Below are 57671 nucleotides of genomic sequence, written 5' to 3'. Positions count from 1 at the left end.
GATACATGATCAGCAGCTCTTCCAGAGGCGTTGCGCCGAGGCTGTTCACAAGCACTGAAACACGGCCGCCGTGGCCGGCCGGGCGCTCTTCGAGAAGACGGGAAAGCATGTCGTCGACGATTTCGTCAGCAGGCTTCAACTTGCTGCGCCACAGCCCCGGCTCACCATGAATACCCATTCCCAACTCGAACTCGTCTGCCGCAATCTCGAAGGTCGGCTTCGCCGACCCTGGCACCTGGCAGGGTGACAGGGCTAGGCCTATCGTCTTCGTCGCTGCAACCGCCTTGGCTGCCGTTGCGGTAACGGCAGAGAGATCCGCGCCTTCCTCGGCCTTTGCTCCGGCGATCTTGTATGCGTAGATTATGCCAGCGACGCCCCGGCGCTTCTTTCCCTCATCCGGCGAAGCGCTGGCGACGTCATCCGTGCCGAGCACGGTTGTGGTTTCGATCTCGCCCTCGAGGAATTCACCAGCCATGTCGAAATTCATGCGGTCGCCGCCGTAATTCCCGTAAAGGCGCAGCACACCCGCACCGCCGTCCGCGATCTTGATCGCATCGATGCAACTCTCGACGTTCGGACCTTCAAAGACGTTGCCGATGGAGCAGCTATCCAGCATCCCCTGCCCAACATAGCCCGTGAACAGCGGCAAGTGGCCGGATCCGCCGCCCGACGTGATGCCAACCTTGCCTTTGCGCGCGCCGCCAGCGCGATGGACGACACGGTTTGCCGAGCCGCCCAGAGCCAGCCGCGGATGAGCGAGTACGAGCCCGGCCAAGACGTCGTCGACATAGGTCGATGCACTGTTCATTATCTTCTTCATCGTCACTCCGTTTCCCGAATAGCGGAACTTGATTCTGCCTTGCCGTGCTCTCGTCGTCAGTCGATCCGGTCGGGAAGCATCTTGCCGGGATTCATGATGTTGTCGGGATCCAGCGCTTGCTTGATCGCCCGCATGACGTCGAGCGCCGCTCCGTGTTCCGCTTCCATGAAACGCCGTTTGTGCAGGCCGATGCCGTGCTCGCCGGTACAAGTCCCGCCATAACGGATCGCGCGTTCGGCCACGCGCACGGCGAGCGCTTCGGCCCGTGCGGTTTCGTCCGGATCGTTCCGATCATGCATGATGCCAAGGTGAAAATTGCCATCGCCGACATGCCCGACAAGCGGGGCAATCAATCCGCTGTCTCGCACATCCTGCTTTGTTTCAGTTATGCAAGCAGCGAACTCCGACAGCGGAACGCAGGCGTCCGTGCCCATGTTGTCCTTGCCGGGGCAGAGCCATTTGGTGGCATGATAGCAGTTATGCCGCGCCTTCCAGAGAAGGGTTCTTTCCTCCGGCCGCTCGGCATGACGGAAATGCCTGCCGTTGAACTCGAGCGCCAGTTTCTGCATGGCGGCGCCGTCCTCGCGTACGCCGGCGGGAGAACCATGGAATTCCATGAACAGGGTTGGTTTCGCCGCAAAGCCTTCAAGTTTCGAATAGCCGATGCAGCCGCGCATCTGCACTTCGTCGAGCAGCTCGATCCGCGCAAGGCGAAGACCGGACTGCAGCGCCGTCGTGACGGTGGCAACCGCGTTCTCGAATGTGTCGAACTGGCATGTTGCGACGAGGACTGCTTCGGGCAAGCCCTGAAGCCTGACCTGGACTTCTGTGATGACGCCGAGCGTGCCCTCGCTGCCCACGTAGAGCCGGGTGAGATCGAGGCCCGCCGACGACTTCCGGGCCCGGCCGCCGGTTCGGATGATTACGCCCGACGGCGTCACGACCGTGAGACCAAGCACGTTTTCGCGGATGGTGCCGTAGCGGACGGCATTGGTGCCGGATGCACGGGTGGCCGCCATCCCGCCGATCGTGGCATCCGCGCCCGGATCAACGCTGAAGAAAAGGCCCTGGGTTCGTAGGTGGGCGTTGAGTTGCTCGCGCGTTACGCCGGCCTCGACCCGGCAGTCGAGCGCCTCGACCGACACGTCCAATATGCGATTCATGCGCATCATGTTCAGGCTCACGCCGCCGCGTACCGCGGCGACATGGCCTTCGAGCGACGACCCCGCACCGAAGGGAACAACGGGAACGCCGTGTCTACGGCAGAGCTTGACCAAATCGGCGACGTCGTCGGCCGTTTCTGCGAAGACAACCGCATCCGGCATGCCCTGAAACGAATAGCCTTCGCCGTGGCTATGCTGTTCGCGAAGCACCAACGAGAAAGACGCCCTGTCTCCAAACAGGTTGGAAAGCTCGTCCCTGAAGGTTTGGGTGACGGGGGGGTGATCCAATGGACTGCCTGCCGCTTTCGTTATGCGCCGAGATAGGTTTGGCGCACGTAATCGTTCTCGATCAGGTCGTCCGCATCGCCCGAAAGCGCGACCCGGCCATTTTCGAGGACATATCCCTGGTCGGCGACGGAAAGCGCTGCGTAGGCGTTCTGCTCGACGATCAGCACAGTACGTCCCATATCGGCGATGCGACGGATGTCCTCGAACATTTCCGTGGTGAGTTTCGGCGACAGGCCCATGGAGGGCTCGTCAAGGAGAAGCACACGCGGCCGCGCCATCAGACCGCGCCCGATCGCCAGCATCTGCTGTTCGCCTCCGGACAGGAGGCCGCCCAGCGAATTCGCCTTCTTCGCCAAGACCGGAAAAAGGCTCAGAACCTCTTCCATCACCCGACGCGTTCCGGCCTTATCGTGGCGTCGGATGTAGGAGCCGACTTCCAGATTTTCACGTACTGTCATCGTCGGGAAGATGCGGCGACGCTGCGGGACGCAGGTGATGCCTTTCTTGACGATCGCCTGTATCCCGTCACCACCAATCGATTCACCATCGAGTGTGACGCTTCCGGCAGCAGGCTTCACCCGCCCGATGATGACGTTGAGCGTGGTCGACTTGCCGGCGCCGTTGGCGCCGATGACGGCCACGACCTCCCGCTCTTTCACCTCCAGCGACAGATCGAAGAGAATCTGGGCCTTACCGTAGTAGGAATCGACGTTGCTCAGCTTGAGTATGAACTCGCCGGCTCCCGCCGGCGAGTTTTCCGGGACTGACAGCATGTCTGTTCCTTAGAATTTGACGACCGTCAGCAACGAGGGTTGGCCGTTCTTGATCTCGACAATGTTGGTCTGATGATTGCAATCGCCGTTGGCTTCGCACTTGTAGTGGCCAAGAACCCCTTGCGTATCCATCTTGGCGAACGCCTCGCGCACCTTGACGGCGTCCGTGGTACCTGCGTCGTTGATCGCTTTGGCGGCGAGGATGGCGCCGTCGTAGTAGGTCGCGGCGTAGAGTTCCGGCATCTCGCCGTATTTCTTATGGAACTTCTCGACGAACGCCTTGACGTTCGGGTCGGGGTTGGCCGGCAGGAAGTCTGTCGCGCTCACAACGCCCTCCGCGGTCGGGCCGGCAAGCTCGATGAAGACGGGCTGGCTGAGCGAAGTGCTGCCCGCGAACTTGAACGGCAAGCCGAACTGACGGGTCTGGCGGACGATCAGCGCGGATTCGTTGTCATGCGTCCACATGACGACGAGTTCGGCACCTGCCTTCTGCAGACTTGACAGTTGAGCTGAGAAATCGGCGTCGCCGGCGTTGTGAGTCTCGTTAGCGACCGGCGAAAGGCCCTTTTCCTTGAGAGCCGCCACAACGCGCTCCGCGCCGCCCTTGCCGAAGTCATCATTGATCGAAATGATCCCGATCTTGCTCACCTTCAGGTGGTCGAGCGCGTAGGCAACCACCGCCTTGGCTTGCAGGTTGTCGTTGCCGCGGATGCGGATGACGTAGTTACAGCCCTGGTCCGTGACCGGAACACCGCTGGCGCCGGTGATCGAGATCAGCGAGCCGTTGCAATAGTTCTTCATGGTCGCAAGCTGTGCAACGGAGAAGTGGGGTCCGAGAACGATCGGCACCTTGGCCACTTCCATGAGTTTGGACATCGAGGTGATGGCTGCATTGGGATTGTCGGCCTGGTCATCCTCATATGCAATCGACAGCTTCTTGCCGAGGACACCGCCGTTGGCGTTGATCTCCTCGACCGCCATGTCGACGCCTTCCTTGAAGTACTTGCCAAGCAATGCGCGCGGGCCTGTCAGCGGCGCGGACGCGCCGAGCTTGATCTCGTCGGCGGATGCGGTCGCAACGCTTCCCACCGCAAGGACCCCTGCCAGAAGTGCAGCCTTGATCTTGCCATTCATTGTCAATTTCTCCTCCCATGACGTTGGCTGTTATTGAGCTGAAACGACGCGACTCAGGTCGTCGTTTCGATTGCCTTGAGCCGACGCTTGCGTTCGACCTTTCCTCCCAGATAGGCGTCGACGACCACTGGATCGCGGGCGACGCTTTGGGCGGAGCCTTCTGCGATCTTGTCGCCGAGATTCAGCACCACGATGCGGTCGCACATGCTGACCACCAGCTTGACGCGATGCTCAACCACGAGAATGGTCATGCCTTGATTGCGTAGCTGCTTCAGAATTTCCGCCAGCTCCATGATCAGCCCGCCGCGCAAACCGGCGCCGGGCTCGTCGAGCAGCAGCAGCTTTGGTTTGTTCACGATGGAGCGGGCAAGTTCCACGAGGCGGCTCTGGCCGAAGGACAGATCGCTGGCGCGGCGGTTGGCGAGATGGCGGATGCCCATCAGGTCCAGCGCCTTCAGGGCGTCCTCCCGCGCCATATCCTCGTCCGCGCGGGCCTTGGCCGTTCCTATGGCACCTGTGATGACGTGCGTGTCGCGGGTCGCGGCGTGACAGACCATGACGTTTTCGAGAACCGTCATCGAGTTCCAGACGCGGACGTTCTGGAAGATGCGCGATACGCCAGCCGCGTGGACGTCCCATGCCGGGAGATGCGAGATCACCTTTCCGTCCAGCAAGATCTTGCCCGCAGTCACTCTGACGATCCCCGAGCAAGCGTTGATCATCGTCGATTTGCCAGAGCCGTTGGGCCCGATCAGCCCGAGAATTTCGCCACGACGAATGTCGAAGCGGACATCCTTGAGGGCCCGGATGCCGCCGAATGATTTCGAGACGTTTTCGACCTTGAGAAGCACGTCGCCAGTTGCTTTCGGCGCGTTCACCACTGCCTGTTCACGCTCGCTCCTGAGGCGTACCGCGACGGCCGTGGCGCGTTCGTCCTCTTCTTCGATCGTCGCCGCATTGGACATATCTTCCGCTTTCGCTTGCGCCAGCGCGTTGCCTTCTTCGCCAGGCAGCCAGGGGGCGAGAAGCCAGTCCGCGATGATGCCCAGTCCCCTCGGAACAGTGAGGAGGATGATAACGACCGTGATGCCGAATATGGCCAGATAGTAGGTCTGGAACTCGCGCAGGACTTCCGGGAGACCGACGACGACCAGCGCGCCCAGGAAGGTCCCGCCGATCGACCCAAGCCCGCCGACGACGACCATCAGCAGCATCTTGATGCTCTCGAAAACCAGGAAGTTATTCGGCGAGATGAAGCCGAAGGTGAGCACGAAGACGCCGCCGGCCAGAGCACCGAAGATGCTGCACAAGGCGAACGCCATGACGCGAACGGCACGCGAGTTCACCCCCATGGATTCTGCCGCCAGATCGTCGTCTCGAATCGCGCGCATCTGCCGGCCGAACGACGTCTTGTAGATTCGCAGTGCCAGCGCGTAGACAAGCACGGTCAGAACGAAGAGCGGAATATAATGCTGCTGCGCCAGTCCGCCGCCCATGACCGGTATCTGAAGCGTCGGAATGTCGCGCAGACCGAACGGACCGCCGGTGAGCCAGGATTCGTTCAAAACGATGAGGCGGAAGATCTCGTTGAGACCGAGTGTGGTGATGGCGAGATAGTGCTCTTTGATGCGGGTGCTGATCAGGCCGAGCCCGGCGCCGATGAGCCCGGTGACGACGATCGCGATCGGCAGTGCAAGCCACCAGGGCAGAGAGGTGCCGGTCATGATGAGACCGGAAGTGTAGGCGCCAAGACCCATGAAAGCGGCCTGTCCCAGGACGACCATACCGGTGATGCCGGTGGCGATGGTGACACCCAGCGCGGCTATGGCGTAGATGAAGGCCATGTCGAGAACCTGAAGTGCGTATCCGTTCACGCCGAGAAAGGGCGGAAGCAAGAACGCGACAAGAATTGCTGCCAGGATGATCTTGCGGTTGCGCATCGAGATCTTCATTTGGGGCTCTTTCTCACGCGCGGTCGGCGGAGGCTTCCGGAATAAGGCCCTTTGGCCGTACCAGCAGGAAGACGAGCAGCAGAACGAAGGCGATCGCATCCTTGTAGGGCGCCGAGATCGAGAACGCGGCAAGGTTCTCGCCAAGTCCCAGAATAAGACCGCCGATGATCGCCCCCGGAATGCTTCCGAAGCCGCCGATGATCATGGCGACGAAGCCCTTGAGCCCGACAAGCGTACCGAGTTCAGTGGTGACGAAGAACATCGGGGCGAGAAGAATGCCGCCGATAGCCGACAACACGCTGGCATAGGCGAATGTACCAGCCAGCACGGCATTGACCGGAATGCCCATCAACTGCGCGGTCTCCCGATCTTGCGCCACGGCGCGCATGACTTTGCCGATCATCGTGTAACGCAGCACCAGGTATTGCAGCACCATGACGACGATGACGACCGCGAAGACGAGAAGCTGCTGCTTCGTCACGCTGATTCCGCCGACATTGATTGTTTCGAAGCCGAAGGGGCCGGTGTTGAGAAGCGGCTGTGGACCGTAGATGATGCGGGCCATCTCCTTCAGAAATAGGCCAAAGCCGACGGTTGCGATGATAGCGACGATGGTGCGCTCTTTCTGCAGCCGCGCGAAAACGATGCGAGAAAACGCCGCGCCCAGGGAGGCCATTGCGACGCAGGCAAAAATCGCCGCAAGATAGAAAGGCAGTCCGAGCCGGTTCACGAACGTGGCGACGAAGATAAACGCGGCGAATGTCAGGAATTCGCCTGCCGCGAAATTTACGATGTTCATCGTTCGCCATACGAAGGCGTATCCAAGAGCCACAAGAGCGTAGATCGCTCCCATCGCAAGTCCGCTCGCAACGACTTGACCTAGCATGCAACTCCCTCCGCCGCATGTTTATCCGCATCTGGCAGCCTGATGCGGCAAGTACATCTTTAGGCAAGTCGCAATCCCGTTATGCGGGATTAAATCTCCATTAACATGAATCAGTAGGGGGCGACCTTTATCTTGTCAAGTTGGATCGCGGCGGCCTAGTGTTGAAAACCTCGTTTTTTGGATCTAATATTCCGTATTTCGGGATTTGCTGCGCGATCGAACCGCGGCAGCGAAGGGCAGCGCGAGGAACTCGTTGGGTCGGTCGCTTCTCTCGATCGCCGTTCTGTACGAAGTGCGTCCAGCCGGAGAGTGCCCGTTGATCGTTCGATCGACAGGCGTACTCCCGCCGATGCCGTGCTGCTGGCGGCTCCCTTCGTCGGCGACATGCAAGCGTTCATGGGGGGAAGGGCGAGATCGCAGACCTCACTGGTGCGGGGCGCGGTCAGAATCAAAACTCGAACGCGAGCCTGGCTGATAAGCCGCTGTCGGAGGCGCGCATGGCGTGGATGAACGCTGACACCTTATCATAGGGTAGCGCCGCATGGTGCGCGTCACGATCCCGCGGTTTGGGAAGGCCTTTGGTCACACCCTCGACCGGATTGTCCTCGCTCCGAATGCCGGGTCTCCTTGCGCGGCAGCCGCGTCAGGCGACAACACGGCGATACCGAATGGCAGGAAATGCTTTGCGTTGCAGGTGACAACGATGAGTTCATGCGCCGCTGCGATGCCGGCGATCACGGCGTCGGCCATATCGGGCACTTGCGCGACACGGTCGGTTTTGCCCGCGCGCGGTTGGTAGCCGCGCAGCCAGCGCCTTTTCGCGTGATGCCGAGGCTTGGCCGGGCCGCCGATGGTCGCCTTCAGTGGCCACATCAAAGGCGTCACACGGCGTCATGCTACGGATTCTCTCGCGATCGTCGCCGCCATTCGGCCGGCGACATGCGCGACCAACGGCTAAACGCCCTGGTGAACGAACTGTGGTCCGAATATCCCAGCGCAAAAGCAATCTCCGCGATCGGCGCGTCGCCCGATCTCAGCAGGTGGCGGGCGCGGGAGAATTTCACTTCGTCGGCGATCTGGTCGAAGGTCGCGCCTTCCGCGCTCAAATGGCGAAACAGCTGCCGGCGGGAGACGCCAAGGCTGTCAGCGACCGTCTGGGCGTCGAGAGCATTCAGGCCGAGACTTCCCGCCACATGGCGACGGATCCGTTCCGAGAATGGCGCGCGCACGATTTGAAGCTGCCTAGCTTCGACGCGCTTTTCTTCGCGGGGGACATTCCTGGTCAACCAGTCGGACGAAAAAGAAACGCTGTCCTCAGTCGACGAAAACCGGATCGACCCGCCGAAAAAATCGCGATACGGCTGGGAGTTCGCGGGCTCGCGCCGGGTGAGGCGCACTTCCTCGGATGTCCAGTCCTCGCCGCAAAGGGACTGCAACAATCTGAAAATGATTCCGGTTGCGCCCTCCAGAACGAACTTGGCGCCGACGCAATCCGAATGTTTCAAGAGGAATCTCATCGTCGCGACGCCGTCGGTCACTGAAAGCCTGGGGTAACCGGCAAGGGTGTTGAATTGGAGGAGGCGCTCGACATTTCTGAGGGCAGTGTTCACGTCGGGCCCCTCGGCGGCGAGAAGACCGACAAGACCCAGTCCCCCCGGCTTGAAGGAACTGGTCACAAGCAGTCCGATATCCTGGCGGCCAGTAATTTCCGCAGCGCAGGCAAAAAGCCTGCCCAGGTCTTCTACTGCGATGCGGTTCTCCGGGTTGCGGTAAAGGCCTGGGGCGACGCCCGCCGCAGCAAATACGGTGTCGGGGCTGTAACCGAGCGACCGAATGACTTCGGGGAGCGCGAAAGACGAACCCACGCGAAAAGTCGCCGCATGAATGACTGCGGCCTGCGGCATGATTAGCTTTCCCAAAAATCTCAACCAGCGTCATTCCCTGCGATTTTGGCACGAAATGTCAAGCGGCGCCCGGCGTTTTCATCTTAGACTTCGGGATCGGATTGATCTGCCGTCCCGCAGGCCTCGATCGGCCCGTGACGCTCGATCTGCGTGCTGCGCGCCCGGCGCGCCTGAGGAGGATGACGCCATGATCACCGGACCCACTTCGGCGCCTGGCGCGCTTGCGGACGACAGAACGCGCCGCGCGGACGATTTCGCCCCGCGCCAACGCGGCGCAAGTCGCGACCCGAGGTTGCGGCGCATCCGTTTGAAGCCGGCGCGAACCCCGACACGAGGTCTTCTGTTGCGGCCGTCCGCATGACCGCAAAATCCGCATACCACCTTCTGACGAAGCCCGCCGGCGCGGCCTGCAATCTCAGCTGCGCGTATTGCTTCTTTCTGTCGAAGGAGCAACTTTATCCGGCCCGCGAAAGCCCGCTGATGCGGGACGACGTTCTGGAGGCTTACATCAGGCAATTGCTGGCGTCGTCCTTCGGACCGGAGGTCGAGGTCGCGTGGCAGGGCGGCGAGCCGATGCTGCGCGGCATCGATTTTTTCCGCCGGTCGGTGGCGCTCGCGAACAAATATCGCCCGCCGGGAACGCGCGTGCTGCACACGATCCAGACCAACGGCACGCTGATCGACGACGAATGGGCCAAATTTTTCAAGCAGAACGGCTATCTCGTCGGGGTCAGCATCGACGGGCCGCGCGCCCTGCATGACGCCTATCGCGTGACTAAAGGCGCCGAGGCCAGCTTCGATGACGTCATCCGCGGCTGGAACTGCCTGCAGAAGCACAAGGTTGACGCCAACGTCCTTTGCACGGTCCACGCCGCCAATGCCAATCATCCGCTGGACGTCTACCGCTTCTTCCGCGATGAACTCGACGCCCGCTATATCCAACTCATCCCGATCGTCGAACGGGCGACGCCCGAGACGATTGCCCTCGCCAATCGCGGCTGGGGCGGCCCCAAGGGATCGGATCGACCACTTTATGCCCAAACTGGAAATCTGGTCACGAACAGGTCGGTGAAGGCCGACCAATTCGGCAAGTTTCTGATCGCGATTTTCGACGAATGGGTGAAGCGGGACGTCGGCAAGGCGTTCGTCGTCACCTTTGACGTCGCGCTCGGCAGCTGGCTCGGACAGTACAATTCCTGCATCGTCTCGCCAACCTGCGGCGCCTCGCTCGTCATGGAGCACAATGGCGACGTCTATTCCTGCGACCATTACGTGGAGCCGGACCACCGACTGGGCAATGTCCGCCAGACCCCGCTTGGCGAGCTCGTGCTCTCCGAGAAGCAGCGCCGCTTCGGCGAGGCGAAATACGCCACGCTCCCTCAATATTGCCGTGGGTGCCCGGTGCTCTTCGCCTGTTATGGCGAATGCCCGCGCAATCGCTTCATCACTGCGCCGACAGGCGAGGAGGGCCTCAACTATCTCTGCGAGGGATACAAGGCCTTCTACCAGCACATCGACAAACCGATGCGGATCATGGCGGACCTCGTCCGCAGGGGGCGCTTCGCCGATGAGATCATGGGCCTGCAAGCGGGCGGACAAGGCGCGGAGCGGAGGTCTTGACGCGCGAGCGCAGGGCGGGGTGACGATTTTCTTCAAAGCGCGATCAAGTGGAGGGCGCGATGTTCAAAATGAACAGGCGGCAATTGTTCATGTCCACAGCCAAGAGCGCGCTTCTCAGCGCTCTTGGCGCCGTCGGGTTCCGCACGGGGGCCGAGGCGCAGGCACCGACGGCAACATCAGCGCCGGCGAGTCCGCGGGTTGCGCAAGGCAGCGAGTCCTTGGGCGAGCCCGGCTCGCCGTCGGCGATCCGCACGATACCCGGCGACATATTGCCGGCCCCTGAGCTGCCGTTCGGAGGCGAGATCAAACTCAACGCCCTGCAATCGAAGAGCTGGTGGCAGCCGCGCATCGTGCCGCCGAAAGGGGCGCCGAACATCGTCTTGATCATGACCGACGACGTCGGTTTCGGCGCGCCATCGACCTTCGGCGGCGTCATCCCGACGCCCACGCTTGACCGTCTCGCCGCCAATGGCCTGCGCTATGCCAATTTTCATACGACCTCGCTCTGCTCGCCGACGCGGGCCGCGCTGCTGACGGGCCGCAATCATCACTCGGTCGGCTTCGGCGTTATTTCCGAAATCGCGACTGGCTTCCCAGGCTATGACAGCGTCATGGGGCCGGAGAGCGCGACGATCGCGAAAATCCTCAAGGGGAATGGCTATCGCACCGCGTGGTTCGGCAAGAACCATAACACGCCAGCCTTCCAGACCAGCCAGGCCGGGCCGTTCGATCAATGGCCGACTGGCATGGGCTTCGATTATTTCTATGGGTTCAACGCCGGCGACGTGAGCCAGTGGGAGCCGATGCTCACCCGCAACACGACCCCGATCGCCCCGTTTGTCGGCAACCCAGGCTGGAACCTCATCACCGCCATGGCTGACGAGGCGATCGGCTGGATGAAGCAGATCAATGATCTCGATCCGTCGCTCCCTTTCATGATCTATTATGCCCCAGGCGCGACGCACGCGCCGCATCATCCGACGCCGGAGTGGATCAAAAAGATCAGCGCCATGCATCTCTTCGACGATGGATTCGAGGCGGTGCGCGAGCGGATCTTTGAAAACCAGAAGAGGCTCGGCGTCATTCCCGCCAACGCGCAACTGACACCCTGGCCGAAGGACCTGATCAAGACCTGGAAACAGCATACGCCCGAAGAAAAGAAGATGCTGGTCCGGGAGGCGGACGTTTATGGAGCCTATCTGGCCTATGCCGACCACGAGATCGGCCGCGTGATCCAGGCGGTCGACGACATCGGCAAGCTCGACAATACGATCGTCATCTATATCAGCGGCGACAATGGCGCTTCGGCCGAAGGCTCGGCGATGGGTACCTGGAACGAGGTGCTCCCGTTCAACGGGGTTCATCCGACCGCGGCCGAGAACATGAAGTACTATGACGCCTGGGGCAATAACGAGACCTATCCGCATTATTCCTACGCCTGGGCTTGGACCTTTGACACGCCGTTCAAATGGACCAAGCAGATCCCGTCCTTTTTCGGCGGCACGAAGAACGGGATGGTGATTTCGTGGCCGGCCGGGATCAAGGATAAGGGTGGAATTCGGTGGCAATTCCACCATGTCGTGGATATCGCGCCGACGCTGCTCGAGATTACCGGCATTGCGGCGCCGAACCAGGTGGACGGCGTGGCGCAGAAACCGATCGAGGGCGTGAGCCTCGCCTATACCTTCGCCTCCAGCGCCGGCGGGTTCAGCGCGCCGTCTCGTCATAGTACTCAGTATTTTGAGATGCTGGGTGTACAGGGGCTCTACAACAACGGCTGGATGTACAGCGCCGTGCCGATCCGCGCGCCGTGGGAACTCACCGGAGCGGCCGTCGCCGATCCGGCGACGGCGTTCAAGTTCGAGCTTTTCGAACTCAAGAACGACTGGACGCAGTTTACCGACGTGTCTGCGCAGCACCCGGAGAAGATGGCCGAGATGCACGACCTGATGTTCGGCGAGTTCGCCAAATATCAGGTGTTGCCGCTCGACGCATCGGCGGCGACGCGGTTTGTGGCGCCGCGTCCGAGCTTGGCGGCCGGCCGGACCGTGTTCGACTATTCGGGCCTTAAGGTTAGTGACATCCCCGAAGGGAACATGCCAAGTCTGCTCAATACAACCTATACGATCACCGCCGGGATCGACGTGCCCGACAATGCGAGCGGGATGATCATCAACGAAGGCGGGCGGTTCTATGGCTGGGGCCTTTACTTGGTCAAGGGCGCGCCAATCTTCACTTATAACAACCAGGGCCTCATCCGGACCCGTTGGCAGGGGCCGGCGCTCTCGGTTGGCAAGCACATCATCGAGTTCCACTTCCAATACGACGGTCTCGGGGCGGCGACGCTCGCCTTCAACAACGTGAGCGGCGTCGGCCGCGGCGGAACCGGAACGCTCAAGATCGACGGAAAGGTGGTGTCGACCCGGAAAATGGAGAATACCGTTCCCCTGACCAAGCCTCTGGATACGGTGTTCAACATCGGCGCCGCCGCCGGGACGCCGGTGGACGACGCAGACTATTCGATCCCGTTCCCGTTTGCCGGCAAGATCGACAAGCTCACCGTCGTGCTCGATCGGCCGAAGCTCACACCCGAAGACATCAGAAGGCTTCGTGAAGCGGAGGCGAGGCAGGGCGCTGACAAGTGATCAGAACATGGGGACGGATCGCTCTTGAATGATGTGGGTCAGTCCGTCCTCCTGGCGGCGCGCAACCAAGCGCCCGCCTCGTTCGATCGCGATGCGATGACGTCGAAGGGAACAGAGGCACGGTCGCGACGTGCACCGCCAGCTCAGGGTCACTGAGTGCCGTAGCTTTCCCGAGCTTCCCGAACGCCCTCTCGGCGTCGGATTTCCGATTTAGAGCATTTTCGAGCGAAGTGGGCACCGGTTCGCGTGAAGAAAATGCGCTAAAACAAAGACATGGAGCATTTTCGCGATTCGGAGAAACGCGAAAATGCTCTAGACCTAGACCTGGCCAGCGCCAAAACGGCTTCACAATCCAACAGCATGCCTTCGTGCCTCTGATCGGGAGTCGGGTGCCAGGGCCTTCGCTGCAGGCCCATGAAGGAAGCCTCACGTCACGTATCCGCTCACTCGGGGAAGCCGTTGGCCAGCGGCCTTGTGCTCAGGCCACTTCCTCGCCCAGGCTCATGATCGCCGCGGTTCCTCGTTCGTGTCGGACGCTTCAGCCTCGCGCCGCGCTCCTGAAGGCGGCCGAAAGTGCCGCGAGCGCGTCGCGCGGTCGTCCGTCCCTGATCCTGGTATGCAGGAATATTGGTAGACGAGGCAGGGTTGGGAGCCTGAGCCTTGGGCCGACGTCGACAGCGCCAAACGGCACCATGCGTGGAGACAACGCAGCGACGCCTAGCCCGGCCGTGACGGCTGCCGCCACCGCCGTCACGCCGCCGCCAACGAAAATCTCTGTCCACGGCACGCCTGCCGCGTCGAGAAGCTGCCCGGCCAGTGCCCGCACCCCACAGGGCTCGGCCATGGTCGCAATTGGCAAAGGTTCGTCCGCCCGCTGTTGCCAGCTTGGCGACGCGAACCAGCCAAATTGTTCTTCAGTCAGAAACTCGCCGTCGCTGCGCCGTGCTTGCAAGCGGACGATCACCGTGTCGAATTCTCGGCGGTCGAAGCGCTGAAGCAGATCATCCGATGAGCCGATCCGGATTTCGATCGCCAGTTGCGGATCTTGTGCGTTCATCCGGGCAATCAGCGCAGGAAGCTCAGGTCCCGCCACATGGTCGCTGATGCCAATAGCGATGCGCTGACGCTCCCGCACAAGCGAGGCGAGAGCTCGATCATGCACCCCCAGCAATTCACGGGCGGGATCAAGGAAGGCGGCGCCGCGAGGCGACAGTTGCACATACCGCGGCGTTCGTTCGAAGAGGCGGCACCCGAGCCTCTTTTCGAGACGCTTCAGCTTCAGGCTGACCGCTCCTTGCGTCGCCCCCATGGCTTCGGCAGCGTGCGTGAAGCTCCCGAGCTCGGCAATGCGCACGAAGGCCCGAACCGCATCAAGGTCGAGGGGCTGGTCCATCATTTACAATCGCAATCTTTGATATCCAGATCCATGCCATATGAAAATGCTCCTCCCGTGATTATTGTCAAGCGAAGGCAAATGGAAAGGACCTATGATGCCGCTCGTTCATATCTCATTGCGCGTCGGAAAGCCGGAGATGTACCGCCAGGCCATCTTCGATGGCCTATACCGCGCGATGCATGAAACGTTCAATGTGCCGGAAGACGATCAATTCATGACAATTACTGAGCATGACGCCGTGAATTTCCGCTACAGCGCGTCTTATCTCGCAGTCGATCGGAGCGATGACCTGGTTTACGTCCAGATCACCGCGAACAATACCCGGACCGTAGAGCAAAAGAAGCTGCTGTTCCGGCGGATTGTGGAGTTGCTGGGTGAGAACCCTGGCATTCGACCACAGGACGTGTTCGTCAATCTTGTCGAAGTGGCCAAAGAGAATTGGTCGCTCGGCGATGGCGTTGCGCAATACGCTTGAGGCTAGTGGAATGAATTTGACATTCGGTACCCGCTCGATGTCGGCCTCGAGACCGAATGTCAAATTCGAAAATTCCACGCGAATCATAAACTTCCTAGTGGTTCTCCTGTTTCCAACATTTGCCCTCGTGGCCGATACAAATGGGATGCAAATGTTGGAAACGAACCACTAGTGGTTCTGCTCCGACATTTGCATCCGCCTGATACGGGCCTCGGAGCCAATGTCGGAGTCAAGAGAACCACCAGCAAGTTATTGGTTCTAGTGGAGCTTTTGAATTTGACATTTGATCTGGAGCTTGATGTCGAGCGGGACTCACATGTCAAATTCGCTCCACTAGAGCCTGTTCTGTTGGTGCTCGACGATGCATGAAACGTTCAACGTGACGGCGGCGATGTCATCGAATTCGGCACGGGCGACGCACTCGGTTTGCCGCCGGTGAAGCCCACCAGGACCGGGCGGGTCCTGCCAGCCCCTTCTGTTATGTCAGCGTCGAGCGGGTGAAGAACGGACCACCGGTTACCGAAAGCCCCCGTCGGCCTCATCCATTGGCTCCAGCACGTCACCCTGCGCGTCGAGCCGCTCCGAAATCTCGCGGACATCGCGGCGCGAAACGGACGGCTCGGCCCTCGCAAAGGAATAGTTATTGGGATCAGAAAGTCGTCGGCGGCCGATTTCGAGAATATCGCGAAATCCGCGCGTAACCAGAAGACCCGTTCGCGCGACGTTCCGCTGAGCTAACGGATTCACTGCCAGTGTCGTGTCTTGGGAGAAATGCCGAATTTCATCCTCTTTACCAACAACCTTCTGAAGCCTCTCGGGAATTGCAGCGGCCGGATCGCTCGGCGTCGATGGGCCCTTGAGGTTAGTGACCTCGCGTTCGCTTCGAATAAACACGGAATCGGCGAATTTTCCGCCGACATCAATGCCAGCATGGAGGGAACTCATGTCCGGTTCGACTCCTGCTGTCTTTTTTTGTATGCTAATTCATATCCAAAATGGGCACAAGACCCTTCCACATTCTTTTGCCGTGCGGGCCCATAGACCTCGAGAATACGATCTTGTATTCAAACAGGAGCGGTCTAGGGTGGGCTTTCGCTCAGCATTCAGATAGATGCGGTTTCATGAAGGTTAGAGAGATGACGGTGCTTGCTGATACGTCCGGTGGATCCTCGGGCGAGACGCTCGTCAAGGTTGTCTATTCCCGGCTCCGCCGCGAGATTCTGGATGGGACACTGCGTCCCAATCAACCGCTTGTCGAAGTTGAGCTGGCTGACAGGATGAAGGTCAGCCGCATGCCCATCCGGGAAAGCCTTCAACGCCTGGCGGTGGACGGCCTGGTCCGATCGCAACGTCGTCGCTGGGTCGTCCACGAACATACCAAGCTTGAAGTCTGCGAGATGTACGAGGTCCGCACTGCGCTCGAAGGCGAGGCGGCGGCCTTGGCCGCGCGCAAGGCCAGCCACGAGCAGGTCTTGGCAATTCTTTCAGCGGGGCGCAGCACGCTGTTCAGCCAAGCCGAGAATCGCGCGGAACGTGTTGCGAACAACGAACACTTCCATAATCTCATCATTAACGCAGCGACAAATGATCGCCTGACGCAAATGATCGAGCGGAATAGCATTTTCCATTTCAACCAGCATGTCGCCTCCCTTTATTCCGGCGATGAGCTACATGAATCGGGTCAGCAGCATGAAGAGCTTGCCCGCGCCATACAGAAACATGACAGCGACCGGGCGCGTAAAATTGCCATCGCGCATGTCGAGCATGCGCTGCATATCATCATGACAAAGCTCTACTGAGGGAGAACGTGCTATTGAACCTTGCGCCGCGCTCACCGCTTTTCGTTCCGGCGTCGAACAGGCGTGCGCTCGTCAAGGCGCAAACGCCTGATCAGGATCTGCGATCGTTGATCTTGCGGATGCTGTGGGCAAGGGTGAATTCCCGCAGCACTGGACAATCTCTTCCATTTCTTGAGCAGCAGGCCGGCCGGGAAGGCGACTGCAGTTCGGATCTCCGACAGCGGGAATCCAAACCCGTCCGAGGTCGTCGGCTGCTCGCAAGACCTCTTGATAATGGAGGTTAAATTGAGACTGAATCGCCATTATCATTCTTCACGCGTGCGCGGTCACCGGTCCGGCCCAACGGACCGCGCTCACGCGTATCCGAGGATTCTGACCAGGTTTAACCCGTTGCCGACCCCGGAGGAAAGCTGCAAAATAGCGTTTGAACTGAGGTTCGTATACATATATGTTTGTATGCAAATTAGCATCCGAGCAGGCTTGCAGAGATTTAGGAGTGGCTCCCTTGGCGGACGCAAACGGCATACCGGCGATCATGAATGGCGCACAGGCAATCCTGAAAATGCTGGAGCTTCATGGCGTGCAGCATGTCTTCGGCCTCCCCGGAGAGACAACGATCGGCTGGTACAAGGAATGGCGGACCACTTCAAATATTGAGTATGTCCTCACGCGCGACGAGCGCACAGCGTCCTTTGCCGCCGAGGCTTACGCTAAAGTTACCGGCCGCCCTTGCGTCCTCGAGGCGCCGAGCCCCGGCGTTACACATTGCACACCGGGCATTACCGAGGCCTTTTTGAGCTCGGTTCCTGTTATTTACTTCAGCTCGGACATTCCGATCAATCAGGACAAGAAGCATGGTCTAACGGGAGTCGATCAAACGGCTCTGTATGCCAGCATCTGCAAGGAATCGTTCTACATCACCAACGTGAAAGAGATTCCTTTCCTGCTGCGGCGTGCCTTCCGTGTGGCGACCTCGGGCCGGCCTGCTCCGGTCCACATCCGCGTTCCGATCAACGTGTTTCACGAGACCGCGGAAATCACGGATCTCTATGCAGAACCGGACTATCAGGTCTATCCAGCCCATCGCCCCGTTGCTGATCACGCCAAGATCCGCAAGGCGATCGGCCTGCTGCTCGCGTCCAAAAAGGCAGTCATCATTTGCGGCCAGGGTGCCCTGATCTCGAAGGCTTCCGAGGTCATCCAGGAACTCGCTGAGCTTCTGCAGATCCCGGTGGGAACAACGACGCCCGGGAAGGGCACGATACCCGAAGATCATCCACTTGCCTTGCGGGTTATCGGCGCGCGTGGCGGGATGGACTATGCGAATGACTATGTGAAGGACACGGATGCCGTGTTTTTCGTTGGGACGAATACCGACTCCAGCAGCACCGATCACTGGAAGCTCTATGGTGATCCCACCAGCAAGGCTTTCTTGCATCTCGACATTGCCGAAGCGCATGTTGGAAACAACTTTCCCGTGCAAGTCGCTCTTGTCGGGGATGCGCGCGCGAGCCTCGCGTATATGGTGGAGCTTATAAAGGCGGAGCACCCGAGGCTCGATCGCACGCCAGTTGATCTCAACCCGATTAAACGCGCGGCTCTCGACAAGGTGTTCAATTCCAACATCCCGATGCCGAAGGGCGTTGTCTCTCCTGTAAAATTGACACAGGCTCTGGACGAGATGCTGCCGGATAACGCAATCGTCACAGCGGAGCCTGGAGTCAGCGCGATATTTCCATCCGCGTTGCTGACGATGCGGAAAGCAGGCCGGCGCTACCTCACCAATTATTCGATGGGGGCTCTGGGCTACGCCGTCCCGGCCGGGATCGGCGCGTCGTTCGCGAATGACGGCCCCATCATATCCTTTACCGGGGACGGGTCTCTGGCTTTCGTATTGGGCGATTTCGAGACAATCCGGCGCAGCGGAAAGAATGTCACCGTCATATTGACCCGCAACGATACTTACGGCTGGATTCGTGGAGAAGCGGTGCTTCTCGATAACGTGGATGCATCGTGGGCGACGGATTTCGGTGCTGTCGATTATATGAAGGTGGCGGAGGGCTTCGGATTCCGGACCGCACGTATTTCCTCCGAGGACGACATTCGCGGGGTTCTCGCGGAAGCGATCAGCTATGAAGGCGCAAGCTTCATTGAGATCATGGTGCCTTCACAAGATAAGATCATCCCTTTCGTGCCCGCGTGGGTCCGTGTCGCGAAGGAGCGGAACCTTCCATACTTCAGCTAAGATCGGCTGCACAGCCCGGAATGTGGGGACGTGGCCCTGCGCGATATGCTGGCCGCGTTAGGCCGCTCACAGCGAGCGCGTGTGTCGCTCCAAGAATAACGACCAGCTTCTATCGCATCCCGCCTAGCTCAGACAGGATGCAGAGAACGCGCCGGGCGCGTCATGGCCTACAGGCTGTCAACCCATTAAACGCATCCCGCCAACCAGTCCATTCCTTTAAAAAGGATAGGTCGAATCTGGGGCCCGCTACGCGCACCATGAACAGAGTGCATCCCGCATCAAGAAACTCCGGAGTTTTTGGGAGATCGTTTGGAGAAACTGCGATCCCCGTTCGATAGACTGTGGATCTCGCCCGATAAGCCCGCAAGCGGAATTCAGTTCTCGATTGTAGGCTCTCACTGTCTCAGGAGTCTTGAAATCCATCCAAATGTCGGCGTGGCGCGCGACCATCTCGGGTGGTTTCCGGTCGCCGCCGTTGCCGATCATAATTGGCAGCTTGCCGGCCGGAGGCGGATTAAGACGTGGGATCCTGTATCGGATAGCCTCCAAGGACTGATGGAGACGATCGAGACGGCGCTGTGAGTCAGACAAGTCATAGCCATATTCGTCATGATCCTTTTTTAAACCAGCCGGAGCCAATACCTAGGATCGCAAATCGGCTTGAGTCGGCAATAATGAAATGCCCTATATGTATCTCTGCGGGGCGTAGAGTGAGATCCGTGCCGATTTCCAGCCGGCGATCACGCCGATCGCGCCCGCCCGGAGCACTGCTCCGACAGCGATGCCGCAGATGGTGGCCCAAAGCGGGCCGAGGACCCGGCGGAATGCCCGCGGGTCGGTGGCGCTGCCCGCGGCCAGTCCGCCGACGGCCCCGAAGGGAGGAACCTTCGACGGGAGCGCGGACAGGGTGTTCGAACAGGGATCGCCGGTATAGGCGGTCAAGATCAGGAGCCGGTGTTTATGTTGACATTCAAATAATCGGCTCTGAACGCTCTGATGCTGTCCGCATGAGTAAAGCAACCGGCGCGTGGCTGGAAATTCATGAATTTCCACGTGCACGGGTAGACTGAATGTCACCGGTCTCTGTTGTGATCGGAATGAGGGAGGCATCGACAGGGCCTTCCTCATTCACTGCGTTCACGACACCTACTGGCAGCGATAGGTCAGGCCGTCTGCAGCCACGAACGTACCAGTGCGGTCATCGTAGGTCGGATAATTTTCCTTGCAGAGGCGACGGTCACGTTCTGCAATGTGTCTGCCGGAGACATCGCCCCTGGTGCTATAGTAAAGATCGGCAGGTCCGCCGGCGCGGCTTGGCTCTGTTGCGTATGGCGAGTATCCGCCCGGATCCTGGCGATTTGGGCTGGCTGCGAAGGCAGGAACGTTTATCAGCAATGCGAGAATGCAGATTGCCGCTCTGGTCTGGACTGTCATGGTCGTATCTCCATAGAATGCATGGGGAGGTGCCTCTCACCCGCCGAAGAGGCCTGCTTCTCAACGTAGGCATAGCGGTTCGGTTTGGTGCACCTCGTCGGTGGACAAGGAAAAATATAAAGCTCGCAAAGGAATTGTATTTCGAGTTTGAGCGAGTTCAATTTTTTGAGTGCACGATATATATTGGAGGCAGCCATCCTTAGACGTCGAATTCAACTGAATACGCCAGTTTTGCTCCATTGACGCTGCCCCTATTTGGCCCGCCTATAACTGGACCTTTTTCGCGTTGCCGTCCGCGCTGGATCGGGTTGCGACGTGTTCCAAGCGCAGCTTGCGCCCGCCATGCCGCTGCGAGGCCGAGTTCGGGTGTGCTTCAAGCCTGGCTCCCGGAAGGCATGGGCTTTGTAGCAGATGCCATTGCCGGTCCTGACGCGGACGACCGTGAAGCGAGACTGGCATAAGAGGCAATGCGGGTCAGAGGCGGGCTATGGCGCCGTCGGCTTTCTCGTGGGCAGGATCTGCGAGAAGGCGATATGCGAGGCATTGTCGATCGCGACCTGCACGACCGCCAGGCCGATGCCACCACTGTCGCTTGAGGCGCGTCCATCACCGGTGAGGTGTCGGCGGATGCCGTCGATGCGGATCAACGCGCCGGGGCTGGGCCCGATTGGCGAATATCGACGGCGGGAGGTCAGCAGGCCATCCTTGACAGCCCGTTGCACTCCCCGTTAAGCCATCGTCCTCACCACGGTGGGTATGCGACGTTGCTTCCGCTGATCGCATACGCAGAAGTCGTTCTAAGCCGTTGGCGTGTACTCAGGCGGCACTTCGCGCGTGGTGACGTCGAAGAACAGATTGTAGATTCCCTCAGAGCCGCCATCCACGTCGATCAGTACGTTGTAAGGTTGACCTTTAAACTGGCCTATCACATCAGGATCCGCCCCGCTCAGCTCGGGGCGGCGAAAGAGCGTCTGTGAGCTTTGACCGATGTAATCATCACCAAGGTGCAAAGCCGCCACGATGCCAACAGCGGCGAGCGAACCGAGGGGGCCGGCCACTGCGCCAACCGCTCCGGCCGTTGCCATCGGTCCGATACCGGGGCCGTCAGCGGCATCGGCCCCAGACGCACCGGCCAGAGCTTGCGCGGCGCGCGCGAGTTCTACCATCTTTTCCTGGAGCTTTCGGGCCGTTTCGTCAGGATCGCCATGATCGTTTTCGAACGCATCCACTTTGATTGACAGCGGGTTTGGATTGAGATGCTCAATACGGAAGTTATCTCCACCGCCGAACTCGAGCCCCGAACGGACGTTCTGGAACGGCCCAAGCTTCTTGGTGATAGGATCCCCACCATTGATGAGCGTGATCACAAAGTACGGTTCATCGGTGTCGGTTAACTGATCGTGGTCGGATTCCTTTACGCATTTGATGCCAACCAAAGTGACGACAACGCGCTTGGTCGGATATTGTTTAACAAGGAGGCCGGATATTTCGTGAAGACGCGCTTCGATGTGGCCGCCTCGATAAAATCGCTTTGCGCTGTTGTGCCCGAATTGGACTGGGCTGGTTGGGTAACCAAATACTCCGGTCGCGCCGCCAGATCGGAGATAAGCGGCATGTATCTCCGCAATAGCTTGTGATTTGTCCAGAGATGGCGGTGGCGGGGGAGGAGGTAAGACTTCTACGGAAAAAGGAATGTAATTTCCGGTTTGACTGTGTCCGGTGACAGTCAATTCTGCTGATAGCGCGCCCAGTGCAACACTCCCGATTGCCATCATCTGGATCGTTGCGAGCGCGGCTTGTCCACGAGGGACGTGGATCATTGTGGCGGCGCCATAAAGGGGCCCATGGGTCACTTCAAGTTTCAAACTCGTATCCGGCGCGCCCGGCAATTCCACGCGGATGCGCACAGGTGTCCAGATCCCCTTATGCAGTTTGATCTCGCCATCCGGGAAATCGAGATTGATACCATCAACCAGTAAGAGCGGAATTTCTTCAGTTCCGGACGTCAGTCCTTCGATGACGAGTGTCCCGGAAAGCATCGATGTTGGGGTGGTGGCGGGCCTCTCGAATTCGATATCGCCGGCAATATGCCAGCCTGGTTGAACTTCAAGGGGCTCACCATCACGAGCTCTTCCCATCTCGACAAACGTGACGGGCACAGCATTCTCGTCCAGGTGAGGCGTTTCACCCTGGGATCCTCCCCACGGGTTCGAATAGGGGCTGGACGTATCCTCTTCCACCCTCATTGACGCAACGAACGCCCTGAGGCGAAAGGCGCCGTCTCCGCCGCGAATGGTTGCCGATATCGGCCCAGAGGGAAGCCGGCCCACTACGACGAAGTCCTGCACGAGGGTCTGTCCAGGTGCGACAGAGAGCCGAATTATCGAAGGCTGGACACCTAACGGCATGGGAAGACTCCCAGGAAGCGCGGATCGTTAATTGGCATATTGTCACGTTCTTCACTTTTTGGCCCAATAAAAATTTGGCGCAACATGAGAAGGCTAGTGGAGCGAATTTGACATTTGAGTCCCGCCTCACGTCAGTCTCCAGATCAAATGTCAAATTCAAAAGCTCCAATAGAACCAATAACTTGCTAGTGGTTCTTGTGACTCCGACATTTGCTCCGAGGCCCGTATCAGGCGGATGCAAATGTCGGAGTCGAACCACTAGGATCGACAATTCAGCAGTTCATCGTATCGGATAATCACCACAGACGATCATTAGTCGCGGGCCGTCGAGCCAGGGGTTGAGGGCCCTTGCCTCGACCATGGCCGCCCAGGGATTGACGAAGGCCGTCTCGGTCATGCTGGAATAAAGCGAGACCCACCAGGCATAGCCGTTCGGCTCCGGCGCCCGCCCGAGTAAGGCATTATACATCTGCGCGGTGAAGGGTTGGACGGGCTTATCAATCTACTCAGTTTCGTGCACGAACTGCGACGATGGGCCGTCAGATAGTCAAACGCCCTACCGCAACAATGCAATCGGTGTTGCAAAGGACCCTTACCTCGGTTGTGACTAAGTCTCCGGGATGGAATTCCCATTGCTCACTATCTCGATCATATATATTATCGTCTAATATTCTATACACTCCGTTAGAGACGTGAGCAGCATATACAGGCCGCCATACATCTGTTCCCTCTCCGAGGAGCCGTACATAGACGCTGACAATGTCAGTATTTGAATCCTTCTTCACCAATATGTAACACCTCTTTTGTTGTGTCATCAATTCAGTCAGATTGTCCGGTCGTTGGGTTTTTATAACCTGTTGCGCCGTTGTTCGGATTCAGCATGTGGCTCGACAGGCCTCACTTTTTCCGCTTCGCTGGCGATGATCGCAGAAGGGATGCGGGCATGCCATTCGCCGTCAAAGCCGAGATTGCCGACCCTCGCGCCACCAGCTTCATGTTCACCGCGCAGAAGACGATGTATGGTGGCAAGTACATCGCCGCCGGAGATACCGTGTATGTATTCGCCAGCGAACATGAGGGCGGAAAGGGGCTGATCGCACGCGGCACCGCCGTCTCGGCCGCTCTGCTGCCGCGCCTGCCAGGCATCGCTCGGCAGACTCCGCGCGTGAGCGTTGTTATCCGTCGCTCAGCCGCCGTCCTGCGTCCTCTCGGGCGCCGCCAGCTTGTCAGTTTCTCCGACTGGGAGGACGGTCGGCCGGAGACCGAACTGAACTTCAAGCTCTATCGCCAAGCGACCAACAAGATCGTTGGCCTGACAGATGGTGCGGCGACGTTTCTTGACGGGTACTTCTAGGGCAGAACCCATTCATAGGATGGAGATGAATGGGGCGATCGAGTGGTCGTTGACGGCCAGCACGAAGACGATCGGTTGCGTCAGCGCCTTCGTGGCCTCGATCATCGCTGCGCCGGCGAACGCGACCGCAGCCTTGGGCCGCGGCATTTCGGCTGAACGGGGTGATCGCGCAGATCGGTGGCGGATGATGGCGGTGCCTGCCGCGCCGGCTGCATCTGCGACGGACCGGCAGGAACCCTAACCCGTAAGATCGGCCCAAAGGACGCTGTCCTGAGAGAGCGGTTCGCTCATCAGGTCCAGCCGCCGCGCGGTCGACACCGCGTCTGAGAAGGGAAGGGCAACCAGGTCCAGTTGGCATGACATCGATTGCGCGGGTGGTCCCGCTGCGGCCGTCGCGCGCGATCCGTCATCGACATCCACTGTTTCATCGTTGTATCGATTGAAGCATAACGAAATGGGGGGGGAGCTCCATGCTGATCCGGCAGTTGTATTATTTTGTCTCTCTCGCGCGGGAACGGCATTTCGCCAGGGCTGCCGAGGCCTGCAACATCGCGCAGCCGACCTTGTCTGCGGCCATCCGAAAGCTGGAAGAGGAACTGCAAGTGCAACTTGTCGTCCGTGGAAAGCGTTTCGCAGGCCTCACCTCGGAAGGAGCGCGCGTTCTCATCTGGGGGCGGCAAATCCTCGCCGACTATGACAGCCTGCTCCAGGATCTGACCGGCGATAGGAAGGCGCTGGTCGGAACGTTGAGGCTCGGGGTCATTCCCGCAGCAATGCCTTCGGTGGCACTCGTCACGGAGTTTTTTACGACCGCTTATCCGCGCGCGCATGTAGAGATCATCTCGCTGACATCCCGTGCGATCGCGCTTGCGCTGGACGCATTCGAGATCGATGGTGGCATCACCTATCTGGAGAACGAGCCGCTCGAGCGCGTGCGATGCCTGCCCCTATATCATGAACGGTTCGTCTTCATCGCCAAGCGCGATCATGCCTTCAGCGCACGCGCTTCGGTAACCTGGCGGGAAGCGGCAGGGGAGCGCCTCTGCCTGTTGAGCGAGGACATGCAGAATCGGCGTATCATCAATCGACTGGCCCAGGCGGCCGGCATTGCCGTCACGCCGGTTGTGACCAGCAATTCCTTCCTGGCCCTCTGTGCGCTCCTCCGGCACGGAGACTGGGCCAGCATCGTACCGGATACGTTTCTCTACGTCTTCGGCGGAACGCCGGACCTTTTCGCCGTCGACCTCATCGAACCGCGGCAAGAGCAGTTAATGGGCCTGGTGCTGTCGCAGCGGGAACCTGCCTCTCCCATGGCCGAAGCCCTGCTCGACTGTCTCCGGAACGCCGATTTCGAAATCCGCCTGCGCCAAGGCATCAGCCACTTGTCATAGACGACGCCTATCAACCATTCCAAAACTTTCATTGGATTTCTCAAATCGGCCACGCAAAATTCACGATGCCCGAGGCGGAACAATCGGAAAATGCGGCCCGCGTCTAATCTCGAGCGAGGAAGCGCCAGGTAGAGGAAACGCTAGGTAAAAGACATTCAATTCCAAATTATCGCTACCATTTGATAAGATGAATTGTTGTCGCATACTAACGACCATTTCTGCAATGGCTGGACGGCGTCTCCTCTTGTCCCGATTTCAAGGAGACCACAATGGCTAAGGTCGTATGCGTTCTTTACGATGACCCGGTTGAGGGCTATCCCAAATCCTATGCGCGCGACGATCTGCCGAAGATCGAGCACTATCCAGACGGCCAGACGCTGCCGACGCCAAAGGCAATCGATTTCAAGCCAGGCACGCTCCTCGGCTCGGTCTCGGGTGAGCTCGGCCTGCGCAGATATCTGGAATCGCGCGGGCATGAGTTCATCGTGACCTCATCGAAGGATGGCCCGGATTCCGTGCTGGAGCAGCATCTGGCTGATGCCGAGGTCGTGATCTCGCAGCCCTTCTGGCCGGCTTATCTCACCGCCGAGCGCGTCGCCAAGGCCAGGAATCTGAAGCTTGCGCTGACGGCCGGCATCGGCTCCGACCATGTCGACCTGCAGGCCGCGATCGATGGCGGTGTCACCGTCGCCGAAGTGACCTACTGCAACTCAATCAGCGTCGCCGAGCATGTGGTGATGATGATCCTCGGCCTTGTGCGCAACTACATCCCGTCCTACCAGTGGGTTGTGAAGGGCGGCTGGAACATCGCTGATTGCGTGGCGCGCTCGTATGACGTCGAGGGCATGCATGTCGGCACCGTAGCGGCTGGCCGCATCGGCCTCGCAGTTCTGCGCCGTCTGAAGCCTTTCGATGTCCATCTCCACTACAACGACCGTCACCGCTTGCCCGAATCGGTCGAGAAGGAGCTCGGCCTGACTTGGCATGCCACACGCGAGGAGCTCTACGGGGCCTGCGATGTGGTCACGCTCAACTGCCCGCTCCATCCGGAGACGGAGCACATGATCAATGACGACACGCTCAAGCTGTTCAAGAGTGGTGCCTATCTGGTCAACACAGCCCGCGGCAAGCTTTGCGACCGCGACGCCGTCGCGCGCGCGCTGGAATCCGGGCAACTGGCAGGCTATGCCGGCGACGTCTGGTTCCCGCAGCCGGCGCCGCAGGATCATCCGTGGCGGACCATGCCGCATCATGGCATGACGCCGCATATCTCCGGCACCTCCCTCTCGGCACAGGCGCGTTATGCCGCTGGCGTCCGCGAGATCCTCGAATGCTATTTCGAGGGGCGGCCGATCCGCGATGAGTATCTGATCGTCCAGGGCGGCGCACTCGCCGGCACCGGGGCGCATTCCTATTCGAAGGGAAACGCGACCGGCGGCTCCGAGGAAGCGGCAAAGTACAAGAAGCTCTGACCCTCACCATGGCGCCGCCGCTTCCGCGGTGGCGCTTTCGTCTCCCTGATCGATGAGGGGCGATGGGATGTCCTCGCATGAAACGGCCGAAACGTCCGGTCCTGGGCCCGGAGCCGGGCGCCTGCGCGCCGTGTTTTCGCCGAAGAACCTTCTCGAGGCCCTGGTGTCTGCCGGCGGTGGCTTCGTGACGGTCTTCCTGCTCGCCTGGCTCAGCGCGAAGGCCGAGGCCCCGCTTCTGATTGCACCATTCGGGGCAAGCTGCGTGCTCGTCTTCGCCTTGCCGCAAAGCCCTCTGGCGCAACCGCGCAACGTCATCGGAGGCCACCTTGTCGCGACCACCGCCGGCCTCATCGCATGGATGCTCGTCGGCGCCACGCCTCTGGGCTTCGCGCTCGGCGTCGCGCTCGCCATCGCCGGCATGATCCTGACGAAAACCGTCCATCCCCCGGCTGGTGGTGATCCAATCGTCGTCATCCTCGCTTCGGCCTCCTGGAGCTTCCTGGCCGTGCCTGTGCTCGTCGGAACCCTTGCGATCGTGTTGATCGGCGTCGCCTACCACCGGGCCGTGTCCGGCAAGATCTACCCAACATCATAGCAAGTCTATCCGGGAGGGATTTTCATGACCGACAGTGCTTTTGCTCCAGGCAGTGGCGAGGTTCAGGGGCTGTTCGACCGGGAACGGATTGTCGCCAATGCGGGCTTCAACCGCTGGCTGGTCCCTCCCGCTGCCTTGTGCATCCATCTCTGCATCGGCATGGCCTATGGTTTCAGTGTGTTCTGGCTGCCGCTGAGCCAGGCTATCGGCATCGGCAAGCCGGTTGCCTGCCCGGATATGGGCACGCTCGGTGCGCTCTTCACCACGAGCTGCGACTGGAAGGTCGCCGATCTCGGCTGGATGTTCACGCTGTTCTTCGTGCTGCTGGGCTCCTCGGCTGCGATCTGGGGCGGCTGGCTCGAGCGCGTCGGTCCGCGCCGCGCCGGCTTCGTTTCGGCTTTATGTTGGTGCGGCGGCTTGCTGATCTCGGCGCTTGGTGTCTACATCCATCAGCTCTGGATGCTCTGGGTCGGCTCCGGCGTCATCGGTGGCATCGGTCTCGGCATCGGCTATATCTCGCCGGTCTCGACCTTGATCAAATGGTTCCCGGACCGGCGCGGCATGGCGACCGGCATGGCGATCATGGGCTTCGGCGGCGGCGCAATGATCGGCTCGCCGCTCGCCGACATCCTGATGAACTATTTCAAGACCCCGACCTCGGTCGGCGTCTGGCAGACCTTCGTGGTCATGGCCGGGATCTATTTCGCATTCATGATGGCGGGCGCCTTCGGCTACCGCATCCCGCCCGCGAACTGGCGCCCGGAGGGCTGGACCCCGCCTGCGACGCAGAACGCCATGATCACCTCGGGCCATGTCGCTCTGGAGAATGCGCACAAGACGCCGCAGTTCTGGCTGATCTGGGCGGTGCTCTGCCTCAACGTCTCGGCGGGTATCGGCGTGCTCGGCATGGCCTCGCCGATGCTGCAGGAGATTTTCGCCGGCAAGCTGATCGGCAGGCCGGAGATCGCCTTCGCTGCGCTGGATCCCGAACAGCGGCAGCTGGTGGCGACGATCGCCGCTGCCTTCGTCGGGCTGCTCTCCCTGTTCAACATCGGCGGACGGTTCTTCTGGGCCTCGATGTCGGACAAGCTCGGGCGCAAGCTGACCTTTAGCACCTTCTTCGGGCTCGGCATCGTGCTTTACGGTCTGTCGCCCTGGGCCGCCAGCATCGGCTCGCTGGCGCTGTTCGTCGCCTTCTTCTGCATCATCCTGTCGATGTACGGCGGCGGATTTGCGACGGTGCCGGCCTATTTGGCCGACATGTTCGGCACGCAGTTCGTCGGCGCGATCCATGGTCGCCTGCTGACCGCGTGGTCGACGGCGGGTATCGTCGGGCCGGTGGTCGTCAACTACATCCGCGAGGCGCAGATCAGCGCGGGGGTGCCGCGCGCGCAGGTCTACGACCGGACCATGTATATCCTCGCCGGCATGCTGGTGGCAGGCTTCATCGCCAACCTGCTGGTGCGGCCGGTGGCGGCGAAATGGTTCATGAAGGACGCTGAGGTCGCCGCCCTGCAGGCCAAGAGCACAAGCGCGGCGGCCCAGTACGGCTCCTATGGCATCGGCAAGGGCGGGCTCTCCGGGCCGGCGCTGCTCGCCTGGGCCGTGGTCGGCCTGCCTCTCGCCTGGGGCGTGTGGATCACGCTGACGAAATCCCTCGCACTCTTCCGCTGAGGGACCTCGGCCACCATCGGATGTGTTTCTGGTGTAAGCCCATTCGATGGTGGCGTTAGGCTTCCGACATGTCCGGAAGCGCGTTGGATCGATCCTGTGACGGCGATGGTTTGACAGCGAAAGACCTGGGTCATCTTCAGGCGGCTCGGCCAGCGCCGACAGGTGCGGCAGGAGCCGACGGGAAGGCCCTTTCTTTCCTATCGCCAAGGGCTGTCATGGGAAATAATGCCTTAATATACGGATAGAATTCTTATATTTGAGGTCTCGGGCTGAGTTAGGCTTCGCGAGATCCTTTGATGCTGTTCGGCCTAAAGCGCTCGCCGGCGAGGTTTATACCTCATTCACATAGAGCAGCCTTGCGTAAGGTCTCACCAGGCCGTGGTCGACTTGAACCCATCCGACTGCGATTGCGCGGAGGGAATGCTTGCGGCCGAGCTCCAATCTGGATATGCAACTCTATAACATTGCATATGGGAAGCGGCCAATGGTCCTGAAATCTGGGGTGATCTGCGCCCTCGCGACGTTAGCGGTGACGGCGACAGCGGTACAGGCAAGGCCGCTCAAGGTCGTCGGCCCTTGGGAGATCGCGGGTATCGACCCGGCCCAGTCGGGCTATGTCTTCAGTCGGATGCAGGTGGCGGAGACGCTCGTCTCCGTCGATCCCGCGGGCAAGCTTATCGGTGGTCTGGCATCGTCCTGGTCGTCGAGCGAGGACGGCCTCACGTGGCGCTTTGTCCTGCGGAAGGGCGCGACGTTCCACGACGGGAACCCGGTGACGCCTTCGATCGTCGCGGACGCCCTGCGCAGGGTCCATGAAGGCACGGGTGTCTTCAGCCAGGTGCCGGTCGCCGCCGTCGAGGCAGACGGCGATGCGGTGGTGGTGAAACTGTCGAAGCCTTTTGCGGCGCTTCCGGCCTATCTGGTGAATTTCACGACGATCGTGTTGGCCCCGTCGTCCTTCGGCCAATCCGGCAAGGTCGAGCACATCGTCGGCTCGGGCCCGTATCGGGTGAAGAGCCTGACGCCGCCCCTGAATATGCAGCTGGAAGCGTCCTCGCAATGGACCGGCGAGAAACCGGCGATCGCCGAGGTCGACTATCAGGCTGTCGGCCAAGGCGAGACGCGCGCCCTCATGGCCGAAAGCGGGGAGGCGGATCTCGTCTTCTCGATGCTGCCCGTCTCCGTCGATCGGCTGAAGCGCAATCCGAAGCTCGACGTGAAGATCGCGACCATCCCCCGCACACGGCTTCTCAAGGTCAATGCCGCGTCGCCCTTCTTCAGCGATGTGCGTGTCCGCCGCGCTATCAGCAATGCGCTCGACCGCGAGGGAATATCCAAGGTCATTCTGCGCAATCCGGATCTCGCGGCGACGCAGCTTTTCCCGAAAGCACTGGCCGGATGGTACGTGCCTGATCTGCCGCCGCTCACACGCGATCTTCCTGCCGCGAAGGCTCTGTTGGCGGAAGCCGGATGGACGCCGGGACCGGATGGCGTTCTGCAGAAAGACGGCCAGCGCTTTTCCTTCAAGCTGCTGACCTACGCGAGCTGGCCGGAACTGCCGCCGATCGCGACGGCGATCCAGGCGCAGTTGCGCGAGGCTGGCATCGAAGCGAAGGTCTCCGTCGGCAACAGCTCCGAAATCCCAGCCGGCCACAAGGATGGTAGCCTCGAAATGGGGCTTGTTTCGCGGCTTTATTCGATCGTGCCGGACGCCATCGGGACCCTGCGCGATGACTACAAATCCGGCGGCAGCGATTGGGGCGCAACCGGTTGGTCGAATAACGAACTGAATGCGCTGGTCGAGCAGATGGCGGTGACAACGGATCCGGAAAAACGTGCGCCCATGCAAAAGCGCGCCGTGGAGATCCTGCAGAGTGAACTGCCGAGCATTCCGGTGACCTGGTCTGAACTCGCCATCGTCTCGAACAAGCGCATTGCCGGCGTTCGCATCGACCCCCTCGAAGTGAACTACGGCCTCGCCTCGATCCGCTGGGCACAGTGAGGGATGGGACGGCTTCTTCTTCCCCGTGTGTTGCAAGCCGGTCTGGTCATTCTCGTCGTCGGTGTCCTCTGTTTCGTGCTGGTCAGGGCCTTGCCGGGTGACGCGGCGATGCGGATTGCCGCCGGCCGCTATGGACCGGATGCCAATATTACCGAAGCGGCCGAAAACGTCCGGCGCGAGCTTGGCCTCGACCGCCCGCTGCTGGTGCAGCTCGGCGGCTCGCTTGGCCAGCTCCTACGCCTCGACCTCGGCCATTCGGTGGTCACCGGCTTGCCGATCACGAAGGAGCTGCGCATCCAGCTCGGTGCGACGCTCTGGCTCGCGGGTTCAGCGCTGGTCCTCACGATTCTGATCGGCCCCGCGGTGGGACTTGCGGCGGGACTTCGTTCCGGCGGCTTTGCCGACCGTGTCTCGCTCGGCGGTGCGGTGATCCTGCGCTCGTTGCCTCCCTTTGTGCTCGGCCTGCTGCTCATCCTCCTGTTCGCTATGAATCTCGGATGGTTTCCGCCGGCCGGCTACGGCACCTGGCGGGATCTGGCGCTGCCGGCGCTGACGCTGGCGCTTGGCCTCGCGGCGATCTCGAGCCGGGTGACGCGGGATTCGGTGGCCGGCGTCATGCGCGCGCCGTATTTTACCTTCGCGCGCCTGAAAGGCCTGCCCCCGGCCGTGGTGGTCAGGCGGCATGTTCTGCGCAACGCAGCCATTCCGGTCATCGCCTATCTCGGGCTGCAGGCCATCTACCTGATCGAAGGTGTCGTCGTGGTCGAGACCCTGTTCGGCATTCCCGGGATCGGGCACGCCCTGGTCCATGCCGTCATTGCCCGCGATGTGCCCATGGTGCAGGGAACGGCGCTCGTGATGGGCCTCCTGTTCGTGGTGATCACCGCCGCCGTCGACCTGATCTGCCACTGGCTCGATCCACGACCGAAGCGCGCATGACCCTCTCCGACGTCACTCTCATTCCCGTCGCTCGCCAGCACTGGCTCACGCCGTCGCGCGCCTTCGGCCTTGGCCTGTTGGCCTTGCTTGCGCTGTTTTCCCTCCTCGGCCCGGTCCTTCTCGGCCACGACCCGGCGGCGCAGAATTTCGCCGCGAGCCTCGCGCAGCCGGGACGCGACTATCTCCTGGGGGCCGACCACTACGGTCGCAGCATGCTCGTCCGCCTTGCCCATGGCGCGCGTCTTTCCTTTGGCATGGCGCTTCTCACCGTGGTCACCGCCGCCGTTCCCGGCGTCCTTTTCGGCCTTCTGGCCGCGTGGCGGGGAGGCGTCCTGGAGCGCGTGCTGGACTTTGTCGCCACCGTCCTCTTGGCTTTGCCCGGGCTGCTGCTGGTGCTCATCCTGCTCGCCTTCGCGCCCGGCACCTTCGGGCCCCTCTATCTCGGCCTTGCCCTGACCTTGTGGATCGAGTTCTACCGCATGACGCGGGCGACTGCCGCGACCGTGCTGAAGCAGCCGCATATCGAGGCTGCTCGCCTGCTCGGATTCGGCAGTGGCTATATCCTGCGGTGCTACGTGCTGCCCGAAATCCGCCCGATCCTCATGACGCTCACGGCCTTCGGGATGGCAACCGCAATCATTGCGATCTCCACGCTGAGCGCAATCAGCGTGGGCCTGCAGCCGCCCACTCCGGAACTCGGCGCCATGATCGTCGAGCTTCTGCCTTACTATGACGAAGCTCCGTTTCACGTCCTGATGCCGGCCTTGTTGATCGTCCTGCTGGTGCTCGGCCTGCAACTGACGGCTCGGGGTGAGGTGCGATGAACGCTCCCTTGGGCGCGCGAGGTCTCGTCGTTTCCGGCCTCAGTGTTGCTGCCGGAACCACGACCATCGTTGACGACGTCTCGTTCACCCTGTCACAGGGACGGCCGATGACGCTGCTTGGCGCCAGCGGCTCGGGAAAATCGCTGGTCGCCCATGCCATCATGGGGAGCCTGCCGCCGGGGCTCACCGCGAGCGGTGCCATCCATCTCGACGGAGCCGATCTGTTCGCCGCAGACGATCGGCCGGATACGCGCTGGGGCCGTACCATCGCGCTCCTTCCCCAGGAGCCGTGGCTCGCCCTCGACCCGACGATGCGGATCGGCGCTCAGGTCATGGAAGTCCACCGGCATCTTCACGGCGCCAGACCAGCGGAAGCCCGTAGACGGGGCCTCTCGGACCTGGCCGAGGTCGGCCTTGCGGATCGGGCGGACGCTTATCCGTTCGCGCTTTCGGGCGGGATGTGCCAGCGTGCGGCGATTGCCATCGCGCATGCGGCCGGCGCCGGGCTGCTGATTGCCGACGAGCCGACCAAAGGGCTGGACGCGGTCCTGCGCGACGGTGTCGTGGCCCGTCTGCGACGGGAGGTCGAGCAGGGGCGACTGCTTCTAACGATCACGCATGATATCGCCGTCGCCAAGGCCCTGGGCGGCATGATCGGCGTCATGCTGGATGGCAGGCTGGTCGAATTCGGGCCCGCGGCGGAGGTGCTCGAGCGCCCGCGCCATGACTACGCGCGCGCCCTGATTGCGGCGGATCCGAGCCATTGGCGGGCGCCCTCCTTGCCGGCGCCCACCGATGTAGTGGTCCAGGGGCACAAGCTTGCAAAGAGCTTCGGCGGCAGGGAACTCTTCTCCGGCCTCGACATCAGTGTCCGACGCGGCGAGGTCATCGCCATCACGGGGCCGAGCGGATGCGGCAAGACGACGATCGGCAATCTCCTGCTCGGTCTCGCCGCACCGGATGCGGGGGGTGTCGAGCGAAGCCGGGGCGTGGCGCCGCAGCGCTTCCAGAAACTCTATCAGGATCCGCCGGCGGCCTTCGCACCCCACCAGACCTTGCGCCGCGGACTGGAGCATCTGCTCAAGCTGCATCGCTTGCCGTGGCGGCAAGCGGAAGAAGCCATGGAGCGCCTGGCCTTGGCGCCGGTGCTCCTCGACCGCCGCCCCGGCGAAGTGTCGGGTGGCGAGCTTCAGCGCTTTGCCATCCTGCGCGCGCTCCTGCTCGACCCCGTGTTTCTGTTCGCCGACGAGGCGACGTCGCGACTCGATCCGGTCAGTCAGCAGGACGTCGTCGCAATCCTCATCGACGCCGTTCGCAACCGGGGCCTCGCCTTGCTGATCGTGACCCATGAAATCGCACTCGCCGAGCGCGTGGCGTCGCGTGTCATTCGCATCGGATCGGACCTGCCCTTGGCAGGCGGCGGCGATGCTTGACCTCGGCTTCGCCGAATAGGCGTTTGCGCCTCGAGCACGTCCGTGGTGCCTTACGGCGGCGACCCGGCCGGCTTCAAGGTGATGACATCCTCGAGATAGCGGGGCAGGGCCGCCGATATGGTTTCGACGGGACCGCACCAGCCCAGGTAATTGTCCGGCCGCACGAGCCATGCCTGGGCGTCGCCGAACGTCCCCGCGAACGCGCCGGCGGCGTCGATCAGCACTTCGACGCGCGGCGGTTCCTCCTGCATCGCGCCCGCTGACGTCACCGCGGCGACGCGCACCTGGCCCGGCCAGCGCCGATGAAGGTCGGCCGCCAGGGTCTCGGCGGCAGCCAGCCTCTCGCCCGCGGGCAAGAGCAGGACGAAGCCCGTCCCTTTCAAGACGTCGAACAGGCGGAAGGGAAAGCCCAGCCCCTTGCGCCGTAGCCCCTGAATATCGGGCATCCGGTCGCCCGGCGACAGACTGTCAGCGGTGACGGTGGCGGGTGACAACGGTCCGCCGCGATAGCTCACCAGGAGCTGGGTATCGGCGAGGCGGTCGCCGGTGCCGCGCTTGCCGAAATTCAGGCTCTCCTCGGTGGTGCGTGCGATGACCTCCGCCGCCACAGGCCGCCGCTCGCTCTCATAGCTGTCGAGCAGGCGCGGGTCCGCGTCGCCCTTCACCACGAGGGCCAGCTTCCACGCAAGGTTGTAGGCGTCCTGCACGCCGGTATTCATGCCCTGGCCACCCGTCGGCGGGTGGATATGGCAGGCATCGCCGGCAATGAAGACGTTGCCTTGCCCGTAGTGCGCGGCCAGCCGCATGGAAATGCGGAAGAGCGAGGACCAGCGCAGATCATCGAGCACCACGCGCTCCGGCAGCAGCCGATCGGCCACCTCCTGCAGGTCCGCGAGGCTCGCTCCGGCCCGGTCGGCCTGGATGCCATGGTCGGTCCCGACGTCAGCAGATGCCGTCAAATGCGCCGGCGCCATGGCAGAAACGCGGTACCGCCCGCGTTCCGGCAAGGGCACGGCGACGAAGAGGTCCGGCGGCGCATCGTCCACCGGGTGCACCGCGAAGACGGCCATCCCGCGCGGCACATCCCAGGCGATCGACACGTCGCCCAGCATGAACTCGAAGGGCCAGGCCTCACCCTCGAAGGGGATGTCGAGCGCCTTGCGGACGGCGCTATGCGCCCCATCGCATCCGACGACGAAGCGGAAGGAGGCTGCTTCTCTGCCGTGCGGGCCGTCAAGTTCCACCTGCACGGCGTTGTCGACCTGCGCCAGCCCCGCGAGCGCGACCCCGCGTTCGGGCACGATCCCGAACCGGGCCAAATGGTCCGTCAGCACCCGTTCGGTCTCATATTGCGGCACGCCGAGTGCCCCATAGGGGAGGTCGGAGAGGTCGCGCGTCATGTCACGGGCCGGCTGCCCCGGCAAGACCATCCTGACGCCATCGAGCCATAGCCCGGCGTCGACCATTTCGCGCGCCACGCCCATGTCCTCGAACATTTCGAGCGAGCGCGGCGTGACGCCGATCGCGCGGCAGAATGTCGAAGGCGCCGACTGCTTGTCGATGATGCGCGCGCCGACCCCATGACGCGCCAGCTCGGCGGCCAATGTGAGCCCGACCGGGCCTGCTCCTACAATCAGAACGGCTGCGTCCATGGTGATCCTCCCATGGAGCTAGTTCTACACATCCTGATGGCTGATGCACCCGCGTCGCCTCGTCAGGCGGGGCCGGCTCGTCGTCAGGTGGTTGCCGCCCAGGCCGATCCGGATCATTCGAGTTGTTGACTTGTCTGATAGGGGAGGCGGCGTTTTCTCATGTGAAGCCTCTTGGGAAAGGCGCAGAAAGCGATTCCATGGGGCGGCATTTATGTTTGACAAATAGACAAGTCATCCTAGCATGACGAGGCTGCCCGTGAGAATGGCAGGCCATGGCGAGGCCGCTCGTGGAGTCTCGTCGCGCCCATAATCAGCACGAGGGGATCAGGGACATGCGTCGATTCAGGGCTTTGCTGGCGATCGCCGCGATCGTCGCGACGACGAGCGCCGTCGCTGCGGCCGATCTGACCATCTGGTGGACGAAAGGCACAAATCCACAGGAGGACGAGGCGCTGAAAAGCGTCGTTGCCTTGTGGGAAAAACAGACCGGCAAGACCGCCGAGGTCAGCTTCTATACAACCGGCGATACGGAATCCAAGGTGGTGACGGCGCTCAAGGCCGGCAGCCCGCCGGATTTGACCTTCGATTTCGGCTATGACCTCGCCTATACGCCGACCTGGGCCTATGAGGGCCTTCTGGCTGACATGAGCGACGTGCTGGTGCCGATCGCCGATCAGTTTCAGAAGGGGCCCCTGCAATCGGCCTATCTCCTGAACGGCAAGACCAACAAGCGCGCTTACTATGCAGTGCCGTGGGTGCAGATGACGCCGCATGTGCATTACTGGAAGGACCTTCTTGAGAAGGCCGGATATACTGAAGCTGACGTGCCCAAGCAGTGGCAGCCGTTCTTCGATTTCTGGTGCGAGAAAGTCCAGCCGGCGCTCAGGGCCAAGGGCGACCGCATCTATGGCATCGGACAGGGATCCTCCACGAGTTCCAACGACCCGTTCTTCAATATTCACCTCGCCCTGAACGCCTTCGGCGCGCAGGTGGTCAATCCTGACGGCCAGTTGCAGATCACCGACCCGGAGGTGCGCAAGCGGGTCATCGCGGCGCTCGACAGCTACGCGAAGCCCATCCTCGCCAAATGTTCGCCGCCCGACGCGGTGAACTGGAACGGCGTCGACGACAACGTGTCCTTCCTGAACAAGAAGAACGTCGTCGTGATGAACCCGACCTTGTCGATTCCTCTGTCGCTGCAGGCCAAGAGCCCGGACGTCTATCGCAACGACATCCGCACCGTGCCGTGGCCCGACGGTCCGGACGGCAAGCCGACCCCGGCGATGATCTCGGTCAAGCAGGTGCTGGTGTTCCGGGATTCGCCGCATATCGACAATGCGAAGTCCTTCCTCAAGCTGCTGCTGCAGCCGGAGAACATCGGCCCCATGCTCAAGGCGACCGGCGGGCGCTGGATGCCGGTGATGCCGAAGCTGATCGAGGACCCGTTCTACATGCAAACGGACGATCCGCATCGCGCCGCCATGGTGCGCCAGTTCACCCAGGCGCAGAACGTCCCCTATCCGCAGGCCTACAACCGCCTCTATGCCAAGGTCATGCAGGAGCAACTGTGGCAGAAGGCGATCGGCCGCATCGTCATCGACGGTTGGACGACCGACAAGGCGGTTGATGAACTCAGCGCGCGCATGAAGGTCCTGCTCGGGAGCTGAGGGATGATTGCGAGCGGCGCGGCCTTGCCGCAAGCCAATTCATCGCGTCAGTGGCTGGGAAGCGGGCGACCGCTTCTCAGTTTCAAGGAGAAATGGGCGCTCTTCTTTCTGATGCCGTTCGCGGCGATGTTCGTGGCTTTCGTCAGCTATCCCATTCTCTACGCGCTCTTTCTTGCGACCGATCGTTCAGCCTACGCCCGCGTATTCGCCGATCCGATCTATGCGCGCACGCTCTGGAACACGTTTCTCTTCATCGCCATCGGCGTGATGCTGAAGATGCTGCTGGCGCTCGGGCTATCGAGCTTCTTCGTGCTGCCGGGGCGCGCCATCCGGGTCATCGCCGCGCTGTTCATTCTGCCCTGGGCGGTGCCGCATATCCCCTCGATCCTGTCCATTCGCTGGATGCTGAATTCGGAATGGGGGATGATCAACAACATCTTGTTTCAGGTCTTCGGTGTCGATGGTCCCGCCTGGCTGACCAACCCGAGCTACGGGATGGCGTCGATCATCGCGGTGCATATCTGGAAGTATCTGCCGTTCTGGACCATGATCCTGGTAGCGGCGCGGCTCGGTATCCCGAAAGACCTGTATGAATCCGCGCGTATCGACGGCGCGGGAAGCGTCCAGCAGTTTCGCTACGTCACCTTTCCGGCCATCGCCAATGTCTTCCTGACCAGCACGATGCTGACGACGATCTGGTCGCTGGGCGATTTCAACAGCATCTATCTGCTCACCGGCGGTGGGCCCATGGAGCGCACCAATACGCTCGCCACCATGGGCATCCGCTACGCCTTCCGCCATGCGGATTTCCAGGCGGGCATCGTCACCCTGATGTCGGCCCTGCCGATCCTCGTGCCGCTGGTGATCGTGCTCACACGCCGCCTGCGCAGGAACGCCGATGCATGAGATCACCCTTAAATGAGATCGCCCATGCATGAGATCGCCTTCAAGCCGCTCCTCCGGCAGGCCGGACTGATCGTCCTCGGCGCGCTCATCCTGCTGTGGACGCTCTTGCCGCTCTACCACATGGTGATCCTGTCACTGACGCCGGTGGGGGAGGGTTTTGCGGGCAAGCTCTGGCCCGATGCGCCGACGCTCGACAACTATAGGATCGTGCTGACCCAGGACAATTACTACCTGTCGCGCTTCTGGCTGCAGCTCGGCAACAGCGTGCTCGTCGCCTTCACGAGCTGCGTCTTCGTCTTTGCCCTGAGCCTGACCGCGAGTTTCGCGATCACCCGGCTCAGGCCGCGCTTTGCCGGCTTCGCATCGCATATGGCCCTCATCACCTATCTCGTGCCGGCGACGTTCCTCGCCATTCCCTTCTATCAGGTGATGGGGTCCTACGGCCTGCTCGGCAGCCGCTGGGCGCTGATCATCACCATCGCCACCTTCGCCACGCCCTATGCGATATGGGTGTTGCAGCAGAACGCCGGCAGCGTGCCGCGTGAACTCGACGAGGCGGCGGAAATCGACGGCGCCAGCCCCTGGCAGATCTTCCGCCTCGTCTACCTTCCCTTGATGGTGCCGACCATCGTCGCGGTCGGCGCCTTCGCGGTGATGCTGTCCTGGAACGAATATCTCTATGCCTTCCTCCTCCTGTCGGACGAGGATCGCATCACCTTGCCGGTGATGCTCGGGCAGTTCCTGAGCGATGATTCCGCGCCCTGGCCGCTCCTGATGGTCTCGGGCGTACTCTATTCATTGCCGCCGGCAATCCTCTATTTCCTGGCGCGCCGCTACATGGCCACGGGCCTGGCCGCCGGCAGCGTCAAGGGATGACGTCATGAGCCTCTATCCGCCGCCGTCGCCGATCGCGACCACGCTCTTCGTCGATGTCGTCGCCCAACTCGGCCTGAAGCCGCGCAGCGCGCCGTGGCTCACAGCTTCCGGGCTCGGTGAGACGCATTCCTTTCTGGAGGGTCCGAGTTTCGACGCTGACGGCAATCTCTATGTGGTGGACACGCCCTTCGGCCGCATCCTGCGCGTCAATCCCGCGGGTGAGGTCGTCATCGCGGCGGAATACGACGGCGCACCCAATGGCCTCAAGGTGCATCGCGACGGTGACATCTATATCGCCGACCGCATGCACGGCATCATGCATCTCGACCCCGCCAGCGGCCGCGTCAGCACCTTCCTCGGGCGGGACCGGCTGGAGCCGGGCTTCAAGGGGCCGAACGATCTCGTCTTTGCCCGCAACGGCGACCTCTACTTCACCGACCAGGGCAATACGGGCCTGCAGGATCCGACGGGGCGCGTCTTTCGCCGGCGACGCGACGGGCGGCTCGATTGCCTGCTCGACAATGTGCCGAGCCCCAACGGCATCGCGCTCAATCCGGCAGAAGACCAATTATTCGTCGCGGTCACCTTCGCCCAGCAGGTCTGGCGCTGCCCGCTGCTCGCCGATGGCTCGACGCACAAGGTCGGTGTCTACCAGTCCTTTTCCGGCGGGTTCAGCGGCCCGGACGGCCTCGCGGTGGATGTGGAAGGGGGGCTCGCCGTCTGCCATAACCGCATGGGCATCGTCTGGATGTTCGATGGTCTCGGCATCCCGACCTATCGGATCAATTCCTGCCGCGGGCGGCTCACCACCAATCTCGCCTATGGCGGGCCTGACCGGCGCACGCTCTTCATCACCGAATCCGAGACGGGCTCCATCCTGAAAGCGGAGGTGCCGGTTCCGGGGCTGGATCTGCGAGCCGCCGCGCGCGCCTGAGCGCAATCAGCACAGGCGAGAGCGTGGCTCAAGCGCGGTCGCACGCGGTCGTGGTTCGCGCCGCTCCACCTCCCGCTCGTCGCCACGCGGCATGACAGCATGCGTGGGTGGGGGCGGATCGCGCTCGCATCATCCCACGCGGATTCCCTTCAGAAGCCAGTTGCTCGCTCGCGCGGGTCCGGACGATCCACGTCGCGCCGGGGGGCGCCGCGCGTGCCGCCCTATGAATCGCTTGACAAGGTAGTATATGAACAATTATTCCATTTAGGATAAAAATGTTCATGGAGGAGCGCCGATGAGACTGAATCGCCGACAATTCGCAGGCAGCCTTGTGGGCGCGTCCCTGCTGCCATCCTTTGGCGCGCAGGCGCAGGCGAAGAAGCTCACGGCCTACATGGGGCCGCCGGAGCCAACCTGCGCCGCGCTGGTCGAGGCCTTCCAGAAAAGCTCCGGGGTTTCCACCACCTTCCTGCGCCTCTCGGCCGGCGAGGCGGTGAACCGCATCCGCGCCGAGCGCGCCCGCCCGCAGGCCAGCGTGCTCTACGGCATCGGCCTGCCCTCGATGATGACGCTGAAGAGCGAGGGGCTGCTGCAGCCCTACAAGCCGAAGGGCGTCGCCGACATCCCGGCGAAATACGTCGATCCCGAAGGCTACTGGACCGGCATCGACGTCGACTTCATCGGCTTCGCTTCAAACCAGACCTTCCTGAAGGAAAAGGGCCTCAAGGCGCCGACCAGCTGGGAGGATCTCACCAAGCCCGAGTTCGCCGGGCAGATCTGCATCGGCAGCCCCGCCACCTCAGGCACGGGCTACATGTTCCTGGCGACGGTCCTGCAGCTCATGGGCGAGGAGAAGGGCTGGGATTACATCAAGCGCTTCGACGCCAATGTTTCGCAGTATACGCGCTCCGGCATCGGTCCGACCCAGCTCGTCGGCCGCGGCGAAGTCGGGCTCGGCATCCTGTTCGCGCATGATATTCTGGGCAGCATCCACAAGGGCTTCCCTATGGAGATGAGCCTGCCGCGCGAAGGTACGGGTTATGATCTCTTCTGCGCCGTCATGCTCAAGGACGCGCCCGAGCCCGACGCGGCCAAGGAGTTCCTCGACTGGGCGGTGACACCTGCCTCGCAGGAAACGCTGGCGGCCTCGGAGTATTTCGACATGCCGACCAACAAGAATGCCAAGGTCAGCGATCTCGTGAAGCCCTTCGTCAACGCCAAGCTGATCGATTTCGACTTCAACTGGGCCGGAAGTGCAGACACGCGCAAGGCGATCATCGCGCGTTTCCAGAACGACATCCTCGCCGGACGAAAGTGAGCCGATGAGTGCCGTTGCGCCTGCGGGTATGACGGAGCGAGCGCAGCGCCGGGACTGGACCCTCTACTGGGTCTATCCCGTCGCAGCGGCCTTCGTCCTGATCTTCACCGCCTATCCCATGATCGACCTCTTGATGCGGGCGTTCACCGCGGATGGGCGGCTGTCCCTGGCCCTTTTGTCAGAGACCGTCGCGGACCCCTATAACCGCAAGGTGTTCTGGAACACGCTCATCCTGGGCGCGACGGTCGCCATTCTCGGCACGGTGCTCGCGACACTCTATGCCTATGTGATCGCCCGGGTGGCGATCCCGGGCAAACGGGTCTGGCACTTCTTCGCGCTGCTTCCGACGATCTCGCCGCCGATCCTGATGGCGCTGGCGCTTATCATGCTCTACGGCCGCCGCGGACTGATCACCCATGACCTGTTCGGGCTGCAGACGACAGGACTCTACGGCTTCACCGGCCTGGTGGTCGCACAGCTCATTTCCTATTTCCCCTTCGCCTATCTCATGATGCTGAACCTGTTCAAGGGCCTCGACGCATCGCTCGAAGAGGCGGCCTCGACCATGGGGGCGAACGGCTGGCGGGTGCTGCGCACGGTCAGTCTGCCATTGCTGGTGCCCGGCCTCGCCGGCTCGATGCTCCTGATGTTCAGCTATTCCTTTGCCGATCTCGGCAATCCGTTGCTGCTCGGTGGCGATTTCCCGGTGCTGTCCTCGCAGATCTACCAGACGATCATCGGCATGTACGACATCCCGAAAGGGGCGGCGCTCGCCGTGCTGCTGCTGATTCCTGCGCTCATGATGTTCTTCGCGCACAAGGCGCTGAGCGCAAGGATGTCCTTCGCCTCCGTTGGCGCCAAGGGCTCGAGCCGTCATCGGGAAGTGCGTCATGGCGGCGTGCGCGCTGCAGGCCTGATCTTCGTCGGGTTCATCACGCTCGTCATCTGCCTGCAATACGGGACGATCCTCGCGGGGGCCTTCACGCAGCTCTTCGGCATCAACTACAGCTTCACCACCAAGCATCTCGTCGCGGCGCTGACGAAATCCCGCGGCGCGCTCGTCGACACGCTCCTGCTGGGGCTGGTCGCCTCCTTCATCTCGGTGATGCTCGGCCTGCTCATTGCCTGGATCGTTGCGCGCACCCGCGCCCGCGGCCAGTCCCTGCTCGACTTCACGGCGAACCTGCCGCTCGCCATTCCCGGCACGGTGATCGGTCTGGCCTTCGGCCTGGCCTTCAACGGTCCGCCGCTCATCCTGACGGGCACAGCCGCGATCATCGTCGCCGCCTTCGTCGTCCGCTCGCTGCCCTACGGCATCCGCTCGGGGGTGGCCGCACTCAACCAGATCAACCGCACGCTGGACGAGGCCTCCACCACCATGGGGGCGACCTCGGGCCAGACGCTGTGGCGCATCCTCCTGCCCATCGTCCAGCCGGCTCTGCTGGCGGGAATGATCTTTTCGTTCACGCGCAGCGTCACGACGCTGAGCGCCGTCATCTTCGTGGTGTCGCCGCACTGGTCCCTCGTCACGCCGACCATCCTTTCGCAGATGGATCGCGGCGACGTGGGCGAGGCGGCCGCTCTCAGCGTCATCGTCGTCGTGATGGTGCTGGCGGTGATCCACGGCGTGCCGCGGCTGCTCGGCGGTGACTGGCGCGAAGCCCGCTGAGGGACAGCCCATGCAACAGACACTCGCCAAGGCCCCCGTCCACGCACCCGCCGAGAGCCCTGTGCCGACGGCCAGCTCAGCGCCCGCGAAGGGTCAGACGCTCGCCAAGGCGCTCTCCATCCGCCATCTCGACAAGTCCTATGCGCTGGGGGGCGGCCGCCGGCTGCCGGTGGTCACCGACTTCAATCTCGACCTCGCGCCCGGCGAGTTCGTGACCCTGCTCGGCCCCTCCGGTTGCGGGAAGACAACGGTCCTGCGCACCCTGGCCGGACTCGAGGACTTCGAGTCCGGCGAGATCCTGCTCGATTCCCTCTCGATCGCCCGGTTGCCGGCGCATCATCGCAAGATCGGCCTCGTCTTCCAGAACTATGCGCTCTTCCCGCATATGAGCGTGTTCGAGAATGTCGCCTATTCGCTCCGGCTGCGCCGCGTGGCGGAGGCAACCGTCCGCAGCGAGGTCGCGTCGGCGCTGGCGGCGGTCGGCCTCGAGGATTACGGGCCGCGCATGCCGGGCCAGCTCTCGGGCGGCCAGCAGCAGCGCGTCGCCGTGGCGCGCGCCCTGGTCATGCATCCCGACCTGCTGCTCTTCGACGAGCCTTTGTCCAATCTCGACGCTAAGCTGCGCGTGCAGGTGCGCTCGGAGCTGCGCCGTCTGCAGCGCCGTCTCGGCACGACGGCGCTGTTCGTCACCCATGATCAGGACGAGGCTATGAGCCTGTCGGACCGGATCGCCGTGATGAAGAGCGGCCGCATCGAGCAGGTCGGCGCTCCGGAAGAGATCTATGCCCGGCCGGCGACGCTCTTCGTCGCGCAGTTCGTCGGCAAGGTGAACGCACTTCCCGCGACCATCCTCGACGAGGCGAATGGTCAGGTGGAGATCGAGATGCTCGGCACGCGGCTTCGCGCCCCGTCGCCCGCGACCGGCCTGCCGCGTGACGTGCTGGCGCTGCTGCGACCGGAGGCCGTGACGCTCGGCGGCCCGGATAGCGGATTGCCGGGTATCGTCGAGGACATCGAGTTTCTCGGCGATCTCACCGAATACGGCATCCGCGTCGGCGACACCCTGGTCACCTCGGTGCGGTCGGCGCTCGGGGACGCGTGGAAGATCCGCGAGGGCGACCGCGTCGGCATCGGCTTCAAGGAGCAGACCATTCACCTGTTGCCGCGCACCGAAGCCGCTGTCTGACGGGTAGGGACAACCATGACCGACGCAAAGCCTCCCTTCGACCGGGTCATCATCCTCGTTCTCGACGCGCTCGGGATCGGCGCGCTGCCCGACGTCCATCTCGTCCGGCCTAACGACGTCGGCTCGAACACGTTGAAACATGTGGTGCGCGACGCCGGTGGGCTGTCGCTGCCCAATCTCGAGCGTCTCGGGCTCGGCACCGTCGCGCCGCAATCAGGCCTGCGGGTCGAGGCGGCCCCGATCGCTGTCCACGGCATCTTCAACCTCGGCTACAAGGGCGCGGATACCTATCTCGGGCACCAGGTCATCATGGGCTCGCGCGTGCCGGATGTCCCGGAGGAATTGTTCGAGGTCGTGCGTGACGATGTCGCCGCGGCGCTGCGCCGGGCGGGCCATCACGTCGAGCCGGCCGGTGAGGGCCTGGCCGCGCTCTTCGTCGACGGCCGGATGATCTGCGGCGACAATCTCGAAAGCGATCCGCTGCAGACCTATCACTGCGTCGGCTCCATCGACGACATGCCCTATGAGGAGATCGTCAAGGTCGGTGAGATCCTGCGTTCAGTGGCGCGCGTGCGCCGCGTGGTGGCGATGGGTGGCTACGGCTTCAAGGCAGCCGACATCCGGCGCTGCACCGAGCGGCGGCCCACCGGCCAGTGCGGCGTCAACAATGTCGCGCTCGGCCTCTACACCAGCAACTACGTCGTCCGGCATCTCACCCGCGGTACGAAGCCCGATGTGCAGATCCCGACGATCCTCAAGAAGGCGGGCTACGAGGTCGAACTCATCGGCAAGGTTGCCGACGTCATCACCTGCGAGGGCGCCCACAAGGAACCGCATGTTCTGACGCAGCCGGTGCTCGATGCGACCTATGCCGCGCTGGCGCGGGTCCGCTCGGGTCTCATCGCCATCAACATCCAGGAGACCGATCTCGCCGGCCATGACGAGAGCGCGGAGCGCTACGCCGCCTGCCTGCGGCTCGCAGACGAAGGCATCGGCCGGATGATGGCGATGATGGGCCCGCGCGATCTCCTGATCATCACCGGCGACCACGGCAACGATCCCACCATTGGCCACGACAAGCACACGCGCGAATTCACGCCGCTGCTGGTCTGGACGCAGGGCATCGTGCCGAAGGGCATCTTCATGCGCGATAGCCTCTCGGACATCGCGGCAACCGTCGCCGAGGTCTTCGGGGTGGACGCGCCGGAGATCGGGACGAGCTTCCTGGACGACATCGTGCGCGCCTGAGCGGGCGCCGCCCGCCGGGGACCATTCGGATTTGGACAAACGACAATGCAGGCCCGTTTCGATCCGCCGCGACGGGACGCATGCATGGAGGACTTCGATGGGAATCAATGTCGCGCCGACCGGACTGGCGCGTGACCTTCTGGCGAGGGCCGACACCGGCCGTCCCGTCCGCATAGGTCTCATAGGCTCCGGCGAGATGGGGACGGACATCGTCACCCGCGTCGCGCACATGCCCGGCATCAGCATCGGCGCGATCTGCGATCTCAACCTCTCCGCCGCGCGCAAGGCGGTCGACATCGCCTATCGCGAGGAGGGGCACCATCGCGAGGTGGGACGCCTGTCGGATCTCAATGCGGCGATGGAGGACGGCAAGATCGCCGTGACCGGCGATGCGGAGCTCGTCCTGTCCAGCGGCCTCATCGATGTCGTCATCGACGCCACGGGCGTGCCCGCCGTCGGTGCCGAGATCGGCCTGGCGGCCATGGAGCACGGCAAGCATCTCGTCATGATGAATGTCGAGGCCGACGTCACCATCGGCGCCTATCTCAAGAGCGAGGCCGACCGCCTCGGCGTCACCTATTCGCTCGGGGCCGGCGACGAGCCGTCCTCCTGCATGGAGCTGATCGAGTTCGTCTCGGCGATGGGCCATCCCATCGTGGCGGCCGGCAAGGGCAAGAACAATCCGCTCAATATCGACGCCATCCCGGACGACTATGCCGAGGAAGCGGCGCGCCGGCACATGAACGTGCGCATGCTGGTCGAGTTCGTCGACGGCTCCAAGACCATGGTCGAGATGGCCGCGATCGCCAACGCGACGGGCCTTGTTCCGGACAAACCGGGCATGCACGGCCCTGCCGCGACGCTGGACCAGCTCGCCTCCACCCTCATCCCTGAGAAGGACGGCGGTGTGCTGTCGCGGGTCGGCGTCGTCGACTATTCGATCGGCAAGGGCGTGGCGCCGGGCGTGTTCGTGGTCGCCGACATGTCGCATCCGCGCATCTCGGAGCGCATGGAAGACCTGAAGATGGGGAAGGGACCCTATTTCACCTTCCATCGGCCGTACCACCTCACCTCGCTCGAGGTGCCGCTGACCTGCGCGCGCGTGGTTCTCTACGGCAAGCCGGACATGGTGCCGCTCGCCCGGCCGGTCGCCGAGGTCTGCGCCGTCGCCAAGAAGGACATGAAGCCCGGTGATCGGCTCGATGCCATCGGCGAATACTGCTACCGCGCCTGGATCCTCACGGCCGTCGAGGCGCGCGAGGCCGGCGGTATCCCCTGCGGCCTCTTGCAGGGCGGCACCGTGACCGCGCCGATCCGCAAGGGCGACCTCATCACCTACGCCAATGCCGCCGTGATGCCCGGCTCGAAGATCGCCGCGCTCAGGGCGAGGCAGGACGCGCTCATCCACGGTAAGGGAGCCTGAATCATGGCCGCTCCGTCCCTCGCTGCCGACACGCGCGACACCAAGAACCTGCCGTTCCTTTACCGGCACTACCCGCGCGAGGAGCTGCTGGGCGCGCTCCGCCGCATGCATCTGATCCGCAAGTTCGAGGAGGGGGCCGAGGAGAGCTACATGCGCGGGCTCATCCACGGCACCATGCATCTCTCGATCGGCCAGGAGGCGAGCGCCGTCGGCATCTGCCTGCCGCTGACGCGCGAGGACCAGATCACCTCCACCCATCGCGGCCACGGCCACTGCATCGCCAAGGGCGCCGAGGTGAAGCGGATGTTCGCCGAGTTCTTCGGCAAGACCACCGGCTATTGCGGCGGGCGCGGCGGCTCCATGCATATCGCCGATGTCTCGACGGGTAATCTCGGCGCGAACGGCATCGTCGGCGGCGGCATCCCGATCGCCGTCGGCGCCGCACTGACCGCCAAGCGCCTCAACACGGGCAAGGTGGTGGTCTCCTTCTTCGGCGACGGCGCCAACAACGAGGGCGCCTTCCACGAGGCCCTCAACATGGCCGCGGTCTGGAAGCTGCCGGTCGTCTTCGTCTGCGAGAACAACAAATACGGCATGTCGACCTCGACCGAGCGGTCGACCGCGGTGCCCAACATCGCCGACCGGGCGGCGGCCTACGCCATGCCCGGCGTCATCGTCGACGGCAACGATCTCTCGGCCGTCGCGCAGGCCTCCCACGAGGCGGTCGAGCGCGCGCGCCGCGGCGAGGGCCCGAGCCTGATCGAGTGCAAGACCTATCGCTATCGCGGCCACTCCAAGAGCGACCGCAACCGCTACCGCACCAAGGACGAGATTGACGAGTGGATGGCCAACCGCGACCCGATCGAGCGCTACGAGGCTGAGTTGTCCGCCTTCGGCATCGCCACCGCCGAGGAGCTCGAAGCGGTCCGCGAGGCGGTCCGCGCGGAGATCGCCGCGGGCATCGACTTCGCCAAGGAAAGCCCGGCCCCCGTCGTCGCCGATCTTGCCGACTACGTTTACACGGAACAGAACTGATGGACACCGCGGTCAGGGAACTCAGCTATTCGCAGGCGATCCAGGAAGCGATGGCCATCGCCCTGGAGGCCGATGAGCGCGTCATCCTCATGGGTGAGGATATCGGCGTTTACGGCGGCGCCTTCCAGGTCACCGGCGATCTGATCGAGCGTTTCGGCCCTGAGCGGGTGATCGACACGCCGATCTCCGAGCTCGGCGGCGCCGGCGTCGCCGTAGGCGCGGCCGTAACGGGTCTCAGGCCAATCTTCGAGTTCCAGTTCTCGGATTTCGCCACGCTCGCCATGGAGCAGATCGTCAACCAGGCGGCGAAGATGCGCTACATGCTCGGCGGGGCCGTCTCGGTCCCGCTGGTCATGCGCTTCCCGGCCGGCTCCGGCACGGGCGCCGCCGCGCAGCACAGCCAGAGCCTCGAGGCGTGGCTCGGCCATGTGCCGGGGCTGAAGGTGATCCAGCCATCGACGCCGCATGACGTGAAGGGCATGCTGCTCGCCGCCGTGGCCGATCCCGACCCGGTGATGATCTTCGAGCACAAGCTCCTCTACAAGATGAAGGGGCCGGTCCCCGAGGGCCATTACACCGTGCCGATCGGCAAGGCCGCCATCCGGCGCGACGGCAAGGACCTCACCATCGTCGCCACGTCGATCATGGTGCACAAGGCGCTGGAGGCGGCGGAGACGCTGGCCGGCGAGGGCATCGACATCGAGGTCGTCGACCTGCGCAGCATCCGGCCGCTCGACCGCGAGACCATCATCGCGAGCGTCAAGAAGACCTCGCGGCTTCTCTGCGTCTATGAGGGCGTGAAGACCCTCGGCATCGGCGCGGAAATCAGCGCGACGATCGCGGAGAGCGAAGCCTTCGACTATCTCGACGCGCCGATCGTGCGTCTGGGCGGGTCGGAAACGCCGATCCCCTACAATCCCGAACTCGAGAAGGCTGCCGTGCCGCAGGTGCCGGATATCGTTGCCGCTGCCCGCGACCTCGTGAGCGGAGTGCGCTGACCATGCCGGTTGAGGTCATTCTTCCCAAGGTCGACATGGATATGGCGACCGGCCGGATCTCGTCCTGGTTCTTCGAGGAAGGCGCAACCGTCGCCCAGGGCGACGTGCTCTTCGAGATCGAGACGGACAAGGCGGCGATGGAGATCGAGGCGCCGGCAAGCGGCGTGCTGCGCAATGTCACCGGCAAGGTCGGCGTCGACATCCCGGTGGGTGCGCCGGTCGCCTGGATCTACGCGGCGGGGGAGGCTGAGGCCGATGCCGCAACCGCCGTTGCGCAGGCCACGCCGCCCGCCGAAACGGCCAAGGCTGCGGCGTCCGCGCTAGACGCCGGCGCGCAGGCTTGCGCGGCTTCCCCGGCCGCCGGTCCGTCATCCTGCACAGGAAGCCCAGACGGTGCGGCTGTCCGCGCCTCGCCGCTGGCGCGTCGTCTCGCGCGGGAGGCGGGCCTCGACCTGTTGTCGATCCAGGGATCGGGGCCGCGTGGCCGGGTGGTCGAGAAGGATGTGGTCGCGGCGAAGCAGGGGAGTGCGGTCCAGCCCGAGGTGCCTGTGACGGCGGCTCAACCAGCTACAGCGGCCGCGCCCGCCATTTCCACTCCGGTTCCGGTGACTCCGCTGGCGGCTCCTGCGTCCGACGACCAGATCAAGAGGCTGTTCGCCGCGGGCTCCTACGAGGAGATCCCGCATGACAGCATGCGCATGACGATCGCGCGCCGCCTGACGGAGGCCAAGCAGACCATCCCGCATTTCTACGTCACGGTGGATTGCGAACTCGATGCGCTCCTGAAACTGCGCGCGGAGCTGAACGCGGACGCGCCCGAGAAAGATGGCCAGCCGGCCTACAAGCTCTCCGTCAACGACATGGTGATCAAGGCGCTCGCTTTGGCGCTGAAGGCGGTTCCGGATGCGAATGTGTCCTGGACCGAGGGCGCCATGCTGAAGCACAAGCAGGCGGATGTCGGCGTCGCCGTCTCAATCCCCGGCGGGCTGATCACGCCGATCGTGCGCGGTGCCTGCGGCAAGACGCTGTCTGAGATTTCCAATGCGATGAAGGACCTCGCCGCCCGCGCCAAGGCGAAGAAGCTGAAGCCCGAGGAATATCAGGGCGGCACGACGGCGGTCTCGAATCTCGGGATGTTCGGGGTGAAGGATTTCGCCGCGATCGTGAACCCGCCGCATGCGACGATCCTTGCGGTCGGCGCAGGCGAGCCGCGCCCGGTGGTCAAGGCGGGCCAGCTCGCCATCGCCACCGTGATGTCGGTGACCCTCTCGACCGATCATCGCGCTGTCGATGGCGCGCTGGGCGCCGAGCTGCTGCGGGCCTTCAAGGGCTATATCGAAAAGCCCATGACGATGCTGGTGTGAGAGCGGGGCTTGCTGTCGGGCAGCTCCGTTCGCGCGGGAACCGGGTTCGGGCCTGTCGGCCCGACCCCGAATGACCCCGGTGCTCCCCGCGCAGAATCAGTTCGCTCTACAGCGGCGGGAGCTCCAACAACGCTTTCGCCGCTGATGTATCGGTGATCAGGACAGAGGCCTTGGTGGCCGCGATTCCGGCCCGGATCGCCCGGGCCTTCCGTTCTCCGCCGGATGAGATCACAACGTTGCCGACACTGTGCAGGTCGCGCGGACCAATCGCCATCACGCGCCGATTGATGGGGTGATCGACAAGCCGCCCTTCGGCATCGACGAAATGACAGAGCACGTCGCCGACCGCTCCCGCCGCGGCGAGGCTCTTCAATTCGGACTTGTCGAGAATGCCGCGGCGGAAGATCGACGCTTCCTCGTCGAGGCTGCCCACGCTGATCAGCGCGATGTCGATGGTCCGCGCCCGTTCCCGCAACTCCCGTAGCCCCGCGATGTCCCAGAGCTGCCGGGCGAGATCGGAACTCGGCACGAAAACCGGCGCGGCGATCTGATAGAGCTTCGTCTTGTAGAAGTCGGCCAGCCGCCATGACACGGCCGATGGATTGTCAGCGGTGGCGTTTGTCAGCCCGCCGAGCAGGGAAACGACGGTCATGTCGTCGATTTCGCGCCAGGTCAGCGCCTGCATGCAGACCTTGAGGGTCGCGCCCCAGCCGACGCCGATCGTGGCGCCGGGGAAGAGCTGCTGCGAGATATACTGCCCGGTCGCGTGGCCGACGACGGCAGCGACGCTGATTTCGCTCTGGGCGCTGGCCGGCGCCACGATCGCCTCGGTCAATTTGAGATGCTGCTCGAGCTGGCGTTGCAGCGCGAAAATCGATTCCGCCTGGGAATTGATCGAGATGTTGACCGTGCCGTCTTCCCGCGCTGCCGCCAGCAGGCGCAGGGCCTTGATCCGGCTGATGCCGATCTGTTCGGCAACCTGTTCCTGCGTGTGGCCCTCGACGAAGTAGAGCCAGGCCGCCTTGAGCTTGAGCTCGTTCTGGTCGGCCTGGAATTTCGTGGACTTGGGGCGCGCGTTCCTGGCCATCGTTTCTCCGTTCATGCCGGTTGCGGCTGATGTCGTGGGAGCCGTTCCGATCCGCCACGCGACCGGCTCGCTCTGCTTCGTCGTTGTGCGAAACTCCGGCTTTTCCCTCCGCCGGCATTCCTTTACCGCATCGAACAACGTGATGGGAATGCCACAGGCGGCGCAACCCGACGGGATTCGTCGCTGATGATATTTGAACATATTATCTTATTATGACAGAAAAGTGCATATTTTCCGTCGCCGTCGGCGAGCCGCGGCCTCATAGGGACGACCATGCGAATCTTGATTTCGAACGACGACGGTATTGACGCTCTGGGATTGGCCGAGCTCGAGAGCGCGGCGAGGCTTCTGAGCGACGACGTGTGGATCGTCGCGCCGGATAGCAATCGCAGCGGCTTTGCGCATGGCATTACCCTGCGCAAAGGCTTCGATATCACGAAACTCGCGCCGGGCCGCTACGTCTGCTCCGGCACGCCGGCGGATTGCGTGATCGGCGCGATGAGCTGGGTGTTTCGCGATGCGACGCTCCCCGACATGGTGCTTTCGGGTATCAACGAAGGTCGCAATGTCGCGGAGGATGTCTCCTATTCCGGGACGATGGCGGTGGCGCGCGAAGCGGCCCTGCGCGGAATCCCGGGCATTGCGCTGTCCCGCCCGCGCGATGGCCAGAGGCTGGACGTGGCCGGCAACCGCTGGCTTGCCGAGCGCATCGAGGCCTTCTGGCAATCGCGAGCCGAATGGGCACGCGACGGCCATTGGTTGAGCGTCAACCTGCCGCGGCAGGTGCCGGCGCATATGCGGATGGCGCGGATCGGCCGCGATAAGGTGGCGAACCGCGTGATCATTCATCGGGAGACCGAGGATCACGCGGTGATCGAGCCGCTGGCGGACCGCAGCTACGCCTCGACCCCGGGCGACGAGAACCATCTCATCGATTCCGGCATCGCGTCCGTGATCTGCTTCAACTGGATGGGGCAGGCCGAGGTCCCCTCCAGCACCTTGAAGGAGATGGCGGCCGAGCCGGCCTGACGACCCATAGACCTGACCGAGGCGTCCGAGCGGATGACGGTGTGCCGTGGCGGTTCGCTCCGCTCGCGACATCCGGCTTCGCACCGCAAGCGGAAGGCTTCACCTTCGGACGGCGCTCGTGCATCGCCACGCGGGAGGCAAGGAAATAGGCGCGCCAAGAACGACGCCGGGAGGAAAACAATGACCTACGACTATGCGTCGATCGGCTTTTATACCTTCGATTGTCTCGGCTGGCCCTTCGAGGGCATACCGGATGGCGGCGGGACCGCTTTCCTTGACGAGCTGACGCTCGCGGTGTCGGGTGCCGCCGGCACGGCCGCCATCGCCGCGGCCAAGATGGGGCTGTCGTGCCTCGCGGTCGGCGGCGTCGGTGACGACCTGATGGGCCATTGGGTGCTGCAGCGCCTCCATGATTTCGGCGTCGACATCTCCGGCATGCAGCAGATCGCCGGCGGCAGGACGTCGTCCTCGATCGTCACGACGCGCCGGGACGGCTCGCGTCCCGCCCTGCACATGAAAGGCGCCACGGCCGACTTCTTCGTGGAGGATGCATTGTTCGATACGGTGTGCGACGCACGCGTCGTGCATCTCGGCGGCGTCGGGCTGATGGACCGGATGGACGCCCATCAGAACGCGCGGCTGCTGGAGCGTGCGAAGCGCGGTGGTGCCGTGACGACCGTCGATGTTTTCGCCGGGTCGCCGGCCGATTTGCCGGCGGTTGCGCGCGTCCTGCCCTCTACCGACTATTTCATGCCGTCCGTCGAGGAGGCGATGGCGCTGACCGGCGGCACGGATCTATCCGAAATGGCCCGCCAGTTCTTCGACCTCGGGGCGCGCTGCTGCATCTTCACGCTCGGCGCCGACGGGGCATCCTACCATCACGCGGACGGCACGCGCTTCCGCGTTCCGGCCTTTGATGTCCCGGTCAAATGCACCTGCGGCTGTGGCGATGCGTTCAATGCGGGCATGGCGGTCGCGCTCTGCCATGGAATGGCCCCGGATGTCGCGGTGCGCTTCGCCCAGGCGACGTCGGCCCTGAATGCGACGGGGCTCGGCTCGCAGGCCGGCGTCCAGTCGTTCGACCACACATGGGCCTTCATGAACACGGTGCCGGCGCGGCCCTAGCAAATCCGGCTTAGATGGAATCGTTTGATGCCATCTAAGCCGATGAATTTGCTCGCCATTTTTTGAGTGGAGCAAGTCCGCAAAAGACGGACTTGCTCTAGCGAAGCCGGCCGGCCCCGCCGGCGGGTGACGCCCGCCCGCGCGCCGGACCCGCATGACATCACGACTTGCGCACGCAGGCCTTGATCATCGCGCGGTCGGCGATCTTCTCGAAGGCGGGCCAGGCGCAGCTCCCCGAGGGTCCCGGCTTGCAATCCTTCATCGGAAGGGCCTGGAGGCCCGGCGGCGACGCGGGCGTCAGATCCGGGTTGTCGCGGATCTGATCGATGCTCTGCGCCGCATAGACCAGCCGGACAACCGGGGCGCCCGCCGGCGGCTGCCAAACCTCGAACGCGATCGACCCCCCGAGCGGAACCTGATGCGCGGGATAACTCGGCAGCTTCCAGGTCAGGCCGAGCAGCCCGCCGACATGCAGGATGTAGTTGTCGTGGCTCGACAGGAAGCGGAACGTCGCCCCTTTCCCCGCGACGACATCCTTCAGATTGCTCTTCACGACGTCGAGCACCTGCGACCCCTTATGCGCCGCATCGTAGGGCGAGGAATTGGCGACCCAATCGCTGAAGGCGTGGATCTTGTTGATGTAGCCGATGCCTTCCGCGGTGGACATGCCGGTGGCTTCGGCGACGCGGCCCCAGCCGACCTCCGAGGTCGGCAGGCCCGATCCGTACTGCATGATGAGCTGTTCGGCCGGCTGGCTCAGGAAATTGATGACGCCGGGCTTTGAATCGGTGGTCGGCACGTCGGCGGCGGTGCACGGCGACTTGAGGCCGAGCGCGGTGCAGACCTCCGGCTTCAGCGGGCCGATGACCTTGTCGAGCGCCGCGATCGAGCCGGCAAGCTCACCCTTGGCCGCCTTCTCCCACGAGCCGCCGGCGAAGTGCTGAGCCGATTCGGCCGACTTCGTCTTCGAATAGCCGCAGGATGGTCCGCGATAGATATCGCCCTGGACCACGAGGTCGTCGATGTCGCAACCGGGGAACATGCCGTCCATCACGGCGCCCGCTGTCATGACGACGCGCTCGTCCGTGTCGGCGATGAAATAGACGCTCTTCGGAACCGGGCATCCGGTCTTCGGCAGGATGCCGTCCTCGGCATAGCGCAGGCGGTAATAGCGGCCCATCGAGCGGACGCGCGCGTAGGCCGCCGGCAGCAGGTGGCCGGCGACGACGCCGAGCGTCGGCCACGGCTGCTGCCCGACCGCGTCGAGACAGCCGTCCGGGTTGCCCTTCGCCTGGTCGCAATCGACGGCGTAGGTCGGCCCGCGCATGCCGTGGCGGCTCAGGACGACGACGCCCTTGAGCGTCCAGCCGGCCGGCATGGGCTCGGGCGCGGTTCCCATCACCGGCTGAGTGGCGGTCGCATCGGCGGCGAGCGCGCCGGTGCCGCAGACCGTCAAGCCGAACCCTGCCGCGAGCCCCGCGGCGATGGCCAATTGACCCAATCGCATCCTGATATCCCCTGCTTTTAGAACCCGTCACGGCGCGGAATGAACCGCGTGATCAAGGACGCCACCGTCAAACGCTACCACTACGCCTGCCAAGATCGGCTCGAACGCCACCTGCAGGGCACCGTCCCAGCCTACAATGTCGACCGACCCTTGAAGACACTCGAGGGCCTCATCCTACGAATTCGTCCGCAAATGTTCGACATCCAAGCCAGAGCCATGCGTACTTTACGCAATAAATCAAACTCCTATACTAAACGTAACCGTCCTCTACAGGCCACGTTGCTGAAGACGGCTGCGCCGGACAGGCCGATGGCTCGAGGACGTTGATGCGGCTGTTGAGGTGGCCGTTGACGACGGCGCTCGACATCGGCCGTGCCGGCCGCTTCATAACGGCCGCGACCGACGAGCCGCGCATCGACCGTCGTGAAACGCGCGCGTCGTGCCCGCTGCAAGACCGAGGGAGAATGCAGCTCTCCGCAGCATGGGTGTTTCCTTGAAACGGCAAATGGGAAGGCGCTGATCAGGCGGCCTTGTCGCGGCCGATCGACAGGATCCTGCCCCAGACGCGTGCGGGCTCGGGAATGTCGAGGTCGAAAACGGTTTCAAGCGTTTCGGCGAGATGCTCGGCACTGGTGATCCGCTGCTCGCTCACGCCCGTTGCCGTCACGTGGCGCAGGGCATCATTCTGCAGCGCGACATAGCCGTCCGTCGTATGCCGCAGGACCGCGAGCGCATTCGTGAACGGCGAGCCAGGATCCTGCATCAGCCAGCCATGCGTGGCCGCCATGGTCGCTTCGTCGCTGTGGTCGGGGCGGAAATCGAAGCTCTTGGCGATGCCTCTCTCATGATTGTTCAGGCGCAGCCAGCCGCCCTCCGCCAGCGTGATCGAGAAGTCGAAGCCGCGCTGCCGGATCGGCCCGACGGCGATCGGGACCGGCTCGACGATGGCATCAGCCACGCCGACTTCGGCGAGATACGGGCGATCGAGATCGACACGCAGCGTGAGGTGGTTGCCGATGGCGATGTCGCCGAGGATCTCCCGGTTGACACCGCCGCACAGGCGAGTCACCCGGAAGCCGAGCGCGGCGAGCGCGGCACCGAAAAGGCCGTTCATTTCGTAGCACCAGCCGCCACGCCTGCCTTCCACCATCTTCGTGAAGGCGGACGCGGGGGTGATCGCGGACGGCCATCCCATGAAAGCGTCCAGCGCCTCCCAGGTGAAGGCCATGAGATGAGCACGATGCAGCCGCGACAGGCTGTGGATGTCGAGGGAAGCCGGCCGCTCGACGCCGATCCGCGCGAGATAGGTGTCGAGCTGATCTGCGTTCAGGACCATTGCGTTCTCGTTTGAAGGCGCGTGTGTCATCCTTCGGTCTCCTTTTGAATGAGCCGTTGTTGCAATCTCGATGCTTCTTTTTCTGCCGAAGCGGCCGTCGCCGGTCCGACGACTTTACGGGAGCGAATGCACCAGAGCCGTTGCATTCGCCAATACTGAGAATTATTGGTGCTCAGGCCGTCCCGCCGTGCCGAGCCTCTATAGCGCGCTGGAACAACACGGATTCCTAAATGAATGTGCAAGGCGTGCCGCAGATCCTAAAACTTTGCTAAAAGGAGCTTCTGACGGGCGATTGGGGACGGCGGTGCGGCTCGACGACGACCTTCTTGAATTTTTCAGGCAGCCGCTGATGTGCATCATCGCCGCGGCCGACGCGTCCGGGCGTCCATCCGCGGGGCGCGGCGTCGGCTTCCACATCTTGGAAGACCGCGAAGCGATCGAGATCATTTTCTCCGCCTGGCAATGGCCGCGCCTCGAAGCCGATATCCGGCAGACAGGAAAGCTCGCGGCGACCTTCGTCAGCCCCTCGGACTACGTCAGCTTCCAGCTCAAGGGGCGCGCCACCCTGCGCGACACGGAGGCGCTCGACATCGGCCGTGCCGACCGCTTCATAACGGCCGCGACCAACGAGCTCGAATCGCTCGGCGTACCCCGGCGTCTGATCGCCCCCTGGCTGACCGTCCGC

At 62.8% G+C, this 57671-nt stretch carries 49 protein-coding genes and 1 pseudogene (2 of these 50 running past the window's edge); 30 read left to right on the top strand and 20 right to left on the bottom strand.

The window, feature by feature from the left end:
- The 8 genes from C7450_RS26945 to C7450_RS26910 form a co-directional block, all read right to left on the bottom strand.
- On the bottom strand, positions 1 to 808 hold the 5' portion of the coding sequence (locus tag C7450_RS26945; RefSeq protein ID WP_425351263.1) for a dihydroxyacetone kinase subunit DhaK. Its footprint begins 176 nt before the window's first position; only the first 808 of its 984 coding nucleotides appear in the window; the start codon lies at positions 806 to 808; its stop codon lies off the left edge, out of view.
- A gap of 68 nt (positions 809 to 876) precedes the next feature.
- The gene (locus C7450_RS26940) at positions 877 to 2193 is read right to left on the bottom strand and encodes an FAD-binding oxidoreductase (RefSeq protein WP_245450138.1); all 1317 of its coding nucleotides are present in this window, start codon (positions 2191 to 2193) and stop codon (positions 877 to 879) included.
- 98 nt (positions 2194 to 2291) lie between these two features.
- Positions 2292 to 3044, bottom strand: coding sequence for an ABC transporter ATP-binding protein (locus C7450_RS26935; RefSeq protein WP_245450134.1), 753 nt, complete (start codon positions 3042 to 3044; stop codon positions 2292 to 2294).
- 9 nt (positions 3045 to 3053) lie between these two features.
- Complete coding sequence (locus C7450_RS26930) at positions 3054 to 4178, bottom strand: ABC transporter substrate-binding protein (RefSeq protein WP_110377578.1); 1125 nt, start codon at positions 4176 to 4178, stop codon at positions 3054 to 3056.
- Between the two features lie 53 nt (positions 4179 to 4231).
- Entirely contained in the window at positions 4232 to 6130 is a 1899-nt protein-coding gene (locus C7450_RS26925) for a branched-chain amino acid ABC transporter ATP-binding protein/permease (RefSeq protein WP_170147461.1), read from the bottom strand.
- A gap of 13 nt (positions 6131 to 6143) precedes the next feature.
- Positions 6144 to 7016, bottom strand: coding sequence for a branched-chain amino acid ABC transporter permease (locus tag C7450_RS26920; RefSeq protein ID WP_110377576.1), 873 nt, complete (start codon positions 7014 to 7016; stop codon positions 6144 to 6146).
- A 582-nt stretch (positions 7017 to 7598) separates the two neighbouring features.
- Positions 7599 to 7889 (bottom strand): PIN domain-containing protein, encoded by a 291-nt coding sequence (locus C7450_RS34140; protein WP_110377575.1) that lies wholly within the window; start codon positions 7887 to 7889, stop codon positions 7599 to 7601.
- 23 nt (positions 7890 to 7912) lie between these two features.
- Positions 7913 to 8920 (bottom strand): AraC family transcriptional regulator, encoded by a 1008-nt coding sequence (locus C7450_RS26910; RefSeq protein ID WP_110377574.1) that lies wholly within the window; start codon positions 8918 to 8920, stop codon positions 7913 to 7915.
- Positions 8921 to 9277: 357 nt separating this feature from the next.
- Here C7450_RS26910 and C7450_RS26905 point away from each other — a divergent pair, with 357 nt between their 5' ends.
- Both C7450_RS26905 and C7450_RS26900 read left to right on the top strand, forming a co-directional pair.
- Positions 9278 to 10540, top strand: coding sequence for an anaerobic sulfatase maturase (locus C7450_RS26905; RefSeq protein ID WP_110377573.1), 1263 nt, complete (start codon positions 9278 to 9280; stop codon positions 10538 to 10540).
- 89 nt (positions 10541 to 10629) lie between these two features.
- Positions 10630 to 13185 (top strand): arylsulfatase, encoded by a 2556-nt coding sequence (locus C7450_RS26900; protein WP_110377657.1) that lies wholly within the window; start codon positions 10630 to 10632, stop codon positions 13183 to 13185.
- 538 nt (positions 13186 to 13723) lie between these two features.
- Here C7450_RS26900 and C7450_RS26895 read toward each other — a convergent pair.
- Positions 13724 to 14581, bottom strand: a complete 858-nt coding sequence (locus tag C7450_RS26895; RefSeq protein ID WP_110377572.1) for a LysR family transcriptional regulator — start codon at positions 14579 to 14581, stop codon at positions 13724 to 13726.
- A 94-nt stretch (positions 14582 to 14675) separates the two neighbouring features.
- Here C7450_RS26895 and C7450_RS26890 point away from each other — a divergent pair, with 94 nt between their 5' ends.
- Positions 14676 to 15056: a tautomerase family protein gene (locus C7450_RS26890; RefSeq protein ID WP_110377656.1), complete on the top strand. Its 381-nt coding sequence runs from the start codon at positions 14676 to 14678 to the stop codon at positions 15054 to 15056.
- Between the two features lie 516 nt (positions 15057 to 15572).
- Here C7450_RS26890 and C7450_RS26880 read toward each other — a convergent pair.
- Positions 15573 to 16001 carry a hydantoinase/oxoprolinase N-terminal domain-containing protein gene (locus C7450_RS26880; RefSeq protein ID WP_110377570.1) on the bottom strand — a complete coding sequence of 143 codons (429 nt, stop codon included), beginning with the start codon at positions 15999 to 16001 and terminating at the stop codon, positions 15573 to 15575.
- Positions 16002 to 16192: 191 nt separating this feature from the next.
- Between C7450_RS26880 and C7450_RS26875 the strand changes: the two genes are divergently transcribed.
- Positions 16193 to 16855 carry a GntR family transcriptional regulator gene (locus tag C7450_RS26875; RefSeq protein ID WP_170147460.1) on the top strand — a complete coding sequence of 221 codons (663 nt, stop codon included), beginning with the start codon at positions 16193 to 16195 and terminating at the stop codon, positions 16853 to 16855.
- 505 nt (positions 16856 to 17360) lie between these two features.
- The gene (locus tag C7450_RS26870; RefSeq protein ID WP_170147459.1) at positions 17361 to 19100 is read left to right on the top strand and encodes a thiamine pyrophosphate-binding protein; all 1740 of its coding nucleotides are present in this window, start codon (positions 17361 to 17363) and stop codon (positions 19098 to 19100) included.
- A gap of 684 nt (positions 19101 to 19784) precedes the next feature.
- On the opposite strand, the gene C7450_RS26865 is transcribed toward C7450_RS26870, so the two are convergent.
- The 5 genes from C7450_RS26865 to C7450_RS26855 all read right to left on the bottom strand — a co-directional run bounded on the left by C7450_RS26865 (position 19785) and on the right by C7450_RS26855 (position 23411).
- Entirely contained in the window at positions 19785 to 20042 is a 258-nt protein-coding gene (locus tag C7450_RS26865; RefSeq protein WP_110377567.1) for a hypothetical protein, read from the bottom strand.
- Between the two features lie 204 nt (positions 20043 to 20246).
- The gene (locus C7450_RS33700; RefSeq protein ID WP_146227552.1) at positions 20247 to 20534 is read right to left on the bottom strand and encodes a hypothetical protein; all 288 of its coding nucleotides are present in this window, start codon (positions 20532 to 20534) and stop codon (positions 20247 to 20249) included.
- A gap of 485 nt (positions 20535 to 21019) precedes the next feature.
- Complete coding sequence (locus tag C7450_RS33695; protein WP_146227551.1) at positions 21020 to 21256, bottom strand: hypothetical protein; 237 nt, start codon at positions 21254 to 21256, stop codon at positions 21020 to 21022.
- 75 nt (positions 21257 to 21331) lie between these two features.
- Positions 21332 to 22693 carry a hypothetical protein gene (locus tag C7450_RS26860; protein ID WP_146227549.1) on the bottom strand — a complete coding sequence of 454 codons (1362 nt, stop codon included), beginning with the start codon at positions 22691 to 22693 and terminating at the stop codon, positions 21332 to 21334.
- Between the two features lie 529 nt (positions 22694 to 23222).
- On the bottom strand, positions 23223 to 23411 hold the full coding sequence (locus C7450_RS26855) for a hypothetical protein (protein WP_110377565.1): 189 nt from the start codon (positions 23409 to 23411) through the stop codon (positions 23223 to 23225).
- 474 nt (positions 23412 to 23885) lie between these two features.
- Here C7450_RS26855 and C7450_RS26850 point away from each other — a divergent pair, with 474 nt between their 5' ends.
- Complete coding sequence (locus C7450_RS26850) at positions 23886 to 24296, top strand: hypothetical protein (protein ID WP_110377655.1); 411 nt, start codon at positions 23886 to 23888, stop codon at positions 24294 to 24296.
- 12 nt (positions 24297 to 24308) lie between these two features.
- Here C7450_RS26850 and C7450_RS34940 read toward each other — a convergent pair whose 3' ends face one another.
- Entirely contained in the window at positions 24309 to 24443 is a 135-nt protein-coding gene (locus C7450_RS34940) for a hypothetical protein (protein WP_281064288.1), read from the bottom strand.
- 323 nt (positions 24444 to 24766) lie between these two features.
- Between C7450_RS34940 and C7450_RS26840 the strand changes: the two genes are divergently transcribed.
- The 8 genes from C7450_RS26840 to C7450_RS26805 all read left to right on the top strand — a co-directional run bounded on the left by C7450_RS26840 (position 24767) and on the right by C7450_RS26805 (position 34626).
- The gene (locus tag C7450_RS26840; protein ID WP_110377563.1) at positions 24767 to 25687 is read left to right on the top strand and encodes a LysR family transcriptional regulator; all 921 of its coding nucleotides are present in this window, start codon (positions 24767 to 24769) and stop codon (positions 25685 to 25687) included.
- 269 nt (positions 25688 to 25956) lie between these two features.
- A complete protein-coding gene (locus tag C7450_RS26835) occupies positions 25957 to 27159 on the top strand; it encodes an NAD-dependent formate dehydrogenase (protein ID WP_110377562.1) in 1203 nt (400 codons plus the stop codon).
- A gap of 67 nt (positions 27160 to 27226) precedes the next feature.
- Positions 27227 to 27754 carry an HPP family protein gene (locus C7450_RS26830; protein WP_110377561.1) on the top strand — a complete coding sequence of 176 codons (528 nt, stop codon included), beginning with the start codon at positions 27227 to 27229 and terminating at the stop codon, positions 27752 to 27754.
- A 24-nt stretch (positions 27755 to 27778) separates the two neighbouring features.
- The gene (locus tag C7450_RS26825; protein WP_110377560.1) at positions 27779 to 29428 is read left to right on the top strand and encodes an OFA family MFS transporter; all 1650 of its coding nucleotides are present in this window, start codon (positions 27779 to 27781) and stop codon (positions 29426 to 29428) included.
- 484 nt (positions 29429 to 29912) lie between these two features.
- Positions 29913 to 31430: an ABC transporter substrate-binding protein gene (locus C7450_RS26820; RefSeq protein ID WP_110377559.1), complete on the top strand. Its 1518-nt coding sequence runs from the start codon at positions 29913 to 29915 to the stop codon at positions 31428 to 31430.
- Between the two features lie 3 nt (positions 31431 to 31433).
- Positions 31434 to 32369, top strand: coding sequence for an ABC transporter permease (locus C7450_RS26815; protein WP_110377558.1), 936 nt, complete (start codon positions 31434 to 31436; stop codon positions 32367 to 32369).
- A complete protein-coding gene (locus tag C7450_RS26810) occupies positions 32366 to 33193 on the top strand; it encodes an ABC transporter permease (protein WP_110377557.1) in 828 nt (275 codons plus the stop codon). The genes C7450_RS26815 and C7450_RS26810 overlap by 4 nt, the downstream gene beginning before the upstream one ends.
- A complete protein-coding gene (locus tag C7450_RS26805; protein ID WP_110377556.1) occupies positions 33190 to 34626 on the top strand; it encodes an ABC transporter ATP-binding protein in 1437 nt (478 codons plus the stop codon). The genes C7450_RS26810 and C7450_RS26805 overlap by 4 nt, the downstream gene beginning before the upstream one ends.
- A gap of 50 nt (positions 34627 to 34676) precedes the next feature.
- Here the strand turns inward: C7450_RS26805 and C7450_RS26800 are convergent, their stop codons facing one another.
- The gene (locus tag C7450_RS26800) at positions 34677 to 36278 is read right to left on the bottom strand and encodes an FAD-dependent monooxygenase (RefSeq protein ID WP_110377555.1); all 1602 of its coding nucleotides are present in this window, start codon (positions 36276 to 36278) and stop codon (positions 34677 to 34679) included.
- A 332-nt stretch (positions 36279 to 36610) separates the two neighbouring features.
- Here C7450_RS26800 and C7450_RS26795 point away from each other — a divergent pair, with 332 nt between their 5' ends.
- The 12 genes from C7450_RS26795 to C7450_RS26740 all read left to right on the top strand — a co-directional run bounded on the left by C7450_RS26795 (position 36611) and on the right by C7450_RS26740 (position 50902).
- A complete protein-coding gene (locus C7450_RS26795; protein WP_170147458.1) occupies positions 36611 to 37945 on the top strand; it encodes an ABC transporter substrate-binding protein in 1335 nt (444 codons plus the stop codon).
- Positions 37946 to 37948: 3 nt separating this feature from the next.
- Positions 37949 to 38851, top strand: a complete 903-nt coding sequence (locus C7450_RS26790) for a carbohydrate ABC transporter permease (protein ID WP_110377553.1) — start codon at positions 37949 to 37951, stop codon at positions 38849 to 38851.
- A gap of 24 nt (positions 38852 to 38875) precedes the next feature.
- Positions 38876 to 39727 (top strand): carbohydrate ABC transporter permease, encoded by an 852-nt coding sequence (locus tag C7450_RS26785; RefSeq protein ID WP_110377552.1) that lies wholly within the window; start codon positions 38876 to 38878, stop codon positions 39725 to 39727.
- 4 nt (positions 39728 to 39731) lie between these two features.
- Positions 39732 to 40661: an SMP-30/gluconolactonase/LRE family protein gene (locus C7450_RS26780; protein WP_110377551.1), complete on the top strand. Its 930-nt coding sequence runs from the start codon at positions 39732 to 39734 to the stop codon at positions 40659 to 40661.
- Between the two features lie 295 nt (positions 40662 to 40956).
- Positions 40957 to 41979 (top strand): ABC transporter substrate-binding protein, encoded by a 1023-nt coding sequence (locus C7450_RS26775; RefSeq protein WP_110377550.1) that lies wholly within the window; start codon positions 40957 to 40959, stop codon positions 41977 to 41979.
- A 4-nt stretch (positions 41980 to 41983) separates the two neighbouring features.
- On the top strand, positions 41984 to 43648 hold the full coding sequence (locus C7450_RS26770; protein WP_110377549.1) for an ABC transporter permease: 1665 nt from the start codon (positions 41984 to 41986) through the stop codon (positions 43646 to 43648).
- Between the two features lie 10 nt (positions 43649 to 43658).
- A complete protein-coding gene (locus C7450_RS26765) occupies positions 43659 to 44834 on the top strand; it encodes an ABC transporter ATP-binding protein (RefSeq protein ID WP_110377548.1) in 1176 nt (391 codons plus the stop codon).
- Between the two features lie 15 nt (positions 44835 to 44849).
- Positions 44850 to 46082, top strand: coding sequence for a phosphopentomutase (locus tag C7450_RS26760; RefSeq protein WP_110377547.1), 1233 nt, complete (start codon positions 44850 to 44852; stop codon positions 46080 to 46082).
- Positions 46083 to 46179: 97 nt separating this feature from the next.
- Positions 46180 to 47505 carry an NAD(P)H-dependent oxidoreductase gene (locus C7450_RS26755; protein ID WP_110377546.1) on the top strand — a complete coding sequence of 442 codons (1326 nt, stop codon included), beginning with the start codon at positions 46180 to 46182 and terminating at the stop codon, positions 47503 to 47505.
- Between the two features lie 3 nt (positions 47506 to 47508).
- On the top strand, positions 47509 to 48540 hold the full coding sequence (locus C7450_RS26750) for a thiamine pyrophosphate-dependent dehydrogenase E1 component subunit alpha (protein ID WP_110377545.1): 1032 nt from the start codon (positions 47509 to 47511) through the stop codon (positions 48538 to 48540).
- Positions 48540 to 49538, top strand: coding sequence for an alpha-ketoacid dehydrogenase subunit beta (locus C7450_RS26745; protein WP_110377544.1), 999 nt, complete (start codon positions 48540 to 48542; stop codon positions 49536 to 49538). Before C7450_RS26750 ends, C7450_RS26745 begins: the two co-directional genes overlap by 1 nt.
- Before the next feature lie 2 nt (positions 49539 to 49540).
- Positions 49541 to 50902 (top strand): pyruvate dehydrogenase complex dihydrolipoamide acetyltransferase, encoded by a 1362-nt coding sequence (locus C7450_RS26740; protein ID WP_110377543.1) that lies wholly within the window; start codon positions 49541 to 49543, stop codon positions 50900 to 50902.
- Between the two features lie 106 nt (positions 50903 to 51008).
- On the opposite strand, the gene C7450_RS26735 is transcribed toward C7450_RS26740, so the two are convergent.
- Positions 51009 to 51989, bottom strand: a complete 981-nt coding sequence (locus C7450_RS26735) for a sugar-binding transcriptional regulator (protein ID WP_110377654.1) — start codon at positions 51987 to 51989, stop codon at positions 51009 to 51011.
- 273 nt (positions 51990 to 52262) lie between these two features.
- Here C7450_RS26735 and C7450_RS26730 point away from each other — a divergent pair, with 273 nt between their 5' ends.
- Positions 52263 to 53018: a 5'/3'-nucleotidase SurE gene (locus C7450_RS26730; RefSeq protein WP_110377542.1), complete on the top strand. Its 756-nt coding sequence runs from the start codon at positions 52263 to 52265 to the stop codon at positions 53016 to 53018.
- A gap of 180 nt (positions 53019 to 53198) precedes the next feature.
- On the top strand, positions 53199 to 54143 hold the full coding sequence (locus tag C7450_RS26725; RefSeq protein WP_110377541.1) for a carbohydrate kinase family protein: 945 nt from the start codon (positions 53199 to 53201) through the stop codon (positions 54141 to 54143).
- Between the two features lie 160 nt (positions 54144 to 54303).
- Here the strand turns inward: C7450_RS26725 and C7450_RS26720 are convergent, their stop codons facing one another.
- Positions 54304 to 55650, bottom strand: a complete 1347-nt coding sequence (locus C7450_RS26720) for a histidine-type phosphatase (protein ID WP_110377540.1) — start codon at positions 55648 to 55650, stop codon at positions 54304 to 54306.
- Between the two features lie 39 nt (positions 55651 to 55689).
- Between C7450_RS26720 and C7450_RS35220 the strand changes: the two are divergent.
- Positions 55690 to 55936, top strand: a pseudogene (locus C7450_RS35220) (IS481 family transposase); the annotation flags it as partial.
- A gap of 234 nt (positions 55937 to 56170) precedes the next feature.
- Here the strand turns inward: C7450_RS35220 and C7450_RS26710 are convergent.
- Entirely contained in the window at positions 56171 to 57016 is an 846-nt protein-coding gene (locus C7450_RS26710; protein ID WP_110377538.1) for an arylamine N-acetyltransferase family protein, read from the bottom strand.
- A gap of 274 nt (positions 57017 to 57290) precedes the next feature.
- Here C7450_RS26710 and C7450_RS26705 point away from each other — a divergent pair, with 274 nt between their 5' ends.
- On the top strand, positions 57291 to 57671 hold the 5' portion of the coding sequence (locus C7450_RS26705; protein ID WP_110377653.1) for a pyridoxamine 5'-phosphate oxidase family protein. 93 nt of this gene lie beyond the right edge of the window; only the first 381 of its 474 coding nucleotides appear in the window; its start codon is at positions 57291 to 57293; its stop codon lies beyond the right edge, outside the window.

This window comes from Chelatococcus asaccharovorans (genome assembly GCF_003201475.1).
GTDB lineage: Bacteria > Pseudomonadota > Alphaproteobacteria > Rhizobiales > Beijerinckiaceae > Chelatococcus > Chelatococcus asaccharovorans.
The sequence above is the reverse complement of the archived record's forward strand: the minus strand, read 5'-3'. Positions and strand labels throughout refer to the sequence as shown.

Bases quoted from the DNA above. Each gene is read 5' to 3' on its own strand.
- C7450_RS26935 (WP_245450134.1), bottom strand. From the start codon at position 3,044: ATGCTGTCAGTCCCGGAAAACTCGCCGGCGGGAGCCGGCGAGTTCATA.
- C7450_RS26930 (WP_110377578.1), bottom strand. From the start codon at position 4,178: ATGAATGGCAAGATCAAGGCTGCACTTCTGGCAGGGGTCCTTGCGGTG.
- C7450_RS26925 (WP_170147461.1), bottom strand. From the start codon at position 6,130: ATGAAGATCTCGATGCGCAACCGCAAGATCATCCTGGCAGCAATTCTT.
- C7450_RS26920 (WP_110377576.1), bottom strand. From the start codon at position 7,016: ATGCTAGGTCAAGTCGTTGCGAGCGGACTTGCGATGGGAGCGATCTAC.
- C7450_RS34140 (WP_110377575.1), bottom strand. From the start codon at position 7,889: ATGTGGCCACTGAAGGCGACCATCGGCGGCCCGGCCAAGCCTCGGCAT.
- C7450_RS26910 (WP_110377574.1), bottom strand. From the start codon at position 8,920: ATGCCGCAGGCCGCAGTCATTCATGCGGCGACTTTTCGCGTGGGTTCG.
- C7450_RS26905 (WP_110377573.1), top strand. From the start codon at position 9,278: ATGACCGCAAAATCCGCATACCACCTTCTGACGAAGCCCGCCGGCGCG.
- C7450_RS26900 (WP_110377657.1), top strand. From the start codon at position 10,630: ATGTCCACAGCCAAGAGCGCGCTTCTCAGCGCTCTTGGCGCCGTCGGG.
- C7450_RS26895 (WP_110377572.1), bottom strand. From the start codon at position 14,581: ATGATGGACCAGCCCCTCGACCTTGATGCGGTTCGGGCCTTCGTGCGC.
- C7450_RS26890 (WP_110377656.1), top strand. From the start codon at position 14,676: ATGCCGCTCGTTCATATCTCATTGCGCGTCGGAAAGCCGGAGATGTAC.
- C7450_RS26880 (WP_110377570.1), bottom strand. From the start codon at position 16,001: ATGAGTTCCCTCCATGCTGGCATTGATGTCGGCGGAAAATTCGCCGAT.
- C7450_RS26875 (WP_170147460.1), top strand. From the start codon at position 16,193: ATGACGGTGCTTGCTGATACGTCCGGTGGATCCTCGGGCGAGACGCTC.
- C7450_RS33700 (WP_146227552.1), bottom strand. From the start codon at position 20,534: ATGACAGTCCAGACCAGAGCGGCAATCTGCATTCTCGCATTGCTGATA.
- C7450_RS26855 (WP_110377565.1), bottom strand. From the start codon at position 23,411: ATGTATAATGCCTTACTCGGGCGGGCGCCGGAGCCGAACGGCTATGCC.
- C7450_RS26850 (WP_110377655.1), top strand. From the start codon at position 23,886: ATGCCATTCGCCGTCAAAGCCGAGATTGCCGACCCTCGCGCCACCAGC.
- C7450_RS34940 (WP_281064288.1), bottom strand. From the start codon at position 24,443: ATGCCGCGGCCCAAGGCTGCGGTCGCGTTCGCCGGCGCAGCGATGATC.
- C7450_RS26840 (WP_110377563.1), top strand. From the start codon at position 24,767: ATGCTGATCCGGCAGTTGTATTATTTTGTCTCTCTCGCGCGGGAACGG.
- C7450_RS26835 (WP_110377562.1), top strand. From the start codon at position 25,957: ATGGCTAAGGTCGTATGCGTTCTTTACGATGACCCGGTTGAGGGCTAT.
- C7450_RS26830 (WP_110377561.1), top strand. From the start codon at position 27,227: ATGTCCTCGCATGAAACGGCCGAAACGTCCGGTCCTGGGCCCGGAGCC.
- C7450_RS26825 (WP_110377560.1), top strand. From the start codon at position 27,779: ATGACCGACAGTGCTTTTGCTCCAGGCAGTGGCGAGGTTCAGGGGCTG.
- C7450_RS26820 (WP_110377559.1), top strand. From the start codon at position 29,913: ATGGTCCTGAAATCTGGGGTGATCTGCGCCCTCGCGACGTTAGCGGTG.
- C7450_RS26815 (WP_110377558.1), top strand. From the start codon at position 31,434: ATGGGACGGCTTCTTCTTCCCCGTGTGTTGCAAGCCGGTCTGGTCATT.
- C7450_RS26810 (WP_110377557.1), top strand. From the start codon at position 32,366: ATGACCCTCTCCGACGTCACTCTCATTCCCGTCGCTCGCCAGCACTGG.
- C7450_RS26805 (WP_110377556.1), top strand. From the start codon at position 33,190: ATGAACGCTCCCTTGGGCGCGCGAGGTCTCGTCGTTTCCGGCCTCAGT.
- C7450_RS26800 (WP_110377555.1), bottom strand. From the start codon at position 36,278: ATGGACGCAGCCGTTCTGATTGTAGGAGCAGGCCCGGTCGGGCTCACA.
- C7450_RS26795 (WP_170147458.1), top strand. From the start codon at position 36,611: ATGCGTCGATTCAGGGCTTTGCTGGCGATCGCCGCGATCGTCGCGACG.
- C7450_RS26790 (WP_110377553.1), top strand. From the start codon at position 37,949: ATGATTGCGAGCGGCGCGGCCTTGCCGCAAGCCAATTCATCGCGTCAG.
- C7450_RS26785 (WP_110377552.1), top strand. From the start codon at position 38,876: ATGCATGAGATCGCCTTCAAGCCGCTCCTCCGGCAGGCCGGACTGATC.
- C7450_RS26780 (WP_110377551.1), top strand. From the start codon at position 39,732: ATGAGCCTCTATCCGCCGCCGTCGCCGATCGCGACCACGCTCTTCGTC.
- C7450_RS26775 (WP_110377550.1), top strand. From the start codon at position 40,957: ATGAGACTGAATCGCCGACAATTCGCAGGCAGCCTTGTGGGCGCGTCC.
- C7450_RS26770 (WP_110377549.1), top strand. From the start codon at position 41,984: ATGAGTGCCGTTGCGCCTGCGGGTATGACGGAGCGAGCGCAGCGCCGG.
- C7450_RS26765 (WP_110377548.1), top strand. From the start codon at position 43,659: ATGCAACAGACACTCGCCAAGGCCCCCGTCCACGCACCCGCCGAGAGC.
- C7450_RS26760 (WP_110377547.1), top strand. From the start codon at position 44,850: ATGACCGACGCAAAGCCTCCCTTCGACCGGGTCATCATCCTCGTTCTC.
- C7450_RS26755 (WP_110377546.1), top strand. From the start codon at position 46,180: ATGGGAATCAATGTCGCGCCGACCGGACTGGCGCGTGACCTTCTGGCG.
- C7450_RS26750 (WP_110377545.1), top strand. From the start codon at position 47,509: ATGGCCGCTCCGTCCCTCGCTGCCGACACGCGCGACACCAAGAACCTG.
- C7450_RS26745 (WP_110377544.1), top strand. From the start codon at position 48,540: ATGGACACCGCGGTCAGGGAACTCAGCTATTCGCAGGCGATCCAGGAA.
- C7450_RS26740 (WP_110377543.1), top strand. From the start codon at position 49,541: ATGCCGGTTGAGGTCATTCTTCCCAAGGTCGACATGGATATGGCGACC.
- C7450_RS26735 (WP_110377654.1), bottom strand. From the start codon at position 51,989: ATGGCCAGGAACGCGCGCCCCAAGTCCACGAAATTCCAGGCCGACCAG.
- C7450_RS26730 (WP_110377542.1), top strand. From the start codon at position 52,263: ATGCGAATCTTGATTTCGAACGACGACGGTATTGACGCTCTGGGATTG.
- C7450_RS26725 (WP_110377541.1), top strand. From the start codon at position 53,199: ATGACCTACGACTATGCGTCGATCGGCTTTTATACCTTCGATTGTCTC.
- C7450_RS26720 (WP_110377540.1), bottom strand. From the start codon at position 55,650: ATGCGATTGGGTCAATTGGCCATCGCCGCGGGGCTCGCGGCAGGGTTC.
- C7450_RS26710 (WP_110377538.1), bottom strand. From the start codon at position 57,016: ATGACACACGCGCCTTCAAACGAGAACGCAATGGTCCTGAACGCAGAT.